Raw genomic sequence first — 55,030 nt, 5'->3', positions numbered from 1 at the left:
TCCTCGAGAATTGTCGCGGCCGTCTCGTCCTCCGGTGCCGCCGTCTCATAGGCGACGGCGAAGGTCTGCGGCTTCGCAGGCGCCGGTGGTAGACCTTTGGCGGCCGCTTTCCAGGCCGCCTGCTCGCGCTTCCATGTCGCCCCGCAAAGCCGCCGCGCTGCGGGGTCGAGCCCGGCCGCTTCGGCGATGTCGGCGAAGCCCTCGGGATCCGCCCCGACCATGTCGCAGACGAGCGCGTTGGTTCGCGTCTCGTCCAGCGCGTGCGGGTTACGCCGGCCCGCATCGTCGGCGACGATCGAAAGCGTACCCGGCCCGCCGAGCTTCCAGCTGTCGATCGCATCCACGAGCGTCTGGTCGCCCGTTCCCGAGCGCGGCTCCAGCAGTGTTAGTGTCGCGAAGAAATCAGCCGCGCGCTCTTCCGACATGCCCTTGGGCTGTGCGCCGTAGCGGTTGATCAGAAGATGGCCGGTCTGGTGATAGAGCGCGAAGACGGCATTTCCAACAATGAAATCAACCACCTCGGCGGTGTCTTCTTCGGTCAGCGCCCTCGGGGTACGCGGCTCTATGACCGGCGCTGCGGCCGCGGCTGCGATCGTGGTGAAGATAAGGGCGCCGAGAGTGGCCGGGGGGAGCAGCCGGAACATCAGTGACTCGTCTGTTTTGTCGATGACGAGTGTTGGCTGCTGGGGCGCTCGTTAGCAAGCGAAGCTCGGGAGGAGAGTGAAGATCGCCCTATGCGCGATCGTCGCAGGCAGCGGATGAGCGCTTACGGATAGACGTAGTTGCCTTCGCGTTCGGCCCTCTCGTAGCGGGCGATGCCGGCATAGGTCGCGCCGAGGAGGCCGATGACGATCGCGATCAGCGCGAGCGGTTCATTCCAGACCATGTCGTAGACGCTGCCGTCCATCCATTCCGCGGGCGGAGCCGGAATGCCCGAAGCTTCGAGCACGCCGCCGAGCGTCACGATGACGGTCGTGCCGGCGGTGAAATAGAACCAGGCCTGCGCGGCGAGCGAAAGCGCGGCGACCTCGAAGGCCATCAGCGTGACCATCGGGAGAACGGCATTGGCCAAAGAGCGTTTCATACTGCGCATCTCCTTAAGAAACTGTGCAGGATGAATGCGCCTTTCCTTTCGCGGTTTCATCAATCGCGATCACACAGCCGCGAGTCGTGCGCGATCAGGCGGCTCCCGCGACCATGCCAAGGCCGCTGATGCGCTGGAAGGCGACGAGATCGAGCGGATCGCAGACATTGCGGCCGGCCATGCGCGTCAGGAGCACCGTCGCCTGGCCGCGGTGATGCGTCTCGTGATTGAAGAGGTGGATCAGGAGCGCGGCGAGCGGCTGGGTGAACGAGCCGGGCGACGTCAGCGGGCCGTAGGTGACGGGAGCATCGACCCGGTCCGCCTCCAGTCCTTCGACAAAGTCGATGATCCGCGCGTCCTCGACTTCGCGCAGCTCTGTCAGCGTAGCGCGGTCCTCCGTCACGATGTCGTCGAGCCGTCTGTGCACCGGGCCATCGCCCGTGAAACGGCGCATCCAGATGCGGTCGGTGACGAGAAGATGGTTGAGCGTGCCCGCGAGCGACCCGAAGAAGGCGCCCTGATCGGCGCGCCAGTCCGCATCCGACAGCGTGGCCGCGGCCCGATAGACGCGTTCATTGGCCCAGCGATTGTAGTGGGCCATCATCACGAGATGCTGCTTCATGGTGGGTCCTCCGCTCGATCCCCGATGATGGACGCGGCTGGCGCATCGAGGCGCTTCTTGGACGAAGCTTAGGGCAGGGCGCGGCGCGCCGGCAATCGCGCCCCGGCCTCGAGGGTCCCGTCGCCCTTGCCGCCATGCGGTGGCACGGCTATACAGCGCGCGAATTTTCCCCCAAGCGAGGAACGAGACGGACATGGCGATCGAACGCACCTTTTCGATGATCAAGCCCGATGCCACCAAGCGCAACCTGACCGGCAAGATCACCGCGAAGCTCGAGGAAGCCGGCCTGCGCGTCGTCGCTTCGAAGCGCGTGTGGATGTCGAAGGCGCAGGCCGAGGGCTTCTACGCGGTTCACAAGGAGCGGCCGTTCTTCGGCGAGCTCGTTGCAACGATGACCGCCGGCCCGACCGTCGTTCAGGTTCTGGAAGGCGAGAACGCCATCCTCAAGAACCGCGAGATCATGGGCGCGACGAACCCGGCCAATGCCGCCGAGGGCACGATCCGCAAGGAATTCGCCGTCTCGATCGGCGAAAACTCGGTTCATGGCTCGGACGCGCCGGAGACGGCGGCGCAGGAGATCGCCTACTGGTTCTCGGGCGTCGAGATCGTCGGCTGACATCCGGCCGATCGAAAGCGATAGAGGCCGGGCATGTCCCGGCCTTTTTTCTTGCTCGCTTACTTGCTCGCGTCAGGTGAGGGGGATCAGCACCGCCTTGCGATAGGCCGGCCGCTCGGAGAGCCGCGCGAACCATCCGGCGAGACGCGACAGCTCCGGCCGCTCGATCGGCAGCGCGAACCAGGCCTGCACGAGCGTCCCGGCCGGGATGTCGCCGATGCCGAGCGCCTCGCCCGAGAGATAGGGCTGATCGGCAAGGGCGGCGTCGACATGGCCGAGCATCTGGCCGAGCCGCGCGACGGCGGCCTCGACGACGCGCATGTCGCGCTTCTCCGGCGGCGAGCGCACCAGGTTGACCATCAGGTCGCGATAGGGAGCCGCGAGGGAGGAGTTCGAGAAATCCATCCAGCGGTCCGCACCGGCGCGGCGGACCGGATCGGACTGCCACAGCACGCCGTCGCCATAGCGGGCGGCGAGATAACGCACGATGGCGTTGGATTCCCAGAGAACCAGCCCGTCATCCTCGATCGTCGGAACAAGGCCGTTCGGGTTCAGCGCGCGATAGGCGGGGTCGTCGACGACGCCATGCCTGCCGCCGGCCGGAATGCGCTCATACGCCAGTTCGAGTTCTTCGGCGCACCAGAGCACCTTTTTCACATTGCTGGAATTCTCGCGACCCCAGATCCTCAGCATCGACCGATCCTCGTGTTGGTATCGAAGCCTGCCCTCCGGTCGAGGGCGGTCAGATCTCGTCGGCAAGGCCGGCGAGGAATGCCTCCAGCCGCTGGTGGCGCTCGGCCGCCATGCGACGGCCCGCGCAGGTGTTGAACTCTGAAGCGAGCTTCAGCAGCTTGGCCGGGAAATGGTCGAGCGCATAGGCGGCATCGTCGAGCGGTCTTGCCCGAGCCTCCGGATCGACGGGCTCGTAGAGCGCGCTGCCGAGCCGGCCGGCGATGTAGAAGCAGCGGGCGATGCCGATCATGCCGATGGCGTCGAGCCGGTCGGCGTCCTGCAGGATCTTCGCCTCCAGCGTCTCGGGAGGAATGCCGGCCGAGAAGCTGTGTGCCGCGACCGCATGTGCCACGGCGGCGATTGCGGCGTCGTCCCAGCCGAGGCGGCGGAGGATTTCCGACGCCCGTTTCGCGGCAAGACGCGATGCCATGGGCCGCTCGGGCGCGTTCTTCTCCACCGCGACGCAGTCATGCAACAGCACGGCGGCGGCGAGGATGCGGCCGTCCCCGCCTTCCTCCGCGCGGATCGCCTCGGCCGCCTTGAAGACGCGGAGAAGATGGGCGAGGTCATGGGCACCGTCGCCGGCCGGAACCGCTTCGGGCAGGAGTTCAGCGGCCAGAGCCGCATGCTCGCCGAATCTCTCGGCCAGCTCGTCCGGGCCGAGCGCGCTCAACGGGATTCGCCCCAGCGCGCCTCGGCCTCGTCGTCGGTGTCGCGCGCCGCGACCCAGCCCGTCGCCGTGCCGTCGCGTGCATGCTCCTTCTTCCAGAAGGGCGCGTGCGTCTTCAGGAAATCCATGACAAACGCCGCGGCCTCGAAGGCGGCGTGTCGATGCGTCGAAGCGGCGATGACGAGTACGATCGGCTCGCCCGGCGTGACGCGTCCGTGACGGTGGAGCACCGTGAGATCGGTCACCGGCCAGCGATCGGCGGCGAGACATGCGATGCGCGCGAGCTCGGCCTCGGCCATTCCCGGATAATGCTCGAGTTCCAACGCGTCGAGGCGGCCATCCTCGTCGCGGCAGATGCCGGTGAAGGTGACGACGGCGCCGATATCGGTGCGACCCTGGTGAAACGCCGCCAGCAGGTCGGCCGTGTCGAGCGGCTCGCCGGAGACTCCGGTGCGGATTTCGGCCACTTCAGCCGCCCGTCATGGGGGGAAACAGCGCGACCTCGCGCACACCGTCGAGTGACGCGTCATGGTCGGAATGCTCGCGGTCGAGGGCGACCCGGATCGCCCCGGGCTCGGCGAGCGCCAGCTCATAGCCTTCGCCGCGCGCGCGCAGCCATCCGATGAGGTCGGACACGGTATGGACGCCGGCGGGGCGTTCGATCGTCTCGTCCGCAAGCCCGATGCGCTCCCGCACCCAGGCGAAATAGAGCAGCTTCATCGCTCGTCGTCTTCCAGCAGATGGCCAAGCCCCGCGCGGAAATAGTCGTAGCCCGTATAGAGCGTCACGAGCGCCGCGAGCCAGAGCAGCACGAGGCCGACCGTCGTCGTATAGGGGAAATAGAGATCGCCGGCCGGCCCGGCGAGAAGGAAGGCGATGGCGACCATCTGGGTTGCCGTCTTCCATTTGGCGAGGCGCGTCACCGGGACGCTGACGCGGAGTTCGGCGAGATATTCCCTGAGGCCCGAGACGAGGATCTCGCGCGACAGGATGATCACCGCCGCCCAGATCGAGACGCCGCCGATCGTGCGCTCGAAGACGAGCGCCAGAAGGCAGGCCGCGACGAGAACCTTGTCGGCGATCGGGTCGAGCATGCGGCCGATGGACGACTGCTGCTGCCACATGCGGGCGAGGTAGCCGTCGAGATAGTCGGTGATGCTCGCGGCGATGAAGAGCGCCAGCGCGATCCAGCGCCAGGCGTCACGCCCGCCAACCACGCAGAAGACGACCAGCGGCACGGCGACGATCCGGCCATAAGTGAGGATATTTGGCAGGGACAGGAGAAGCGCCCGCTGCGGTGGTCTCGCGCCCATGCTGCGACTCTTGCTCATGTCTTCGTCCCTCACCCCGCTTCATATCGCATTGCGGGGAGAAGGTCACAAGCGCGGCCGCGCAAGGGAACGCTCCTTGGATCGAAACGATTCTTCCCGGAGGTCTGGAAGACGGACGGCGACGACCGACATCCAAATCACATGAAAGCCCGCTAAGCGGACAGTCCGCTTTTTTCAGCCGTCTTCGGAGTCTGGGACAAGATGCGCACCTGGATCGATCATTTCGGGGCCGCCTGGCAGTGGTCGGCCTCGGGCGTCGTGCATCTCTTCCGCAGCGAAGTGGCCGCGCGGATGGAACTCGCCGCCGCGATCGTCGGCCTCGCCTGGCTGATCGTGCTGCGCCGCTCGCCCGCGGAAATCGGTATCTTCGTCCTGCTGGCGGCGGCGGTTCTCGCTGTCGAGGCGCTCAACACGGCGATCGAGACGATCGTCGACGAGATTTCCCCGCACCGATCGGAATTCGCCCGCCGCGCCAAGGATCTCGGCTCGGCCGCCGTCTTCTTCATGCTTGCGGCGGCCGGGCTCTATCTCGCGGGACTGACGGCGGTGAGCTTCGTCAGCCGCTGACGGGGGCGCGCAGCGGCTTCAGCGCGCCGGCCCAGCGATGAAGCTCGTCGAGCATCGATCTGGCGCTGGCCTCGATGAGATCGTTGGGGCGGAAGACACCCTCCTTGTCGATCAGCGTGCCGACCATGGGGATCGCGACGCCTTCCGGCAACGGCATCATCTTCAGCGTGGTCATGACCAGCTTCTCGGACTGCGCGGCGCGAAGACCGGCGGAGAGGCCGCCATAGCTGACGAGGCCGACCGGCTTGTAGGCCCATTCGGCGGCGAGAAAGGTCAGCGCGTTCACCAGCGAGGGCGGGGCGAAATAGTTGTATTCCGGCGTCACGAAGGCGAAGGCGTCCGCGGCGTCCACCGAGGCGCTCCACGCCTTGGTATGGTCATGCTCGTATTTCCGCAGCCGCGGATGGTGCGGCTCGTCGAAGACCGGCAGGTTGAAGTCCGCGAGGTCGACCGGAACCGGCTCGAATGCGCCATGCGCGGCGGCAAAGCCGGTGAACCAGTCCGCCACCTTGGGCCCCACGCGGCCGGGCCGCGTGCTGACGGTGACGACGTGAAGCTTCAAAGTTCCGCTCATATCCGCAATTCCCTGTTCTCTCGATGACGCTGCGCGATACGGCCGGCTTAGGATAGATCGCTGGCGGTAGACACAATGTTCGTCGCGGCAGAGCGACGCGCCGGGCATTGGCAGCGCGGGCGCGGCGCTCTATTGAAGCGCCCATCGCCGTGGCTCGCGCCCGGCCAAGGAGACGCCCATGACCGACACTCTTCCCGACCGCCTGTCGAGCGACCCCCGCAGCCCCTATCACAATGCCGAGCTGCTGGAGCGCGGCATCGGCATCCGCTTCAAGGGCGTCGAGAAAACCAATGTCGAGGAATATTGCGTCAGCGAGGGCTGGATCCGCGTCGCGGCCGGCAAGGCGCGCGACCGCTTCGGCAACCCCCTGACGATCAAGCTGACGGGCACTGTCGAGCCCTATCTCAGGGACGCCGACTCCTCGGAGTGAGCCGCCTCGCCGAGCTCGGAGAGGCCATGGCCGAGCGCGACGCGCTCGTCGAACACGAAGCAGCCGCCGCGGAAGAGGCTTTCTTCCGCCGGCATCTCCTCGAGATAGCGCAGGATGCCGCCCTTGAGGTGGTAGACCTCATCGAAGCCCTCGGCGAGCAGGAACGCGCTGGCCTTTTCGCACCGGATGCCGCCTGTGCAGAACATCGCAACGCGCTTGTGTCGCGCGGGATCGAGCGATCGGCGAACATAGTCGGGAAACTGCGAGAACTTGCGCGTTTCGGGATCCACGGCGCCCGCGAAGCTGCCCATGGCGACCTCGAAGCGGTTGCGGGTGTCGATGACGAGGACGTCGTCACTGGTGATGAGGGCGTTCCAGTCGGACGGTTCGACATAGGTGCCCGTCCGCGCTGCCGGGTCGAGCCCGGCGACGCCCAGCGTCACGATCTCCCGCTTCAGCTTCACCTTCATCCGCCGGAATGGCATCTCGGCTGCCGACGACAGCTTGACGTCGATCCCCGCGAGCCGGCCTGAAAAGGCCTCGCCATCGCGGAAATGCGCCATGAGCGACGCGATCGCATCGGCGCTGCCGGCAACCGTGCCGTTGATGCCTTCTGGTGCCAGCAGGATCGTGCCGCGGATTTCCTGCGCCGCACAGAAGGCGGCGAGTTCGGGACGCAGCTCGGCGCAGTCCGGAAGGCTGGCGAATCGATAGAAGGCGGCGACGGTGAAGGACATCGGCGGGACCGTGATGCGGGAACGGCGGCGCTGATAGCATGCCGGAATGCCGTCGCCCAAGCCTCGGGACGATCACCGTCGCTTCATTTGCGGCGCGCCCCTCAAAATCGCCGACAAGTACTCCCATATCATGGCGGTATTTTCATCGACGACGGACGATCCCATGCGATTCTGGAACCGACTGACGACCTCCCTGGCCGTTCTGGCGATTCTTCTTTCGACGAGCCTCGCTTTCGTCGACCATGCCGAGGCGCGCCGTGGCGGCAGCTTCGGCAGCCGTGGCACGCGCACATTCCAGGCGCCTCCGGCGACGCAGACTGCGCCGACGGCCGCGCAGCCGGTGCAGCGCTCCATGACACAGCCTTCGGCCACTAACCCTGCCGCTGCGCAGGCGGCTCCGGCAGCGGCAGCGCAGCGCGGCGGCTTTCTCGGCGGTTTCGGCGGCTCCATGCTGCGCGGTCTCGCCATCGGTGGCCTGATCGGACTGCTGCTCGGCCACGGCTTCGGCGGCCTCGCCGGTGCCTTCGGCATGATTCTCCAGATCGCCCTGCTGGCGCTCGGCGCCATGCTGCTTTTCCGTCTCTTCGCCGGTCGCCGGCAGCAGGCGCCCGCCATGGCGTCGGCATCGGGTCCGTCGCTGCGTGAGGCGTCCGGCCCCGACGCGCCGCGTCCGGCCTTCGGCGGTCTCGGCGGCTTCGGTCTCGGCGGCGGCGATGCGCGCCCGGCCCGCCCGGCCAATGCTCGCAACGCACATGACGAGGTCGGCATTCTCGACAGCGATCTCGACATGTTCCAGCAGCGGCTGGACGAGGTGCAGGCGGCGTTCTCGCGCGAGGACTATGCCGAGCTTCGCCGTCTGACCACGCCGGAGATCATGTCCTATCTGTCGGAAGAGTTGAGCCAGAACGCGACATCTGGCGTCCGAAACGAGGTGATCGACGTCAAGCTTCTGCAGGGCGACCTCGCCGAGGCCTGGCGAGAGGGCGATGCGGACTACGCGACGGTGGCGATGCGCTACGAGAGTCGCGACGTCATGCGTGACCGGGCAACCGGCGCCGTGGTGTCGGGCGACGCCTCCGCACCGACCGAAACGACGGAGCTGTGGACGTTTGTTCGCCGCCCGGGCGGCACCTGGCTGCTTTCGGCAATTCAGGAAAACTGATAAAATTCAGGCGGTTAGTGGCTCGGGCTGCCGATGCCTCGCGGGCGATTTCGACCGGTCGCCGAACGCCGCGGCCGCTCGTTTCGTTCAACTCTCCGCGCGAGGCGAACACTCCGGCTCGCAGGAGCGTTCGACGCGTGCTATTGGTGACGATCCACGGGTCTCGGCGGACGGTCCGCCGGGATGGCGCGTGGGCAAACGAAGGATGGGATACGGCTTGCAGGTTCTGGTCAGGGATAACAATGTCGATCAAGCGCTTCGGGTTCTCAAGAAGAAGCTGCAGCGCGAAGGCGTCTTCCGTGAGATGAAGATGCGCACGGCTTACGAGAAGCCGTCCGAGAAACGCGTTCGCGAAAAGGCTGAGGCGGTGCGCCGTGCGCGCAAGCTCGCCCGCAAGCAGGCCATCCGCGAAGGCCTGATTGCTGCGCCCAAGGTCAAGCCGAAGGTTGCAGCCGGCAAGGCTGGCCCGCGCCGCTGACGCGGCCGGTTGCCAGGGGCCGGTCCGGTCGGCGTGAGGGGGCGCCGACTGACTCCGGAGGTTTCATACCACCAGGGAGGACGATCATGGCGCAATCCGCCGGCACCCGGCAAAAGAACGATTCGAAGTCCGACAAGAAGTCGGGCACGACCGATCCCGCTCGCGCCTTGCGCGAGCGCACGGCCCGGCTGAAGGCGCTCCGCCTCGCCAAGGAGGAAGAGGACCGTATCGCGCGGGCAGCCGAGCCGCCGAAGCCCAAGGCTACGGCTCGCAAGCCGAAGGCTTGAGCGGCGCATGACGGAGCGTGCGCTGACGGCGATCGGTTTCGACGCCGACGACACGCTCTGGCAGAACGAGCAATTCTATCGCCTCACGGAAGAGCGCTTCGCGGCGCTGCTCGCACGGCACGGCGCGACCGGCGATATTGGACGCCGTCTCTTCGAGGCCGAGACCCGCAATCTCCAGCTGTATGGTTTCGGCATCAAGGGCTTCACGCTCTCGATGATCGAAACGGCGATCGAGGTGACGGAGGGGCGCGTCGATGCCGCCGTGATCCGAGAAATCCTCGATGCCGGCCGCGAGCTTCTCGCCCATCCCGTCGAGACGCTCCCCTTCGCCCGCGAGGCGATCGAGCGGCTGTCCGGCAGCTACCGGATCATCCTCATCACCAAGGGCGATCTCTTCGACCAGGAGCGCAAGCTGGCCGCATCCGGCCTCGGCGACCTCTTCGACGCGGTCGAGATCGTCAGCGATAAGTCGCCGGACACCTATCGACGCATCTTCGCTCGTCATGCCGACGGGCCGGAGCGCGCGGCCATGGTCGGCAACTCGCTGAAGTCCGACATCGTGCCTGTGCTTGAGGCGGGAGGCTACGGCATCCATGTGCCGCATCCGCTCACCTGGAGCTACGAGCATGTCGAGCCGCCGCATGGCGCCTCGCGCTTCCACGAAATCGCCGATCTCGCCGCGCTGCCCGATCTCGTCCGCGGCCTCTCGGGCTGAGGCTCACTCGGCGGCGATGGCGTTGTCGCCATAGGGCGCGCGCGGATCGCCGAACGCGGTCTCGATGCCGATATCCGGCAGGACGGCGGCGCGCTGGCCACGGATATCGACGCGCAGAACGATATGGCCGCTTTTTTCCAGATGCTTCAGCCGGCTCCGCGCTCGGCCGGTCGAATGCGTGCCCGAACGGAGCGCCAGCTGGGTGTCGGACGGGCAGGGGCCGCCATTGATCGCCGCCGCGGCGATGAGAAGGAAGGTCAGCTGCGCCTCGTCGGGGAGCGCGCGCGCGAGCTCGACCGCCCGCTGCCAGAACCCGGAATCCATGATCGTGCCGTCGCCGGCCGCCCGCGCGATGTTGAGCAGGAATCGGAACGCGGGAAGCGGCGGGACGGACGAAAGCCGCGCGATGCGGCAGCGGACGAGGAAGTCCTGGTAGAGCGCGGCCTCGGCCCGGAACGGCGCGCCGGGATCGACGACCACGGCTCGCGCCAGCGAGAGGAACTGTGTCTCGCGCTCCTCGGCGGTCAGTCCGTCGTCGGGCACTGCCGGCGCCGACGAACCTGACGTCTCCCGGCTGAGGTTGAGGCTGGCGAGGAGATCATGCGTCGAGGGAGCTGCGACCGGTGCCGGACGCGGTTCCACCGGCCGGACGAGTTCGACCGGAACCGGCGCGAGCACCAGCTCCCGCTGCGCTTCCGCCGCCTCGGCCGGCAGAGGTGTCAGCTTGGGCGTACCGGCCCGGGGCTTCGTCTCGACCTGGCCGACTGCGACAGTAATCGGGCGGCGCGTCAGCGCCGGGCCGAGCGCCACGAACTGGCCGCGCGCGAGATCGCGGAACGTCTCGGCCTGACGCCGCTCGAGGCCCAGCAGGTCGGCGGCGCGGACCATGTCGATGTCGAGGAAAGTGCGGCCCATCAGGAAGTTGGACGCCTCGGCGGCGACATTCTTGGCAAGCTTGGCGAGGCGCTGCGTGGCGATGATGCCCGCGAGGCCACGCTTGCGCCCGCGGCACATCAGATTGGTCATCGCGCCGAGCGAGAGCTTGCGCGCTTCCTCCGAAACCTCGCCGCCGACCGCAGGCGCGAAGAGCTGCGCCTCGTCGACGACGACCAGCATCGGAAACCAGTGTTCCCGATCGGCATCGAACAGCGCGTTCAGGAACGTTCCCGCCGCGCGCATCTGCATATCGACATCGAGGCTTTCGAGATTGAGCACCGCCGAGACGCGGTGCTGCCGCACGCGGCCGGCGATGACCTCGAGTTCGCCGAGCCCGCGCTCCGCGTCGAGAACGACATGGCCGAAGCGCTCGGCGAGGCTGACGAAATCGCCTTCCGGATCGATGATCAGCTGCTGGACATGGGCGGCGCTCTGCTCCAGCAGGCGCCGCAGCAGATGCGACTTTCCCGAGCCCGAATTGCCCTGGACGAGCAATCGGGTCGCGAGCAGTTCCTCGACGTCCATCATCGCCGGCGCGTCGGGGACGCCGGCGCCGGCGATCCTGCCGAGCTCGATATTCATGCCTGATCCATCCTTGCGGTGAACCTATCATGGCGGAGCGTGGCGGATGCCTGCAATGCCGTCGCAGGCGCGGCCGATCCACAGAAAGGAGCCATTGCCGCAGCCGGGCGTTGCGGAGCATCGTATGCATCCGCCACACCTGCCGGGAGACTGCCATGGTCAAGGTCGTCGGGATCGACCATCTCGTGATTCGCGTGGGAGACTACGAGCGCTCGAAGCGCTTCTACGACCGCCTGTTCACTTTTCTCGGCTTCGAGGTGCTCGGCGATTACGGCGACCAGATCGGCTGGACGAACGGCAGGACGCGGTTCTGGATCGGGGAGGCCGACGAGGAGGGCAAGCGCCATCCCCATCGCGTCGGCAATATCGGTTTCCACCACTATGCCTTCGAACTCGAAAGCAGGGAGGACGTCGATGCGCTGCAAGCCTTCCTGGAGCAGGAGGGGACGACCATCGTCGACCCTGCCGGCGAATATTACGACGACTACTATGCCGTGTTCTTCCTCGATCCTGATGGCCTGAAGCTCGAAGGGATGAAGTGGGGCGCGCGCACGCAGGCCGCCAAAGGCGCTGCGAAGGGCTGATCCGGCCCGGTCCTATGGCGACTCCGGTGCGCGTCTTGCATACCTTGATCTGCAATCTGCATGCAGACCGAGGAAAGCGATGTCCGAACACGTCCTGAAAGCCGGCCCCGAAACCATCGTCTGGGGCCGCTTTTCCGCCGAAACCCCGCCGGTTCTGACTGTCGCCTCCGGCGATCGTGTCGTGGTCGAGACACTGTCGGGGCCGCCCGGGCTGCTTCCGCCGGACGATAGCAGCATGACCGTCGCGCCCGCGCTCCACGCGATCCATGCCGCCAATCTGCCCATTCGCTTCGGGCACCTGCTCACCGGTCCGATCGCCATCGCCGACGCCGAGCCAGGCGACATGCTGGAAGTGCGCATCGAGGCGATCGAACCCGGCGCCGACTGGGGTTTCAACGCGATCGTGCCTTTCGAAGGCACGCTGCCTGACGACTTCATCCTGCCCGATCTCGATCTGATGCATATCCCGATCGATCTCGAAAAGAAGACCTGCGCGCTGCCTTTCGGCCCCGAACTGCCGCTGGCGCCCTTTTTCGGCGTGATGGGCGTGGCGCCGCCGCCGGTCTATGGCGAACTCTCCTCGCGCGAGCCGCGGCTTCATGGCGGCAATCTGGACAACAAGGACCTCGGCGCCGGCTCGACGCTGTTCCTGCCCGTTTTTGTGCCGGGTGCGAATTTCCTGGTCGGCGACGGCCATGGACTGCAGGGCCATGGCGAGGTCTGCGTGACGGCGCTCGAGACAGCGCTGACCGGGACCTTCACCTTCGTCCTGCACAAGAAGACCGGGACGGAACCGCGCATCGGTCTGCCGCGTGCCGAAACGCCGACGGCCTACATGACCATGGGCTTCTCGGCCGATCTCGACGAGGCGATGCGCATCGCGGTGCGCGAGATGCTCGACCTGATCACGGAGCGTCTCGGCATCACGCGAAGCGAAGCCTATCGCCTCGCTTCGCTCGCTGCCGACTTCCACGTCACGCAGACGGTCAATGGCCAGAACGGCATCCACGGCCTGCTGCCGAAGAGCGTCATCGGCTGACCGGCAACGCTCAGGCCAGCACTTCCTCCAGCGCGGTCCGCACCTCCTGCCAGTCATAGGGCTTGCGGACGGTGGGGATCGCCTCGAAGCCGGGCAGGAGGGCGGAGCGGTCGTTGTAGCCGGTGGCGAAGATGAACGGGATGCCGCGCCGCGTCAGTTCCTTCGCGACCTCCGCCGACGTGTCGTCGCCGAGATTGATGTCGAGCATCGCGACATCCGGCAGGGTGGTTTCGATGCGCCGGAGCGCATCGGCCACCGAAGCCGCGGTGATGATGTCCGTGATGCCGTTGTCGATGAGCATCGCCTCGGCATCCATGGCGATGAGCATCTGGTCTTCGACCAGCAGGATCGTCAGGCCGGCGGCCAGGACCGGCCGATGGGTGCCCGCCGCGAGAGAAGAGGCGGCAACGACACCCGGCGCCTCCGCATTGGCAATGTGCCGCGCCGGAATCTCGAACCGCGCGAGAACGCCGGCGACGGGATAGGCGATGTCGCTGCGCCCCCCGAGATCGAAGGGGATGCTACGATTGATGAGCGCGGAGCCGAAGCCGCGCCGCGCGGGTTCGCGCACCGCCGGGCCGCCGCTCTCCTCCCAGAGGATCGCGCAGTTGCCTTCCTCGGTCAGCGACCATGTGACCGCAAGCGCGCCCTCGGCCACCGAGAGCGCGCCATATTTGGTCGCGTTGGTCGCCATCTCGTGCAGCACCAGCGCCATCACCGAGAGCGCCCGCGAATCGAGCCAGGCGGGCGGTCCCTCGAGGCTGATCCGCGCCTTGCCGCCCTGATAGGGCAGAAGCTCGGCCTCGATCAGGCCACGCAGGAGGCCGCCGCCATCGCCGCGGACGATCTGGTCATGCGCGATCGACAGCGCCTGGATTCGACCCTTCAGAGTGCCGACATAGTCCTCCAGCGTCTGCCGGCCGGTGGCCGGATGGCCGACGACCGACTTGATGACCGCGAGGATGTTCTTGACGCGGTGGTTCAACTCCTCGTTGAGCATGCGCTGCCGGGTATCGGCCTTGGCGCGCTCGCCGGCGAGGATCTCCGTATGACGGAGTGCTACCTCGACCATCGCTGACCGGAGCGCCTCTGCGCTCTCGCGCTCGAGTTCCGTCCACGGTGCGGACTGCAGCCGCACGGTCTGCTTCCAGATTTCGAAGCTCTTGCGCGGCGTCAGACGGTCACCGAGCGGACCGGACTCGTAGGTCTTTTCGGGGTTGCCGCCCCAGTTGATCGTCTGAACGATCTCGCGGCGGAAGAAGACCAGATAGTCGCGCGGAAGCTGGGAGATGGGCACTGCCATGAGCCCGGAAACCTGCTCGGCATAGGCTTCCGCGACTGGCAGCCGCTCGGCGAGGCAATGCGTCGCGAAGACGCGACCATCGGCGACGCCCGTTAGGAAGCGGTGGAGAGACGGCAGCGCGTCCGTGGGCGGGGTAATGCCCGCGGCGTGCCACTCGCCGTCGACGACGAGGCCGATCCCGTCGCAGGGAACGAGCGCGGCGAGCGCGGAGAGATTGTCGCGCAGCAGTTCCGGAACGCTTGTCTGCTGCGATCTGGCGCTCAGCAGGTTGGCCAGTGTCCGTCGTGCCTCGAGCGCCACGCCGAGCGACTGCCGCTGCTGGAGCGACTTGAGATGAAGCGAGACGAAGTCGCTGAGGATTTCTCCTGCCACGCGCTGTGCCATGGAGAGCCGGCGCGGGGAGTAGTGATGACAGGCGATGAGGCCCCAGAGCTCGCCGTCGACAATGATCGAAATCGACATCGAGGCGCTCACGCCCATGTTGCGCAGATATTCGCAATGGATCGGCGAGACGGCCCTGAGATGGGCGAAGGAAAGATCGAGCGGCTCGCCCGATGCGTCGAGCTGCGGGATGATCGGGACGCGCTCGAAATCGATGTCCACGATGACGCGGACCGTATTGCGCAGATAGAGCAGCCGCGCCTGGCGCGGGATGTCGCTCGCCGGAAACCACTGGCCCCGGAAGCTCTCGAGATCGGTGCGCTTCGCCTCGCTGACCACCTGGCCGGCGCCGTCATGGCCGAGGCGGTAGACCATCACCCGGTCATAACCGAAGGCGCCTCGCACGAGCCGCGGCACGAGCGCCAGAAGCTGGTCCAGGTCGTTGACTGCCCTCAGCCGCGCGATGAGCGAACGCGCAATCTCCAGAGGCGGCCGCGATTGCACCGGCGCCGGCTCGATCTCGATGATCCCGACCGACTTGAAGCTGTGCAGAGCGATATCGACCGGTCCGGCCGGACCCGCCGCGAGGCTCGTCAGCAGGGCCGGCCGCGCTGGATCGGTGGCACCAGCGATGGCGCTGCGCAGGAAGTCGGATGTTTCGCGGCCGAAGACGTCGTCGAGCGGCCGGCGCGCCAGATCGCCGCCATACCGCAGCATGGCGGGTGCATTGGCGGAATGCCGGACGATCGTGTTCAGCGATGCGTCGCAGGCGAGCAGGCAGCCATGCGGCTGGATGCTCCCCGGGATGTGGATCGGCTCGCGATCGCAATTGGTGAGATCGACGGTTTCGAACTCAGACATCGCCGGCCGATCCGAAGGCTCGGGCCGCAAATGCGAACATCGCGTTCGCCGAGGCGACAGCCTCGCCGAAGTCGAAGGGCTCGGTCGCTTCCAGAACGTCGAGGAACGCTCTCCAGCGCGTGCTCGACGCCTGGATCGCGAGATGGCGAGCCGCGAAGCCGTCACCGAGGCCGAGTCCCGCCGCGCGCGCATGGAGCAGCCGCGCGCCGAGCGCGGAGCCTTCGACGACATAACAGACGCCGAGCGCCTCGGACGGGCTTTGCGGACGGCGCGGGGCGCGGGAGGCCGGTTGCGCGGCCAGACCCAAATCTGCGCAGTCGTGGGACAAGGCCGGCGAGAGCGGTGTCAGCGACCAGGCGAGCCCCGATGCCGCCGGATCGATGTCGTCGATGGCTTCACGGAAGCGACGCTGCCCGGCGAGATAGCGCCGGTAGTCCGCAAGGCCGGACCAGGAACCGATAAGATCGTCGAGAGTTTGGTGCGCGGCCCGCGTCGCCTCTCGAAGCTGCATGCGCCGGGTCGTACCGGCTGCGACGGCTATGTTCACGTGAGCTTCTCTCAGGCCGCTCCGGGGACGGCAATGGTGTGAGCGGCCATCCGGCTGTGATCGCCGGAAAAGGACGTGGCCATGACGAAGGCCAGTCCTGCCAACGCGCGGCTTTCTCGATGGTTCCGGCCGACCGCGCGATGCGTCCCGTCGTCGCCCTCCGCATCTTTCGCACGGTCATCTCAGGAGCCGGTCTTGCAAAACCGGCGCAATCGGTCCAGTAAGTGTTATGTTATAACATAACGTATCGAGCATCCCGATGATCGACCCTGCTTCCGACCGGCGCCTGCCGGTGACCGTGCTCTCCGGCTTTCTCGGTGCCGGCAAGACGACGCTGTTGAATCATGTCCTCAACAATCGGGACGGCCGCCGCGTCGCGGTGATCGTCAACGACATGTCCGAGGTGAATATCGACGCCGATCTGGTCCGCGATGGCGGCGGTGATCTCTCGCGGACGGACGAGCAACTGGTCGAGATGACCAATGGCTGCATCTGCTGCACGCTGCGCGACGATCTGCTCAGAGAGGTCCGCCGCCTCGCACGGGAGGACCGCTTCGATGCCTTGCTGATCGAGGGCACCGGCATTGCCGAGCCGCTGCCGGTGGCAGCGACCTTCGACTTCCGTGACGAGGAGGGGTTCTCGCTCTCCGATATCGCGCGGCTCGATGCGATGGTGACGGTCGTCGATGCCGTGAACCTGCTGGCCGACTATTCGTCGCAAGACCTGCTCGCCGAGCGCGGCACGACCGCCGGCCCCGACGACGACCGGACGCTGGCCGACCTCTTGGTCGAGCAGATCGAGTTCGCCGACATCGTCGTCATCAACAAGGTGCGCGATGTCACGCCGGAACGGCTCGCCGACGTGCGACGCGTCGTGCGCGGCCTCAACGCCGACGCGCGGATCATCGAGACCGAGTTCAGCGCCGCACCGCTGGACCTCATCCTCGACACCGGCCTCTATGACGAGGAGCGCTCGCGCACGCATCCGCTCTGGATGAAGGAACTCTACGGCTTCGCCGACCACGTCCCGGAGACGGAGGAATATGGCATCCGCTCCTTCGTCTACCGTGCGCGCCGCCCCTTTCATCCGGCGAAGCTGCATGCGGCGCTGGCCAGGGGCTTTTCCGGCGTCTTGCGGGCCAAGGGCCATTTCTGGCTCGCGACCCGGCCGTCCTGGGCGGCCGAACTCTCGATTGCCGGCTCGATCCTGCGCACCGAGGGGCGCGGCTACTGGTGGGCTGCCATGCCGCGCGAGCGCTGGCCCAACGATCCCGAAGCCGTCTCGACCATGCGCCGGCACTGGAACGCGGTCTGGGGCGACCGGCGGCAGGAACTCGTCTTCATCGGAGGCCCGGCCATGGACGAGGCGGCGATCCGCTCCATCCTCGACGACTGCCTCCATGGCAGCGTCACGACAGGGATCACCGCCGCCGCGTCCGCGCTCGACGACCCTTTCCCGGCCTGGGGCAGGGCGGCCTGAGCGGCCCGTTCACTCGCCCCGGTCGTGGAAGAAATCATAGATGGTCTGCGCCATCTGTGCCGAGACGCCGGGGACGGCGAGCAGATCGGGGACGCTGGCGCGGCTGACCGCCTTGGCGGTGCCGAAATGGGCGAGGAGGGCGCGCTTGCGGGTCGGGCCGATGCCGCCGATCTCGTCCAGCGGATTGGCGGTGAAGGCCGCCTTTCGCTTGGCGCGGTGCGAGCCGATGACGAAGCGATGCGCCTCGTCGCGCATCCGTTGCACGAAATAGAGCACCGGATCGCGGGGTTGCATCATGAACGGTTCGCGGTCGGGGACGAAGAAGGTCTCGCGCCCGGCGTCGCGGTCCGGACCCTTGGCGATGCCGACCAGCGGCACCTGCTCGGTGAGGCCGAGTTCGTCGAGGATGCCCTTCGCAGCCGAAAGCTGGCCCTGGCCGCCGTCGATGAAGACGAGGTCCGGCCATGGCCCGAACCCGTCCTCGTCGCGCGGCGCGGCTTCGCGGCTGCCATGCTCCTTCACGAGCCGCGAGAAGCGACGCGTCAGCACCTCCCGCATCATCCCGAAATCGTCGCCCGGAGTGATCTCCTCCGAGCGGATATTGAACTTGCGGTACTGGTTCTTCACGAAGCCGCGCGGGCCCGCGACGATCATGGCGCCGACGGCGTTCGTGCCCATGATGTGGCTGTTGTCGTAGACCTCGATCCGGCGCGGCGGCGACTCGAGCCCGAAGGTCGTGCCGACGCCTTCCAGCAGCCGCGCCTGGCTTGACGTCTCGGCGAGGTTGCGGCCGAGCGCCTCGCGCGCATTGGCGAGCGCATGATCGACGAGGTCCTTCTTCTCGCCGCGCTTGGGCACCGCGATCTCGACCTTGTGGCCGGCATGCTCGGCGAGCGCCTCGGCCAGAAGCTCCGTCTCCTCGATCTCGTGGCTGATCAGGATCAGGCGCGGACAGGGCTTGTCCTCGTAGAACTGGGCCAGGAAGGCCGACAGCACCTCGCCCGGGCCGAGCGATTTGTCGGCGCGCGGATAGAAGGCGTGGTTGCCCCAGTTCTGGCCGGTGCGGAAGAAGAAGACCTGGACGCAGCTCTGCCCGCCCTCCTGATGGACGGCGACGACGTCGGCCTCCTCGACGCCCTGCGGATTGATGCCCTGATAGGACTGGACATGGCTGAGCGCGGCCAGGCGGTCGCGATAGATCGCCGCTCGCTCGAAATCGAGGTCGGCGCTGGCCGCGGTCATCGCCTCGGCGAGTTCGGTCCGGATCGCCGAGGATTTTCCGGACAGGAACCCCTTCGCCTCGCGCACCAGCTCGGCGTAGTCCTCCAGTGCGATCTCGCGCGTGCAGGGGCCGCTGCAGCGCTTGATCTGGAAGAGAAGGCAAGGCCGCGTGCGTGCCTCGTAGACGCTGTCGGTGCAGGTGCGGATCAGGAAGGCGCGCTGCATCGCCGTAACCGTGTTGCCGACGGCGCCCGCCGAAGCGAAGGGTCCGAAATACTCGCCCTTGCGCGTGCGCGCGCCGCGATGCTTCACGAGCTGGGGCGCCTCGTGATCGGTGATCAGGATATAGGGAAACGACTTGTCGTCGCGCAGCAGCACGTTGAAGCGCGGGCGCAGGCGCTTGATGAGATTCGCCTCGAGCAGCAGCGCCTCGGTCTCGGTACGCGTCGTGACGAATTCCATCGTGGCGGTCTGCTGGATCATGCGGATGATCCGGTTCGACTGCAGGCCGATGCGGGTGTAGCTGGTGACGCGCTTCTTGAGATTGCGGGCCTTGCCGACATAGAGCACCGCGCCGTTCGCATCGAACATGCGATAGACGCCCGGCGCATTGGGCAGGCGCTTGACGAAGTCGGCGATCACCGCCGCTCCCTGGCCACGCGGCGTTAGTTCGCCGCCCGCCTCGAAGGGCACCATGGCTTCGACGGCGCCCGCCTCGTCGGAGGCGGCGTCCGCCTCCACGGGGGCGACCGGCTCCTCCTCCTCCATCGTGACGCCTTCGAGCAGCGCGCCCTCGGGCAGCGCGTTCTCGTCGTCGGCGTCGGCAGGCGGCTTCCGCGGGTCGTTCGGGGCAGGCAACTTGTTCACTCTTTGATCCCTACGACGTCCGGTGTCTCCCAGGCAAGATGCTGGCCGCCATCGAGCGCGATCATCTGGCCGGTGATCGAGCGCGTCTCGTAGAGATAGGTGATGGTCCGGCCGAATTCCGACAGCTCGGGACCATGGCGAAGCGGCACCGCCTCGGCCTGGCGGCGGAAATCCTCGGCGTCCTGTCGCACCGAGGCTATGGTCGGTCCTGGTCCGATGGCATTGACTCGAATGCGCGGCGCCAGCGCCTGCGCCAACGTGCGCGTCGCGGTCAGCAGGCCGGACTTCGAAAGCTGGTAGGACATGTAGAAAGGCGTGGGCTTCCACGCGCGCTGGTCGACGATGTTGACGACGAGGCCCTGCTCGTTTTCCGGCAGCGCCGCTGCGAACGCATCGGCGAGTAGCACCGGCGCGGTGAGATTGACGGCGAGCTGGCGCTGGAACAGAGCGGCGTCGAAGGCGCCGATGCCGTCGGCCTCGAACATCGAAGCGTTGTTGACGAGAAGCGTCGGCGCACCGAGCGCCTTCGCTGCCTCGGTCACGATGGCCGGCACGCCGGAAAGATTGGAGAGATCGGCCACGATCACCGCGGCGCGCCCGCCCTTGCCGCGGATCGCCTTCGCCAGCGCATCCGCATCGTCTCGCGAGCGATTGCAGTGGATGGCGACACCGAACCCGGCCGCCGCCAGATCCTCGGCGATGGCACGCCCGATCCGCCGGGCCGCGCCGGTCACCAGCGCGACGCGCCTCTCATTCGACATGCCCGATACCTCTCTGTCGCCGGAAGCGGAACATAGGGCGGCGGGATGCGTTCGGTAACCCTTGTCGCGCGACGCAGGGACCGGCGGTCAGCGCGCGTAGGCTGTTCCCCTGAACAGCGCCGCGTGCAGCGCGTTCCAGCTTTCCTCGTCGGGCGTGCAGAGCAGGCCGCCGGAGCGGTGCAGCGGCGAATACGCGCTGCCGTCATATCGGCGCGAATAGCCGCCGGCCTCGCGATGCAGCAGCCACCCGGCGGCGTGGTCCCAGACCATCAGCTTGCTGAAGCAGGAGAAATGCGCGTGGCCGCCGGCGATGAGCCGATATTCGTGCGCCGCGCAGCGATAATTGGCGACCGCAGCGACGCTGGCGCAATTGGCCGCCAGCTGCGAACGCAGCGGTTCGTCCAGCAGCCACCACGCGCAGAAGCCGACCATCTCGTCGACCGGCTTCGGCTTCGCGACCTTGAGATCGACGCGGCTGCCGTCGCGCGTCTCGGTCCATGCGCCTTCGCCACTGAGCGCCACCGACCAGTCGCCGCCGATCGGGTCGAGAATGACGCCCCCCACCACCTCGCCCTTCGCGACGACGCCGGCCATGACGCCGAACAGCGTCAGCCCCGAAGCGAAGTTGCGCGTGCCGTCGACCGGATCGATGACGAAAGCGAGGTCGGCATCGTCGAGCGCGTCGAGAAGCTGCTCGCCATGCTCGGAGACCGCCTCTTCGCCGAGCACCAGCGCGCCGGGGAAGGCCTTCGCGAGCGCAGCCGTGATCGCCTTCTCCGCCGCGACATCGGCATCGGTGACGAGATCTTCGGCCGAGGTTTTCTCGCGCACGGCGCCGTCGGCGAGTCGGCGGAAGCGCGGCAGGATCTCGGCGGCCGCCGCTTCGTCCAGGATAGTCGCCAGTGTCGCCGCATCGCGCGCGGAAAAGCTCATCGGGAAATCCTTCCAGTCTTCTGTTCTGCGGGGGGCTCTCGCCGCCGTGTCGGCGTCAGGCCTTGGGCTTCGTTTCGAGGAAGCCGGGCTCATGCGAGAATTCCGCGAACCAGGTCGCGAGCGCCGGATTCGTGTCGCGCCACTCCGTGCCGAAGCGCAGATCGAGATAGCCGAGCGCACAGCCGAGCGCGATATGGCCGATATGGAGAGGCCCGGAAAGATCGCTCGCCTCGAAGGCGGCGAGGCCACGCGCGACCTTGTCGGCCTGATGTGAGGCCCAGCGTTCGCTGCGAAGACCTTCGTCCCGCCAGCGCTTCTCGTAGACCTGTAGAAGCGCGGCATCCATGACGCCGTCGGCCAGCGCCTGCATCGTCAGTGCCGGGAAGCGCAGGGCCGGATCGGCCGGAATGACGCCGCCGCCCGCGATATGGTCGAGATATTCGACGATCACGCGCGAATCGTAGAGCACCTGACCGTCTTCCAGGATCAGTGCGGGAATCTTGCCGAGCGGATTTTGCGCGCGCAGCGTGTCGGAAGGATCGGTCGTGTCGGCATTGACGATCTCGATCTGGTCCATAAGCCCGAGACGGTAGGCGACGAGCTTCACCTTGCGGCCGAATGGCGACGCGGGAGAGGAGCGGAGAGTCAGCATCGGGCGATCCGTATCGATAATCAGCGCACCGGCGGCATCACGACGCTCGGCCGGCGGCAGGCATTGCGATCGACCTCGGGGCAGGGGCGGAAGGCGAGACCGCGCGTCATGCAGAGGCGGACCTCGCTGAGGCGGCGGGAGTTGCAGACGACGGCGAAGCCGTCGCGCGGCAGGCCGGGATTCGCCTTGAGAAAGGCCGTTTCGATGGCCTGCGGCGAGACGGTCAGCGGGTCGTCGAGATCGACGAAGGCCGTGGGGATGTTGACTGCGGCGCGCGCGGCGCGGACGAGCGAGAAGTAATCGGTCTGGTCGAGGCCGGAACAGGTCCCGTGCTTGCGCCACTCGTGACGGATAAGCGAAGGGCTCGGCATGAGGTCGAGCATCGCGTCGACGGTGCGGCGCGGCACGCGGGTCTCGTCGACCGAGCAATCGCTCGGATAGCCCCGCTCATATTGTGGCCAGAGACCGTGCACGACGAAGGCATAGGGCCGCCCGCCGCACTGGATGCGGTCGGTCCGGCCCTCGCCGAGGCAATAGGTCGGCGACCAGGACAGTGACAGGACGTAGAAATCGAAATCGCCCGGACGATCCTCGGCCGCGGCTGTCACCAGCCCGGCGAGAAGCCCGAACAGGATGGTCAGGGCCCCGAGCCCGCAGCGCATGCGCGCGCCTCCGCGCTTCTCGACGAGGGCCGCTTACTCCGCCGCGGCGCGGACCGTGCGGCAGTACCCGTCATAGACGCGCCACGGATCCTGGTTGGGGAAGCAGAACTCGACGCCCCAGCCGATCGAAGCGACGCCCTGCCGTTCCTCGATGAGGTAGTAGAGGTCGTCCGGGTGCCCGTTTGAAAGCTCGACCCGCGCGTGGCAGAACCGGCGATCGATCAGGCCCGGATTGGCCGGCTCCCACCGCGTCTGGTCGATGCGATGAACCGCACCGATCGCGAGATCGTTACCCCAGGTCTTCACATTGGCCGTGTGGTAGCGGCTGGAGATCTGGCGGATCACCGACGGCTCGTCGCAGAGCGGAACCTTGCCGCGGCTCCATGAGCCGACGGTGACGCTCGGATCGTCGAGCGAACGGGATCCCGCGATGGCGGCCGGGGCGCCGACGGCGGCGAGAAGGGCGAGGGCGATGACGGCGCGCAGCATGGCGGCGACTCCCGAGCGAGGCTTGAGACCGGTCCGACGATGCGTCGGGGCGCGGCATGGGTCAAGGCGCTCGCGACCGATCGGTGAACGTGCTGTCGCCTCGATCGGGACTGGCGACATTTCCGCCACGGCGGCACATGATCGGGACAGGAACCAAGGAGCAGGCGGATGGGACTTCTGATCGACGGCGTGTGGCGCGACCAATGGTATGACACGTCCAAGAGCGGCGGCCGCTTCGTCCGCTCCACCGCGGGGTTCCGCAACTGGGTGACGGCGGATGGCAGCGCCGGCCCGACCGGCGAGGGCGGCTTCAAGGCCGAGCCGGGGCGATACCACCTCTATATCGCGCGCGCCTGTCCCTGGGCGCATCGCACGATGATCTTCCGGGCCCTGAAGGGTCTCGAGGGCATCATCGACTATTCGGTCGTTCACTGGCGCATGCTGGAGAACGGCTGGACCTTCGAGCCAGGCCCCGGCGTCACCGGGGATCTCGTCAACGGCAAGGAATTCCTGCATCAGGTCTATACGCTCGCGGACCCGACCTATTCCGGCCGTGTCACCGTGCCGGTGCTTTGGGATCGGGAGCGGAGGACCATCGTCTCGAACGAATCCGCCGAGATCATCCGCATGCTGAACACCGCCTTCGACGGTGTCGGGGCGAGAGAAGGCGACTACTATCCGGCAGATCTCCACGTCGAGATCGACGCGCTCAACAAGCGCATCTACGACACCGTCAACAACGGGGTCTACAGGGCAGGCTTCGCGACCACCCAGGCCGCCTATGAAGAGGCGGTGGTGCCGCTCTTCGAGAGCCTCGACTGGCTGGAGGGCATCCTGTCACGCCAGCGCTGGCTCGCGGGCGACCGTCAGACCGAAGCCGACTGGCGGCTGTGGACGACGTTGCTGCGCTTCGATCCGGTCTATGTCGGGCACTTCAAGTGCAACATCCGCCGCCTCTCGGACTATCCCGCGCTCTGGTCCTATACGCGCGAGCTTTACCAGGTGCCGGGCATCCGCGAGACGGTCGATTTCGCCCATATCAAGGGCCACTATTACGAGAGCCACCTGATGATCAATCCGACCGGCATCGTGCCGCTCGGCCCGCTGCTCGATTTCGACGCCCCAGGAACACGGGGATTCTAGCGCCGGCTCCGGGAGGCCTTATTCCTCGCCGCGGATCCACCACGAGCGCCGGCCGGCCGCCTCGTCCTCGCCGAGCAGCGGGACGAGGCCGGTGAGCAGCGTTTCCAGCGCCGCGTCGAGCTTCCAGGGCGGGTTGCAGATGACGAGGCCGGTGCCGTTGAAGCTGTCGGGAGTCGCGCGCTCGCGCACCCAGAGTTCGGCGGCGAGCAGCCGCGGGATGCCGCTCTCGGCGAGGCGCTTGTGGAAGTTCTTCACCGCTCCGATGTCCTTGACCGGGTACCAGAGCGCGTAGACGCCAGTCGGCCAGCGCTGCCAGGCCTTGATGAAGCCCTCGGCTAGGGTGCGGAACTCGTTCTGTTCCTCATAGGGCGGGTCGACGAGGACCAGTCCGCGCCGCTCCTTGGGCGGCACGAAGGAGCCGAGCGCCAGCCATCCGTCGAGTTCGATCGCCTTGACCTGGATGTCGCCGGCGAAGCGTGCCATCAGCTGCCGCGCATCGTCGGGGTGGAGCTCGACCGCGGTCAGCCGGTCGACCGGCCGCAGCAGCAGCCGCGCCAGCACCGGCGAGCCGGGATAATAGCGAAGCCGCCCCTCGGGATTGGCAGCGCGCAGCGCCGCGAGATAGGGCGCCAGCACCTCGGATAGCTTGGCCGGCATCTTCACCGGCGAGAGATCGGCATTTACCAGCCGGCCGATGCCGCGCTTCCACTCCTCGGTCTTGCCGGCCAGCGGCCCCTGAAGGTCATAGAGCCCGATCCCCGCATGGGTATCGATGACGCGGAATCCCTTGTCCTTCCCCTTCAGCCGCTCGATGAGCAGCGCAAGCACCGCATGCTTGACGACATCGGCGAAGTTTCCGGCGTGATAGGCGTGGCGATAGTTCATGAGTGCCTGCTTACCGCCCCCGCCCGGCGGGCGCCAGAGCGCCGATCCCGTTCGGGCTTCCCTCGACAGGGCTTCGGCGGCGCGGCATAAACGCGGGAAGCCGGAAAAGGACCTCCATGAACCAGCACGTGCCGCTCCGCATCGGCCATTCGGCCTGTCCGCATGATTGTCCGTCGACCTGTGCGCTCGATGTCGAGATCATCGACGGGCGGCGGATCGGGCGCGTGCGCGGGGCGAAGGACAACGACTACACGGCCGGGGTCATCTGCGCCAAGGTCGCGCGTTATGCCGAGCGGATTCACAATCCGAACCGATTGACGCAACCCCTTCGCCGGAAAGGCGAAAAAGGCAGTGGCGACTGGCAGGCCGTCGGCTGGGAGGATGCGCTCGACGAGATCGCCGAGGCCTTCGTGAAGGCGGAGGCGCGGCTCGGCAGCGAGACGGTCTGGCCCTATTACTATGCCGGCACCATGGGCCTCGTGCAGCGCGACGGCATCAACCGCCTCCGCCACCAGAAGCGCTATTCCGGCTTCTACGGCACGATCTGCACCAACATGGCCTGGACCGGCTATATCGCCGGCGCGGGCGCGATCGCCGGTTCCGATCCGCGCGAGATGGCGAAGTCCGACTGCGTCGTGCTCTGGGGCACCAACGCGGTGGCGACGCAGGTCAATGTCATGACCCACGCCATCCGCGCCCGCAAGGAACGCGGCGCGAAGATCGTCGCCATCGACATCTATCAGAACGAGACGATGAAGCAGGCCGATCTCGCGCTCTGCCTCAAGCCGGGCACAGACGGCGCGCTCGCCTGCGCGGTGATGCATGTGCTCTTCCGCGACGGTTTCGCCGACCGCGCCTATCTTGCCCGCTACACCGACGCGCCGGAGGCGCTGGAGGCGCATCTGGCATCGCGCACGCCGGACTGGGCCGCCGCGATCACCGGCCTTTCGGTCGAGGAGATCGAGACCTTCGCCCAGCTCGTGGGCACGACGAAGAGGACCTTCTTCCGCATCGGCTATGGCTTCTCGCGCCAGCGCAACGGCGCCGTCGCCATGCATGCCGTGCTGTCGATCCCGGCGGTCACCGGCGCCTGGCAGTATGAGGGCGGCGGCGCGTTCCATTCCAACAGCGGCATCTTCCATCTCGACAAGACGGCCATCGAGGGGCTCGACCTCGTCGATCCGGCGATCCGCCAGCTTGACCAGTCACGCACCGGCCCGATCCTCGCCGGGGATCCCGACGCGCTGAAGGGCGGGCCGCCGGTCACGGCCATGATCGTGCAGAACACCAACCCGGTGTCGGTCTGCCCGGATCAGACGCTGGTGAAGCGCGGCTTTGCGCGCGACGACCTCTTCGTGGCGGTCCACGAGCAGATCATGACCGACACGGCGCGCATGGCGGACATTGTCCTGCCAGCGACGATGTTCCTCGAGCATGACGACATCTACAAGGGCGGCGGCCACCAGTATCTCCTGTTCGGCGGCAAGCAGGTCGAACCGCCTTCCGAATGCCGCACCAATCATCAGGTCATCGCGGGTCTCGCCCGCCGGCTCGGCCTCGAGCATCCCGCCTATGCGATGACTGAACGCGAGCTGATCGACCAGATGCTCGTCGCCTCAGGCTGGGGAACGCTGGAGCGTCTCGAGGCACTGCGCTGGATCGACTGCCAGACGCCGTTCGAGGAGGCGCATTTCCTGAACGGCTTCGGCCATTCGGACGGGCGCTATCACTTCCGTGTCGACTGGACGTCGGTGGACAACGAGAACTACGGCGCCGTCGGGCCGCATGCGACGATGCCGGAGTTTCCGGACCATTGGCAGGCCATTGAGGCCGCCGATGTCGAGCATCCCTTCCGGCTCGCGACGTCGCCGGCTCGCTCCTTCCTCAATTCGAGCTTCAACGAGACGCCGGGCTCGGTCTCGAAGGAGGGTCGGCCGGAGCTGATGATCCATCCCGAAGACGCCGCCGCGCTCGGCTTCGCCGAGGGCGAGAGGGTCGTCGTCGGCAATGGCCGCGGCGCGGTGACGCTCAATCTGAAGCTCTTCGACGGGCTGAAGCGCGGCGTCGTGATCTCGGAAGGCCTCTGGCCCAACACGGCCTTCCCCGACGGAAACGGCATCAATACGCTGACCGGCGCCGATCCGGTCGCGCCCTTCGGCGGCGCAGCGGTGCACGATACCAAGGTCTGGGTGAGGAGAGCGGCATGACGAGACGGCTCGACGGCAAGACGGCGCTGGTCACCGGGGCCGGGCGCGGCATCGGCCGGGCGATCGCGTTGCGCCTGGCGCGCGACGGTGCGCGGGTCGGGATCCACTACGGCCACAGCGCCGACGCGGCGCGCGATCTCGCCGATGCCATCGACGCGATCGGCGGCTCGAGCTTCCTCGTCGAGGCCGTTCTCGGCGACGAGGCCGGCATTGCCGCGCTCGTCTCCGGCATTCCGCACGGCGAGCGGCTCGATATCCTCGTCAACAATGCCGGCCGCAGCGTGAAGGAAGGCGTCGAGGCGAGCGAGGCGGCGTTCGACAGCCTCGTGGCGCTCAACATGAAGACGCCCTTCTTCGTCACGCAGGCGCTGGCGCCGCAGCTTTCGGATGGCGGCCGGATCGTCAACATCTCCTCGGGCCTCGCCAAGCTGCCTTTCCCCGACGCGATCGTCTACGGCATGACCAAGGCGGCGCTCGACGCCATGACGCGCAGCCACGCCAAGGCCTTCGGCCCGCGCGGAATCACGGTCAACGCCGTTCTGCCGGGGATCATCCGCACCGACATGAGCGGCTGGGTCAACAATCCCGGCGGCGCGGAGGTCGCATCGGCCCGATCGGTGTTCAGCCGGGTGGGCGAGGTCGAGGACGTGGCCGACATCGTCGCCTTCCTCGTCTCCGACGACGCGCGCTGGGTGACCGGCGAGCTCATCGACGCGAGCGGCGGACAGTTTCTGGTCTGACGCGGCGGGCATGGCCTCGCGAAAGGCCTGAACGCCGGGCGACCGCGCCGCCTTTTTTACCCGAACGCCGGCGCCACCAGCATCCCGGTCCGGTTGATCGGCAGTTGCGCATCGAGCACCAGCCGCTCGCCCTCGACGCGGGCGAGGCCGTCGGCGACGAGCGCGAGCGCCAGCGGATAGAGCCGGTGCTCGGCGGAGAGAACGCGGGCGGCGAGGCTGTCCTCGCTGTCGCCGGGCGCGATCGGCACCACAGCCTGGCCGATGATCGGGCCCGAATCCATCTCGGCGCGCACGAAATGCACCGTGCAGCCGGCCAGCGTCATCCCCGCCTCGATGGCGCGGCGATGGGTGTGAAGCCCCGGAAAGAGCGGCAGCAGCGAGGGATGGATGTTGATCATCCGGTCGCGCCAGCCCTCGACGAAGCCGGGCGTGAGCAACCGCATGAAACCCGCGAGGCAAACGAGATCGATCCGCTCGGCCCTGAGCCTGGCATCGAGCGCCGCGTCGAAGCTCGGCCGGTCGGGAAACGCCTTGTGGTCGATCACGTCGGTCGCGATGCCGGCGGCATGCGCGCGCTGGAGCCCTGCCGCGTCATGGCGGTTGGCGAGCACGAGCGCGATCTCGGCCGGATAGGCCGGGTCGGCCGCCGCCTCGATCAGCGAGGCCATGTTGGAGCCTCGGCCGGAGATGAGAACCGCGACGCGCTTGCGCATGGCGCTCACAGCGCGAGGCTTCCCGAGAACACCACGCCTTCGCCGGTCGAGGGAACGATGGTGCCGAGGCGCATGACGCGCTCGCCCGCACCGACCAGGAGCTCCGTGACGCTGTCGGCATCCTCCGCCGCCACGACGGCGATCATGCCGACGCCGCAGTTGAAGGTGCGCAGCATCTCGTGCGTGGAGACGCCGCCGTTGCGGGCCAGCCATCCGAACACGGGCGGCGGCACCACGGCCGAAAGGTCGATCGCGGCTGCGAGGCCCTCGGGCAGCACGCGGGGGATGTTGTCGACGAAGCCGCCGCCGGTGATATGGGCAAGCGCCTTGACGGCGCGGGTGGCGCGGAACGTGGCGAGCAGCGACTTCACATAGATGCGCGTCGGCACCAGAAGTGCGCGGCCGAGGCTCTGCGAGGGATCGAACGGTGCCGGGTCCTCGAAATAGGCGCCAGACAGCGACACGATCTTGCGCACCAGCGAGAAGCCGTTGGAATGCACCCCCGACGAGGCGAGGCCGAGAACGACGTCGCCCTCGGCGACGTCCCCGAGCGGCAGGAGCCGGTCGCGCTCGACCGCGCCGACCGCGAAGCCGGCGAGATCATAGTCGCCCGCGCCATACATGCCCGGCATCTCGGCCGTCTCGCCGCCGATCAGCGCGCAGCCGGCGATGCGGCATCCTTCCGCGATGCCGCCGACAACGGCCGCCGCCTCGTGCGGGTCGAGCTTGCCGGTGGCGAAATAGTCGAGAAAGAAGAGCGGCTCCGCGCCCTGCACGACGAGATCGTTGACGCACATGGCGACGAGATCGATGCCGACGGTGTCGTGATGACCGGTGTCGATGGCGACGCGCAGCTTCGTGCCGACGCCGTCATTCGCCGCGACCAGCAGCGGGTCGGTATAGCCCGCCGACTTCGGATCGAACACGCCGCCGAATCCGCCGATCTCGGCATCTGCGCCCGGCCGTCGCGTCGCCTTGACGAGCGGCTTGATCAATTGGACGAGAAGGTTTCCGGCATCGATGTCCACGCCGGCGTCGGCATAGCTGAGAGCGTTGGCGCGAGGGCTCTGGTCGATCATCGGCGGCTTCCGGTTGCGATGCGGCAGGGAGGACCATAGCGCCGACCGTCCGTCAACGGGGAATCGGCGCGGAGCCGTCTTTGCCGCGTGCCGGCATGCGCTTGACCGCCGTTCCGCGCTCGTCCTATCTGGTCGCGACGCCCATCGGGCAGACGGGGGACCGGCGCCTTGAGCCTGCAGCGGCAAGTGTTTTTCTGGGTCGGCGCGCTCGCCGCCTTCATTCTGTTCCTCGTCGTCTTCCGCACGGTCCTGCTGCCGTTCATTGCCGGCATGGCCGTGGCCTATGCGCTCGATCCGGTTGCGGACTGGTTCGAGCGGCGCGGTTTCAGCCGCATGGCGGCCTCGCTGATCATCCTCGTGATCTTCGTGCTCGTGCTGGTTCTCTCCTTCGTCGTGCTCATCCCGGTGCTTCTGAACCAGCTCGCCGGCCTCATCGAGCGCATCCCGACCTATGCCCAGCAGCTGCAGGGTCTCGCCAATGCGCTGCTCAGCTCGCGCATCGGCGATCTCTTCCGTGTCGATGCCGCGCAATTGCAGAACTCGATGGGCCAATTGATGAGCCAGGCGGCGTCCTGGCTCTCGACGCTGCTGAAATCGCTCTGGAGCGGCGGTTCCGCGCTGGTCGACATCGTGTCGCTGCTGGTCGTCACGCCGGTGGTCGCGTTCTACATGCTGGTCGACTGGGACAAGATGGTCGCCCGCATCGACAGCTGGGTGCCGCGCGACCATGTCGAGACGGTGCGCATGCTGGCGCGCGACTCGGATGCCGCCATCGCGGGATTCGTGCGCGGGCAGGGGCTCGTCTGCATCATCCTCGGCACGTTCTACGGCCTCGGCCTCGCGCTGCTCGGGCTCAATTTCGGCCTGCTGATCGGGCTCGGCGCAGGCATCCTGTCCTTCATCCCCTATGTCGGCACCACGATAGGCTTCGTCGTCTCGGTCGGCGTCGCCATCGTCCAGTTCTGGCCCGACTGGTACTGGATCGGCGCCGTGGTCGCCGTGTTCCTGACGGGGCAGTTCTTCGAGGGCAACATCCTGCAGCCGCGGCTGGTGGGCGCCAGCGTCGGCCTCCACCCCGTCTGGCTGATGTTCGCCCTCTTCGCCTTCGGCGTCCTGTTCGGCTTCGTCGGGCTCCTCATCGCCGTTCCGGCGTCGGCCGCGATCGGTGTGCTCGTTCGCTTCGTCATCGCGCGCTATCTGACGAGCCCGATCTATCGCGGCGATGCCGGGGTCGCGGACGATGACTGAGGCGCGGCAGCTCGCCCTGGCGCTGCCCCATCCTCCCCAGCTCGGACGTGCCGATTTCCTTCCCGGCGCCGCCAATGCCGCGGGCCTCGCCCTCGTCGACAGCTACCCCGACTGGCCGAACCGCGTGGCGATCCTCATCGGCCCCGCGGGAGCGGGGAAGAGCCATCTCGGCGCCATCTGGCGCGAGGAGAGCGGCGCATCCGCCGTTGCGGCAACCGCGCTCGCCACTGTCGATCTCGGGGCGCTGCTCGCCGGCGGCGCGGTGCTGGTCGAGGCGATCGATGCGCCAGAGGTCGACCAGCGCGCGCTGTTCCACCTTCTCAACCTCGTGCGCGAGCGGTCCGCCTTCGCCGTCCTCACCAGCCGCACCGCGCCGGCCGACATCGGCTTCGATCTGCCGGATCTTGCCTCGCGGCTCAGGGCCGCCGTTCCGGTGACGCTTCACGCACCGGACGACGAACTGCTCGAGCGGGTGATGCTGAAGCTCTTCGCCGACCGCCAGATCGCGGTGGATCCGAGCCTCGTGAGCTATCTGTCCCGCCGGATGGAGCGGTCCTTCGAGGCGGGGAGCCGGATCGTCGCCGCGCTCGATGCCGAGGCTCTCGCAGAGGGGCGGCCTGTGACGCGCCAGCTCGCGGCCCGCGTGCTCCAGCGGCTTGGCGCCGATCCGGCCTGACCAGCGCGCGCCCGCGGACGCCTTGGCTCCGCCGCCATGACGAAACCGTCACATTCTGACAGTATGTGTTGACGGGACAAACCCGATCGGAACCGCCATGGACCAGACCAACCCCGACGCCGGCAAGGCCCTCGAAGCAGTCGCAGAGCTGGAGCTGGAGGGTCAGAAGCTCCGCCACAGCCCCGAGCGCTTCGTGAATCGCGAGCTGTCCTGGCTCGAATTCAACAGGCGCGTCCTCGAGGAATCCGGCAATCCGAACCATCCGGTTCTGGAACGGCTCCGCTTCCTGTCGATTTCGGCCAACAATCTCGACGAGTTCTTCATGGTGCGTGTCGCAGGTCTCCGCGGCCAGCAGCGCGAGGGTCTCGGCCTCACCAGCGACGACGGGCTCACGCCGAGCGAGCAGCTGATCAAGATCTCCGACGCCGTCGCGCGCCTCGCCACCGACCAGCAGATGCGCTGGGGCCAGTTGAAGCGCGAGCTGGACGCCGTCGGCGTCGTGACGGTCGATCCATCGGAACTGACCGAATCCGACCGCGCCTGGCTCGAGGCCTATTTCCTCGACGCGGTGTTCCCGATTCTGACGCCGCTGGCCATCGACCCGGCACATCCCTTCCCGTTCATTCCCAATCTCGGCTTCTCGCTGATCCTGCAACTCGCCCGCCCGGCGACCGGCACGCGGATGACGGCGCTTCTCCGCATCCCGATGACGATCGACCGCTTCATTCGACTGCCGGAATCGGCGCCGGGCGTCGATCGCTTCATCAGCCTCGAGCAGACGGTCTCGCTGTTCACCGCCCGGCTCTTCCCCGGCTATGTCGTCGAAGGGCAGGGCGCCTTCCGCATCATCCGCGACAGCGAGCTCGAGGTCGAGGAAGAGGCCGAGGACCTGGTCCGCTTCTTCGAGACGGCGCTGAAGCGGCGTCGCCGCGGCTCGGTGATCCGCCTCGAAATCGAGCAGGCGACGCCGGAGCCGTTGCGCAATTTCGTGGCCGGCGCGCTCGCTGTCCTGCCCGACGAGGTCTTCCTCGTCGAGGGCATGCTTGCGCTGAACGATCTCGCGCAGCTCGTCGGCGTCGATCGTCCCGCGCTCAAGTTTCCGCCCTACCAGGCACGATTTCCCGAGCGTATCCGGGAGCATGGCGGGGACTGCTTCGCCGCGATCCGCCAGAAGGACCTGATCGTCCATCATCCCTACGAGAGCTTCGACGTCGTGGTGCAGTATCTGCGCCAGGCGGCGCTTGATCCCGACGTCGTCGCGATCAAGCAGACGCTCTACCGCACCTCGAAGAACTCGCCGATCGTTCAGGCGCTCGCCGAGGCCGCGGAGGCCGGCAAGTCGGTGACGGCCCTGGTCGAGCTCAAGGCGCGATTCGACGAGGAAGCGAACATCAAATGGGCGCGCGATCTGGAGCGAGCCGGCGTTCAGGTCGTCTACGGCTTCATCGAGCTGAAGACCCACGCGAAGCTGTCGCTGGTCGTACGGCGCGAGGGCGGCCAGCTGCGCAGCTACGTCCATATCGGGACGGGCAATTATCACCCGATCACGGCGCGCATCTACACGGATCTTTCCTATTTCTCCGACGATCCGGCCGTCGCCCGGGATGTCGCCCGCGTGTTCAACTACATCACCGGCTATTCCGAGCCGGTCGAGATCGAGAGCCTGTCGACCTCGCCTCATTTCCTCAGGAAGCGCATCCTCGACCTCATCTACGCGGAGATCGAGCATGCGAAGGCCGGACGGCCGGGCGCCATCTGGATGAAGATGAACTCGCTCGTCGATCCCCAGATCATCGATGCGCTTTACGACGCGAGCCGTGCCGGCGTCGAGGTCGACATCGTCGTGCGCGGCATTTGCTGCCTCCGGCCGGGCGTGCCGGGCCTTTCGGACCACATTCGTGCGAAATCTATTGTGGGCAGGTTCCTGGAGCATGCCCGCATTCTGGCATTCGGCAACGGCCACGGCTTGCCGTCGCCCGAGGCGATTGTTTATATCGGCTCGGCGGACATGATGCCGCGCAACCTCGATCGTCGCGTCGAAGCGATGATCCCGATGCAGAACGCGACCGTCCATGAGCAGGTTCTCGACCAGATCATGGTGGCCAATCTCAAGGATAACCAGCAGAGCTGGGAGATTCTGCCGGACGGTTCCTCTCGCCGCATCGTCCCGCGCAAGGGCGAAGAGCCCTTCAATGCGCATCAGTACTTCATGACGAACCCGAGTCTGTCTGGACGTGGAAAATCACTCAAGACCAGTTCGCCGCGCTCGATCGGCGGCAAGCATTCCAAGCACTGACGGACTCGAGGGTCAAAGCGACGGCGAGCACGCGCCCGGACGGCTGAACGGCAGCGGTCCGGTCGCCATCATCGACATCGGCTCAAACTCCGTCCGCCTCGTCGTCTACGAGCGGCTGAGCCGCTCGCCGATGCCGCTGTTCAACGAGAAGGAACTCGCGGGCCTCGGCCGGGGCATCGCGACCACCGGCCGCCTCAACGACGAGGCGGTCGAGACGTCGCTGGCCGCCATCAGGCGCTTCATGATTCTTTGCCGGCAGATGCGGGTGAAGACACTGCATGTGCTGGCCACGGCCGCGGCGCGCGATGCCAGCAACGGCAAGGGGTTCCTCGACGCCGTCGAGGAGATTACCGGCATCCATCCCTCGCTGCTGTCGGGCCCTGAAGAGGCGCGTCTGTCGGCGATGGGCGTCCTCTCCGGCATCCACCGTCCGGACGGCATCGCCGGCGATCTCGGCGGCGGCAGCCTCGAGGTCGTCGATGTCCGCGGCTCGACGATCGGCACGGGTGAGACGTTCCCGCTCGGCGGTTTGCGGCTCGAGGAATCCTCCGAGCGCACCGTCCGCAAGGCGGAGAAGATCGTCGTGGAGGCGCTCGCCGGCTCCCGTGTCCTGCCGGGCGGGGCAGGGCGCACCTTCTATGCCATCGGCGGCACGTGGCGGTCGCTGGCTCGGCTGCATATGCGGCAGAAGGGCTATCCGCTGCATATCATGCACGAATACGCCATCCCGGCCGACGAGGCGCTCGACTTCTGCCGCATGGTGGCGCGTCGCGATGCCGAGTCGCTCGATTCAATCGAGGCCGTCTCAAAGAGCCGTCGCGCGCTTCTCCCCTATGGCGCGATCGTCCTCGCCGAGGTGATCCGTGTGATGAAGCCGTCGCAGATCGTTCTGTCGGCGCTCGGCGTCCGCGAGGGGCTGCTCTACGACCTTCTGCCCGAGACTGAGAAGGGCGAGGATCCGCTGATCGCCGCCTCCGAGGAGCTGGCGCTGCTGCGCTCCCGCTCACCGCTCCACGCCCGCGAGCTGGGCCCATGGTCCGCCCATGCACTCGCGGCGATGGGTCTCGACGAGACGGAAGACGAGGTCCGCCTGCGCGTTGCCGCCTGCCTCCTCGCAGATATCGGCTGGCGCGGCCATCCCGACTACCGCGGCGAGCAGAGCCTCAACCTCATTTCGCACGGCGCCTTTGTCGGCATCGACCATCCCGGCCGCGCCTATCTGGCGCTGGCGAACTACTATCGCCACGAGGGAATCGTCGATGAGAACATCTCCTCGCGCATCCGCGAGCTGGCGACGACGCGGCTGATCGAGCGGGCGCGCGCGCTCGGCATGGCATTGCGCGTCGCCTACATGATCTCGGGCTCGATGGGCGGCGTCATTCCCCGCACCCGCTTCGAGGCGCGCGGCGACCAGCTCACGCTGGTGATGCCGCATGATCTCGCCCCGCTGGTCGGCTCTCGCCTCAGCCGCCGCGTGACCCAGCTCGCGAAGCTCTGCGCCATGAGCCCGGCGATCCAGCTGGAGTGAGGCGAACTAGAGGTCGCCCGTCTTCTTGGCGGGCAGGCTCGTCAGGAAGAGGTGCAGGGCCGCGACGTCGGTCTCGTCCAGCTTCTTCAGCATGCCGAAGGGCATGACCTTGATCGGCGTGCCGTCAGGCCGGAGCCCCGTCTTCAACATCTCGGCGAAGGCGTCGCGGTCGGCATAACGCGCCATGACGCCGCCCTCGCCGGGCGTCAGGTTGGCCGCATCCGGCCAGTCGCCGGGCGCGACCGGGATCGGTCCGCCGGAAAGGGCCGCGTTGTGGCAGTTGCGGCAGATATCGGCGACATGGTCGCCATAGGCCTGCGTCACGGCCGGCTCGATGGGTGGCGGCGCCGGGGCGTCGTGATCGATCCGCGCGGCGGCGTCGGTCATGAAGCCGGTGGCATAGAGAAGCTGTGCCGTCAGCGGAAGCTGGATCTCCGCCGTCTGGCCTTCGACCGCGGGGAGCGAGCGAACATAGCCGATGAGCTGGCCGATCTCGCGGTCGGTCATCCGGGCATATTCTTCGCTGGGCATTATCAGCGCCGGCCGGCCGTCGGGCTTCACGCCATGGCGCAGCAGGCGCACCCAGTCGAGCGGACCGAAGAAGGATGTGGCCGTTCCGACCGCCGGCGTGATGTTCGGGGCGCGAACGAGCAGCCCGTCGTCGTCGATAACGACACGCCCGGCGCCGTTCGGTCCGTGGCACTGCTGGCAGCCGCGCGTTTCGTAGAGATAGCGGCCGCGCTCGATGTCGGCGGGGGACGTGGCCAGGGCGATCGGCGCCACATTGACCGGGATGATGCGGTTACGCCGCGCCTCGCTGCCGAACCATGCGAAAGCGAGCACGCCAGCTGCGATGGCAGCCAAGCCTGCCGCCGCATAGCCGACGACGACGACGATACTCCGCATCCTGCCTCCCGAGGACGACACGGAGGCTACGGCAATCCGCGGCCGCGTGCTGTGGCGTGCTTCACATGCCGCCTTCCGGTGTCCCGCCCGCGACGATGCTGACGCGGCGGCCTTCCAGCCGGAGCGCGATCTCGCCGCGCTTCAACTTGAGCGCATTGTCGCCAAAAAGGTCGCGCCGCCATCCGGCGAGGGGGGCGACATCCGCCTCGTCGTCGCCGGCGATCGCCTCGAGCTCGTCGATGGTCGCGATGACGCGGGCTGCGACGCCATGCTCTTCGCTCGTCATCTTGAGCAGCACCTTGAGCAGGTCGACCGCCGCGCCGTTGCCGTCGGAGAGCGGCTTCACCTTCGGGACGCGCGGGAGCTGTTCCTTGGGGATCGCCATCGCGCGTCGGACCGCCGCGAGGATGTCCTCGCCGGTTCGGGAGCGTTCGAAGCCCTTGGGGATCGTGCGCAGCCGGCCGAGCGCCTCGGGCGTCGTCGGATGCTGCTCGGCGATCTCGTGAATGGCGTCGTCCTTGAGGATGCGTCCGCGCGGAACGTCCCGGGCCTGCGCCTCGCGCTCGCGCCAGGCCGCAAGCTCCATCAGCACGGCGAGCTGCAGCGGCTTCTTGATCCGCATCTTCAGTCGCTTCCAGGCATTCTCCGGCTCCACCTGGTAGGTGTCGACCGAAGTGAGGACGCTCATCTCCTCGGCGACCCACTCGCTGCGGCCCTGGCTTTCCAGCTTGCCGCTGAGCGCAAGATAGACATCGCGCAGGTGCGTCACGTCGGCGAGGGCATAGGCGATCTGGTGCTCGGTCAGCGGGCGGTGGCTCCAGTCCGTGAAGCGCGACGACTTGTCGATCGAGTGGCCGGTAATCCGGCCGACGAGCTGGTCATAGGAGATCGATTCGCCGAAGCCGCAGACCATCGCCGCGACCTGGGTATCGAAGATCGGATGCGGGAGGATGCCGCCGAGATGCCAGACGATTTCGATGTCCTGCCGGGCGGCGTGGAAGACTTTCATCACGCGCTCGTCGGCCATCAGCGCGAAGAAGGGCGCGAGGTCCAGCCCCGGCGCTTCCGCGTCTATGATCACGGCTTCGTCGCTGCTGGCGATCTGGATGATGCAGAGCTTCGGCCAGTAGGTCGTCTCCCGCATGAACTCGGTATCGACGGTGACGAAAGGGTGGCTGGCGAAGCGTGAACAGGCCGCGGCAAGGGCCTCGGTGGTCGAGATGATGTCCGTCATATGCCTTCCATAGCGCAGCCCGGCGAACTTGTCGCGGGGCGGAGGCATGTCGCAAAAAGGAAAGCCCAAGCTCCGGCGTCGGCCGCGCTGATTGGAGAAAAGCGCATCCGACGACTACGGGCTTGGGCGATCGATGTCGCAGTCTCCGGCGCGTGTGCACCTTTGCCGGGAAACGAAGCCGGCCGGAGTACATCCGTCCTGGCCGGCTGGCGGCTGCGCTCATCGCGCGCCCACCGCGTTTCTCACTGCGATGAGCGATAGATGGTGTCGGCTTTCTGCGTTGCAAGGGGTGCCGCCTTGGCCGGCCCCTTCGCCTTGACAACGAAAGGGACGCATGCGCTTTTCGCGCGCGTGCGACGGGGTCACCCGCCGCGCCTCCACCGTTAAGACCGGATCAGACCATGCACCGCTATCGAACCCATACCTGCGGCCAGCTCCGCGAAACCGACGCAGGCGCGACCGTCCGCCTGTCGGGCTGGGTGCATCGCGTGCGTGATCATGGCGGTGTCCTGTTCATCGACCTGCGCGACCATTACGGGCTGACGCAGGTGGTCGCCGATCCGGATTCGGCTGCCTTCCACACCGCCGAGCAGCTCCGCTCGGAATGGTGCGTGCGCATCGACGGCATCGTGAAGAAGCGGACGGCCGAGACGGTGAACCCGAACCTCGACACCGGCACCGTCGAGCTGTTCGCCACCGAGATCGAGGTCTTGTCGGCGGCGAAGGAACTGCCGCTGCCCGTCTTCGGCGAGCCCGACTATCCCGAGGACACCCGCCTCAAATACCGCTTCCTCGATCTGCGCCGCGAGACGCTGCACGCCAACATCGTGAAGCGTGCGGCCGTGATCGCCTCCATGCGCCGGCGGATGACCGAGATCGGCTTCACCGAATACTCGACGCCGATCCTGACCGCCTCGTCGCCGGAAGGCGCGCGCGACTTCCTCGTTCCCTCGCGCATCCATCAGGGCAAGTTCTATGCGTTGCCGCAGGCGCCGCAGCAGTACAAGCAGCTCCTGATGGTGGCCGGCTTCGACCGCTATTTCCAGATCGCGCCCTGCTTCCGCGATGAGGATCCGCGCGCTGACCGCCTGCCGGGCGAGTTCTACCAGCTCGACCTCGAGATGAGCTTCGTCACCCAGGACGACGTTCTGGGCACGATGGAGCCGGTGATGCGCGGCATCTTCGAGGAGTTCGCGGACGGCAAGGCCGTGACCCGGTCCTTCCGCCGCATTCCCTACGACACCGCCATACGCACCTATGGCTCCGACAAGCCGGACCTGCGCAACCCGATCGAGATGCAGGCGGTGACGCAGCATTTCGCCGGCTCGGGCTTCAAGGTGTTCGCACGCATGATCGAGGCCGATCCGAAGGCCGAGGTCTGGGCGATCCCGGCCAAGGGCGGCGGCTCGCGTGCCTTCTGCGACCGCATGAATTCCTGGGCGCAGACGCAGGGCCAGCCGGGTCTCGGCTATATCTTCTGGCGTGCCGAGAACGGCGCGCTCGAAGGCGCAGGCCCCGTCGCGAAGAATATCGGCGAGGAGCGCACCGACGCGCTCCGCGCACAGCTTGGTCTCGGCGAGGGCGACGCCGTCTTCTTCGTCGCCGGTGATCCGAAGAGCTTCTACCGCTTCGCCGGCGAGGCGCGCACGCGCGTCGGCACCGAGCTCGGCCTCGTCGACACCAACCGCTTCGAGCTTGCCTGGATCGTCGACTTCCCGTTCTTCGAATGGAGCGAGGAGGAGAAGAAGCTCGACTTCGCGCATAACCCCTTCTCGATGCCGCAGGGCGGGCTCGAAGCGCTGGAGAGCCAGGATCCGCTGACGATCAAGGCCTTCCAGTACGATCTCGTCTGCAACGGCTTCGAGATCGCCTCGGGCGGCATCCGCAACCACATTCCCGAGCTGATGGTGAAGGCTTTCGGGCTCGTGGGTCTCGACGAGACGACGGTGGAAGAGCGGTTCGGCGGCCTCTATCGCGCCTTCCAGTATGGCGCGCCGCCGCATGGCGGCATGGCGCCGGGCATCGATCGCATCGTGATGCTGATCTGCGGCGTGCAGAACCTGCGCGAGATCACGCTTTTCCCGATGAACCAGCAGGCGCAGGACCTTCTGATGGGCGCGCCGAGCGAGGCGTCGAACCGCCAGCTGCGCGAACTCGGGATTCGGATCAATCCGACGACCTGATGGGGCGGCAGGCCTGTGGACGAAATGCGATTTGTCCCTCGCCGCCCTTCCAACCCGTCGTCCGACCGCCTATATGACAGTCGCGCGACGACGACAGTCGAGCGCTTGACGCGGGGTGGAGCAGCCCGGTAGCTCGTCAGGCTCATAACCTGAAGGCCGCAGGTTCAAATCCTGCCCCCGCAACCAAACCGAATGTGAAAGGCCCGCCGCAAGGCGGGCCTTTTGCTTTTGGTGTTTGAGTGGACGCGCAAGCTGCTCGCGTCAGGCCTGCTCTGCCGATGGCAGGAGGCCGCTTTCGACCGCGACCCGCCGATACGCGGCGCCGGCCGTAAATCCGCCGTCGATCGTGAAATCCTCGCCCGTGATGAAGGACGACGCATCGGAGGCGAGGAAGAGGACGAGCTGCGCCACCTCGTCCGGCGTGCCGCTGCGGGCCATGGGCGTCAGGCCGATCATCGGCTTCAGATGCGGCGCGTTGGCGTTGAGGCCGGTCACGATGAGCCCCGGACAGACGCTGTTCACGCGAATGCCCCAGGTCACATATTCCATCGCGGCCGTTCGCGTCAGCCCTCGCACACCCCATTTGCTGGCGGTGTAGGCCGGGTCGTAGTGCCCCGAGAAGGCGCTGTTCGAGGCGATGTTGACGATGCTGCCGCCGCCGCCGTCGCGCATCAGCGGCGCTGCCGCCTGCATGCCGAGGAAGGTCCCGGTGAGGTTGATGGCGATCAGCCGGTTCCATGCCTCGAGCGTGGTGTCGTGCGTCGACTTGCGGTTGATGATCCCGGCATTGTTGACGAGAATATCCAGACGGCCTCTCCAGCGCCCGGCAGCGTCGAGCGCCGCCGACCAGCTTTCGGGGCGAGCGACGTCGAGATGGAAGAAGCGCGCCTCATGGCCTTCCGACGCCAGCGCCCGCGCGAGCGCATGGCCTTCTTCGTCGAGGATGTCGGCGATCAGCACCGCCGCCCCGGCCCGGGCGAGGAGGCGGACCTCCGCCTCGCCCTGTCCCCGGCTTCCGCCGGTGACGATGGCGACGCGGCCGCTGAGATCCGCGATGAGGGCTGCATTGCCGGTGGGACTGGTCACAGGCGGGCCTCCACGGTGCGCTGGGTCTGGACGCCGAGCCCGTCGATGCCGAGACGCATCGTCTGGCCGGGCGCGAGGAAGATCGGCGGCTTGTGGCCGAGACCGACGCCCGGCGGCGTTCCGGTGGCGATGATGTCGCCCGGCTGTAGCGTCATGAACTGCGAAATGTAGCTGACGAGCTTGGCAACGCCGAAGATCATTGTCCGCGTGCTGCCGTCCTGGCGGCGGATCCCATCCACCTCCAGCCAGATCGACAGCGCCTGGGGATCGGCGATCTCGTCGCGCGTGACGAGCCACGGGCCGATTGGCCCGAACGTGTCGTGGCTCTTGCCCTTGGTCCATTGCCCGCCCCGCTCGGACTGGAAGGCCCGCTCCGAGACGTCGTTGACGAGGCAGTAGCCCGCGACATGGGCGAGCGCCTCGTCCTCGGCGACATATTTGGCGCGCGTGCCGATGACGACGCCGAGCTCGACCTCCCAGTCGGTCTTGGCCGACCCCCTCGGAATCTCGACTTCGTCGAAAGGCCCGCTGATGGCGGTCGTCGCCTTCATGAAGAGGATCGGCTCCTCCGGCGGGGCCTTGCCGGTCTCCCGGGCGTGGTCGGCATAGTTGAGGCCGACGCAGATGAACTTGCCGACCGAACCGACGCAGGGACCGATGCGCGGCGATCCGGCCACGATCGGCAGGCTGTCCGGATCGAGTGCACGGAGCGCGGCGAGGCCCGCGGCGCCGAGCGTCTCGCCCGCAATGTCCGGCACGATGCCCGCGAGATCGCGGATCGTCCCGTCGTCATGGCTGAGCCCCGGCCTTTCCTGGCCGGGGGCGCCGTAGCGCAGCAGTTTCATCGGCGTCGGCGCTCCTAGGCCAGTCAGTAGAAGTCGGGCGCCTTGCGCAGGCTCGCCCATTGCGGGCCGTCATGACCGGCGACGACGAGCGCATCCGTCTTCGCCTGCACGGCGCGCAGCTTCTTAACCGAGCGGACCGCGTCGATCGTCGAGTGGAGCGCGCCGGGCAAGGCGCGCTCCTCCCAGTGGTCCATCGTGTCCGCGGCATCGACGGCGAGGAGCACATGCTGGCCGGCGGAGGTCCGCACGAGGATCGACTGGTGGCCGCAGGTGTGGCCGGGCGAGCGGATCAGGACAATCGAGCCGTCGCCATAGAGGTCGTAGAAATCGCCCCAGGCGTCCTCGAGCAGCAGCCACTTCAGCGACGGATCGTCGAAGTCCTTGCGCACATAGGCGAGGACGGCGAACCAGTCCGGCGTGAAGGCGTATTCATACTCCGTGCGCTGGACGACATGCGTCGCGTTCGGGAAACGGCCCACGGCTCCGACATGGTCGAGGTGGAGATGTGACAGCACGACGTAGCGCACGCTCTCCGGCGCGACGCCGAGCTTCTCCAGCTGCGCGACGCAGCCCTGCTCGGGCGTCAGCACGGGCTTGAAGAACTCCGCGACCTTGCCCCAGTGCCCGATCGGGTCGGTCGCGCATTCGACCGGCGTTCCGCCGTCGACGACGACATTGCCCTTGGGATGGGTGATCAGGAAGAATGGGACGGGGATGTCGAGATCGCTGTCCCCGCCCTGGTTGAGATAAATGTCGTGATACTTGCATTGGAGGATGCCGGTATCGAACATGTAGAGGCGAACCTCGGTCATCTTTCCTCCCTCGGAATTCTTGTTTTTCAGGACCGCGAATAGCCGACGAGACTGGCGTCGTCGATGTCCGGCAGGTTGACGACGATGTTGTCCGGCGTCCGGGCGGTCAGCCAGACCAGCTCCTCCGTCGTGCTCATATTGACCTCGACATGCGGCATGAAGGGCGGGACGAACACGAAGTCGCCTTCGGTCATGTCGACGAACTCGGCATAGTTCTCGCCGTAATAGATGCGCCCGCGACCCTTGAGCACATAGCCGCCCGTCTCGGCCTCCCCGTGGTGATGCGGGTAGGAGCGATAGCCCGGCTCGTTGGAGACGCGCCCGAACCAGATTTTTGTCGCCGGCGTGTGCTGCGGGCTGACGCCGGAGACGCGCACGGCGCCGCCCGACTGCCCGGTGCCGGTGTGTTCCTGGCCCGACCGGGTGACGACTGGAACGGCTTTCTCAGACATGGTTTCGCTCCTTGGAGACGATGGGCGCCGCGCGGCGGGCCTCACTTGATGAAGAGGTACTTCTTGCGGTCGATGGTCGAGGCGACCGCGAGGATGATGACAAGGCCCTTCACGATCTCCTGCGTGAAGCTCGACACTTCGGTCACGTCCATGCCGTTGGAGAGGATGGCGATGACGAGCACGCCAAGGATCGTGCGCTGCGGGCCTCCGATGCCGCCGGAGAGGGCGGTGCCGCCCATGACGATCGCCGCGATCGAATCGAGCAGCATGTTGGCGCCCGCCGCCGGCGTTCCCGCACCGACCTGCGCGGTGAGCAGGACGCCTGCAAGCCCGCAGAGCCCGCCCGAAAGCATGAAGGCGTAGACCTTGTACCGGTTGACAGGAACGCCAGTATTGGCGGCGACCACCTCGCCGCCGCCGATGGCGTAGAGGTAGCGGCCGAGCACGGTCTTGAACGCGACGAAGCTCAGAAGCGCCGCGGTCAGGAGGGCGATGAGGATGATGTTGGGAAGGCCCGGAACGAGTTCGGAATTCACGAACGTCGTCAGTCCCTGGTCCATGAACATGATCGACGAGCCGCCGCAGATCATGTTGGCGATGCCGGAAAGCACCGAGAGCATGCCGAGCGTCACCAGGAAGGACGGCACCTTCAGCGCGATCAGCGTCAGCCCGTTGATGAGCCCGACGGCGATACCAGCGCCGACCCCGGCCGCGATCGCGATGCCGGGCCCGAACGGATCGATGGCGAGAGCCGTCACGATCCCCGACAGCGTCACGATGGAGCCGACCGAGAGATCGATCGAGCCGATCATGATCACCATGGTGCCGGCAAGCGCGACGAGCAGCAGCACGGACGACTGCCGGCCGATATTCATGGCGTTGTCGAAGGTCGCGAAATAGGGGTTCTGCACGGCGAAGAAGGCGACCAGCGCCAGGATCACCAGGAGCGGATAGAGCGAGACGGCGTGGCGGGCGAGAAAGGACTGACCGTTCATGACGCCGGCTGCCGTTGGGGGCGCGGTGGTGGACAAGCGGGGCTCCGGTTCTGCTGATCAGACCATGTTGGTGACGACGGCGGTTTCCGACGGCTTGTCGTGAGCCGGGGCGGGGATCTCGGCCGATACGGCGCCGCCTCGAAAGGTGATGATGCGATTGGAGAGGCCGATGATCTCGGGGAGATTCTCCGAGATGAGCACGATCGCGACCCCGTCGCGGGCGAGGCTGCGCAGGAGCGCGTAGATCTCTTCCTTGGCGCCCACGTCAAGGCCGCGGCCCGGATCGTCGAGCACGAACACGCGGACGCCGCGCGCCAGCCATTTCGCGAACACGACCTTCTGGGCATTGCCGCCGGAAAGGTTGCGGATCTGCTGGTTGCGCCCCGCGGTCTTGATGCGCAGGCGCTGGATCCAGCGATCGGTCGTCTGCGCCTGCCGCCGGCCGGAAAGGATCGGCAGGAAGCGTCCCGCGAAGCTGCGGATGCTCGGCAGCACGAGGTTGGACTGCACCGAATGCATGCCGATGACGCCCGCGACGTTGCGCTCGGCCGGGACGGAACCGATGTCGGCGGCGAGCGCTGCGGCGCGTGAGCCCGGGCGAAGGGGGCGGCCGTGAACGCGGATGGCGCCTCTGCTCGGCCGCAGCGCGCCGGTGATGACGTGGCCGAGTGTCGTCTTGCCCGACCCGAGCACGCCGGCAACGCCGACGATCTCGCCCGCGCGCACGGACAGGGAAACGGGGCGAAGCTGACCGGACACCTCGACGTCGACGAGTTCGAGCACCGGCTCGCCGAAAGTCTCCCGCTGCTCGTGTTCCTTGTAGTAGCCGGCCGAGCGGGGCCTGCCGACGATCGCCTCGTGCAGGAGGTCGGGCGTCGCACTATCGATCGGCCAATGACCGCTGACGCGGCCGTCCTTCAACGTCGTCACGGCATCGCAGACCGCGAAGACGTCGGAAAGACGATGCGAGACGAGAAGGATCGACGCTTTGCTGCGCCAGCGCCGGATCGAATCGAAGAGGATTTCCGTCTCGCGGTCGGAGAGCGCGCTGGTGGGTTCGTCGAGCAGAACGATCGGCTCGACGGGATAGAGATGCCCGAGTGCGAAGGCCTTCGCGATCTCGACGAGCTGCCGCTCGCCGAAAGTCAGCGCTCCTGTCACGGCATCGGGATCGATCGCGATGCCGAGCTCTCCAAGCACGTTGCCCGCGAACCTTCGCATCGCGGCGGCGCCGAGAATGCCGGCGCGGGAGAACTGGCGCTCGCGACCCAGCAGGATGTTCTCGTAGACGAGCAGATTGGCGACGAGTCCCTGTTCCTGGAAGACCGTCGCGATGCCCGCGCGGGCGGCCTCGGCGGGGCTGCCGAGAGTGACCGGACGGCCGGCGACGAGCACCTGGCCCTCGCTCGGCCGCGCGGTGCCGTTGATCACGGAGATGATGCTCGACTTGCCGGCGCCGTTCTCCCCGACCAGCCCCAGAACGCTGTGACGGTCGAGACGGAGATCGACGCCGCCGAGGGCCGTCACAGGGCCGTAGCGCTTGGTGACGGCCTTCAGTTCCAGGGCTGGAGGGGGGAGGCTGGTCATGCGGGCAGCGCGTCAGGCTTTGACCGGGCCGGTCTTGTAGTGCGCCGCATACAGGGCATCGATCTTGGAGAACTCGCCGCGCTCGGCCGCGCCCTTGTAGACCGGGTTGAGGCGGTCTTTTCCGTCGGGGAAGGGCGCCCAGTAGGTGTCGGGGTCGATGGCCGTGATCTTGTTCTGCGGATCCCAGGTCTCGGGATTGAGCGCGCGGCTCATGAGCGCCCAGTCGAACGGCTTCGAATCCTTGCCGTAGATCGCGGCCTCGATCTTCGCTGCGTTCTCGGCCGTCGCGAGGGCCGAACCGGTGAAGAGGAGCCGCTCGCCGAGCGTCGGCTTCCAGCCGTTCAGCGCGTCGAAGGCGAGCACCGTCGTGAAGCCGGCGCCATAGGGCGGCAGCGAGGTGTGGGTCGCGACCATCTGCTCGCCCTTGGCGACCTCCTTGAGGCCCTCAGGCAGGCCGTCGACGCCCGACACCTTCACATTGGTCAGCTTGCGCTCGCGCAGGACGCTGAGCACGCCGAGCGCCATGTTGTCGTTCTGCGCGAACACCGCCTTCATGTCCGGGTGAGCGGTGACCATCGACAGCATCACCTTGCGCGCCTGCTCGCGGTCCCAGTTGGCACGCAGGCCGCCGACGATCTGGATTCCGGGGAATTCCTTGGCCGCCTGCATCAGGCCGAGCGTGCGGTAGGTGTCGGTCGGCGTGGCCATGCCGGCGATGTGGACGACCTTGCCCTCGCCGCCGATGCTCTCGAACAGCGCCTTGGCCACCTCATAGGCGCCTTCGATCGAGTTAGGGGTCACGAAGGACACATAGTAGTCGCCGATGTCCGGCGGCGTGAACCAGGCCGGCGACTCCCAGCTCGGCACGTAGAAGATGCTGCTGTCCTGGCAGAAGCGCGCGACCGTCGGCAGTGAACCGGCCGGCTCGACGCAGCCGATCAGCATCTTGGCCTGGCTCGCCGGCAGGCTGCGCACCTGCGCCAGCTGCCTGGCGGTGTCGTTCTGGTGGAACAGCTCCTGGGTGGGCAGGTCGAGCGCCTTGGCAGCGTCGCCGAAGGCACGTGTCCAGACCGACCAGTAGTCGTTGGCCGGCGTCGAGACCTGATTGGCGATCTTGCCGCGGACGATCTCCGCCGCCTCGGCCATGCGGCTGACGGCCGGTGTCATTGCCAGCGAGACGCCGGCGGCTCCGGCAAGTTGCAGGAACACGCGCCGGCTCAGGCCGGACGGCAGCGCAAGGCCGGTCGCAACGATGTTGCGCTCTTGATCGCTCATTGGGTCTCCTCCCGTCAGAAAGCTATGAATTATTGCTATCCAATAAAATCTCAATTATCGAACTGTCAAGTCGGGTCGTGAGGAGGCGATTTCCGGGTTTCGAGGAGAGGGAGGGGCGGTAAGCGGAGGATCGGGTTCTCGTCGCGAGGAATGCTGCATCTGCGAAGGGTTCGTGCTGCGGCTGCTCCGAGCTGATCCGAGGTGACAGGCTTCGCCGCCCGCCGCCAGAACATCCTTCGGCTCCCAATGATCGATAAATAGTCAGATGGCGATAAATCAGAGAGAAATCAGAATGCTGAACGGACAGGTTGCGCTCATCACCGGCGCCGCACATCCGGCGGGGATCGGATTCGCGATTGCCCGCACATTGCTGGCGGCCGGTGCCGCGGTGACGATTGTCGATCTCGGGCAGGAGGCATGCGACGCGGCGGCGCGGAGCCTGACCGCCGCGCTGTCGGAGAAGGGGACGCGGCACGAACCGCCGCTCGCCATGGCGGCCGATGTCCGTGACCGCGCCGCGCTAGAGTCAGTGGTCGCGAAGACGGTCGAACGCTTCGGCGGCCTCGACGTCCTCGTCAGCAATGCCGGCATCGCGCAGCCGCGCAAGATCATGGACATCAGCGACGAAGACTGGTCGGCCACACTCGACATCAACCTGCGCGGGATGCTGAACCTGACCCAGGCGGCCCTGCCGCATCTCGCCGATAGCGGGCGGATCGTGGCGATCGCCTCGATCGCGGCGCAGCGTGGCGGCGGGCTGCTCGGGGGGCCGCACTACGCGGCCTCGAAAGGGGGCGTCCTGTCGCTTGCGAAGAGCATGGCGCGGGAGTTCGGACCGCGCGGCATCCGGGTCAACTGCGTCAATCCGGGCGTGATCATCACGGGAATGAACGCGACGGCCTTCGACGACGCGACCCGTCAGCGCCTGCTCGATCAGATTCCGCTCGGCCGCTTCGGCACGCCCCAGGACGTCGCCGATGTCTGCCTCTTCCTCGCTTCGGCACAGTCGGGCTACCTGACTGGTACGGCGATCGACATCAATGGCGGTATGCACATCCATTGATCGGCTTCGCTTGACCGTCGCGGGGCAGGGCTCCAAGGTTCTGAATGCTGCAGCGCGGCGTATGACGTTGATCTTGCGAGAGGATATCGGCGGATGGACAGCCTGAGCCGCATGATCGGCATCTTCGATCTCTTCGAAGGCGAGCGCACCGTCGTGACCGTCGAAGAGGTCGCGGCCGCGCTCGACTGCTCGGTTCCGACGGCCTACCGCTATCTGAAGACCCTGAGCACGGCGGGCCTCATCGCGCCGGGAATCGAGGGCGGCTTCGGCCTCGGCGCGCGCATCATCCAGCTCGATCGCCAGATTCGCCTCAACGATCCGCTGCTGCACCGCGCCGGCGATGTCATGGAGCGGCTGATCGGAGAAGTGCGCGGCAACCTGATGGTCTGCGCCTCCTACGGCAAGAACGTCGTCTGCATCGCCCAGGCCTGGCCCGACCGGACGGTGCTGACGAGCTATGATCGCGGCCGGCCGATGCCGCTGCTTCGCGGCGCCGCCGGCAAGGCCATCCTCGCGAATCTCCCGGATCACCGCTTGCGAAGCCTGATGCTCGCCAATGCCGCGGAGATCGCCGCCGCCGGCCTCGGCAGGGATTGGGCCGAGTTCCGCAAGACGCTGAAGGCAATCCGCAAGCAGGGCTATGCCGTGAGCGTCGGCGAGGTCGACGAGCGCAATGCCGGCATCGCCGCGCCGATCCTCAGCCCCGAGAAGCGTTCGCTCGGATGCCTCGTCCTCGTCGTCCCGCGCAAGGAATTCGACGAGGCCACCATTCCCGATATCGGCGCGAAGCTCATCGCCGGCGCCCGAGCCATCTCGGGCTGATTATTGTCCCGGTGGGGCCGTCATTCTCGATGGCGGCGCGTCGCTCAGCGCCGAGGCCGAGGCCGAGCGACCGGGGACGGTGATTCGCCCGCCTTCCGCAAGGCCATGTGCATCCCGCCATGGATGATCGCCCCGGCGCCGAGCAGGGATTTGTCGAGTGCGCACAAAACCGAGAATGACGGATTGACGAGATTGCCGATCCGCAATCGGCAGCTCTGGCTTGTGAGTTGGTGGGCGTCCGCCAAGGAAAGGCCGGTGATGCCGGCAACCCAGCGAACCAGCCCTGCGACTGCGATCCGGCAAGCGTCTTCCAATGGCCGTGCGCTGCCGATCACGCCGATTTCTCCGTCTGTCTCGAGCCGCGGCCAATCGAAGTTCGGTTCCATCGGCAGGCGATCGCAGACGAGGGTCGTATGGAACGCGCCCTCGATCGCCGTGCCGGCGATCTCGCCGTCACCCTGCGCATAGTGCCCGTCGCCGATATAAAGATGGGCGCCGTCGACATTCGCCTTGAGATAGAGCGTGGCGCCCGGGCCGAGATCCGGAATATCGAGATTGCCGCCGAAATCGCCGGGGACGAGCCCAAGCCGTACTTCGCCATGCGCCGGAGCGACACCGACCGTGCCGTGGAACGGCCGATAGGGCACACGTAACGAAGTGCCGTTCTCGGCGACTGTCGCAAGGCTGCGCCGCTCGCCATCATCGAAACGCCAGATCCAGACCCGCTCCTCCTGCGGCGCCTGCAGGTTCGGCGTAACACGCGTGCCCGAGAGCAGCCCGAAATCGGGGGAGATGGTGGCAACACCCCAGTCCCGCGCCGGCTCCAGCGCGGCGAGATGCACTGCGACGATATCGCCCGCCGCGACGCCTTCGATCGCAATCGGACCCGTGAGCGGGTTGACGCGCGGGAAGGGCGCGACCTCGCGCGGCCTGCCGTCGACGCCGGTGAGCTTTCCAGAGAAGCAGTCCTCGGTGAAGACCGTCAACCGCTCGCGGCAGGCAATGGTGACGCGCGGCGTGTGGCCACCGATCTGGAAGACGAAATCGTCGGTGTCGCTATCGGCCATACCTCAGCCTCGCCTTGTGTTGAGTTTCGCCGGGCGGCTGCGCAGATGCGTGCGCCAGCGCGCCACCGCGAGGCCGATGATCGCGGCGAGATAGGGCAACATCAGCACGAACTGCGAGGGAATCGAGAAGGCCTGCAGCCGGTCGCCAAGGGCACCGAAAAAACCGAACAGAAGCGAGGCTGCCGCCGTGATCCATGGCTGGCCGCCGCCGAACAGGGTCGCGGCGAGGCCGATGAAGCCGCGCCCGCTCGTCATGTCGGGCAGGAAGAAATGCAGCTTGTCCATCGAGAGCTGCGCGCCGGCGAGACCGGCGAGGAGCCCGCTGATGGCCAGCGACAGCGCCTTCATCCGCGCGACGTCGATGCCGGCCGACCGTGCTGCATGCTCGTCCTCGCCGGCGGCCCTGAGATAGGCGCCGAGCGGCGTCCGGTAGAGGAAGACGGCAAGCAGCGGAACGGCGAGGAAGGCGGCGAGCACGATGATGCTCTGTCCTTCGAGCGCCGGGCCGATGACGGGCAGGAAGGAGAGGCTGCCGGCCGGGACATGCCAGATATCGGGGAAGGCGAGGGGGCGGAGGCCGCCGGGACTCTGGTAGAACCATTCGAGCGCGAACAGGCTACCGCCGGCCGCGAGCAGGTTGATGCCGAGGCCGGCGACGATGAAATCGGCCGAGAAGCCGAGGGTCATGAGCGCCAGCAGCTGCGACATCAGCACGGACGCGACGAGCGCCGCCAGAAGCGCAAGCGGCGCGCTGTCGGTCGCTGCACCGACCGCGATGGCAACGAAGGCGCCGACGAGCATCATCCCCTCGACCGCGACGTTCAGGATATTGGCGCGCAGCGTGATCATCGCGGCGAGCGCCGCCAGCAGGATCGGCGCGGTCTGCTCGAGGATGGCGGCGAGAAGGGCGGTGGTGGCCATGGTCAGCTCCGCCCCCACTTCAGCTTTGGCCGCGCGGTCATCAGGAGGACGAGCAGGCCGGTCAGGAGGTCGACAAGCGATCGCGGCACGTCTGTCGAGATCTGCATATAGGCGGCGCCGTTGATCATCATCGCGTAGAAGATCGAGGTCGCCACCGCGCCGATCGGATGCACCCGTGCCAGCAGCGCGCAGGTGAGGCCGACGAGGCCGTAGTCGGGCGAGAAGTTCTGCTCGAAGCGGTGGCCGATGCCGAGCACATAGAGCGCGCCGGCGAGCCCGCCGAACCCGCCCGCTACCAGCATGGCGGTGATGATGCGCCGATCGGCCGGGATGCCCACGGATTTCGCGAAGCGGAGATTGGTGCCCGAGGCGCGAAGCTGCGCGCCCCACTCGGTGCGGAAGAGCACCAGCCAGGTGACGCCCGCGAGCACCAGCGCGACGATGATGCCGCTCGTCGCGCCGCGCACGCCCGGCAGATCGGGCAGCCAGATGGACGCCGGCAGCATCTGGCTGACCGCGCCATAGCTCGCCGTGTCGCGGATCACCTGGTTGGAGAGATAGGAGGTGAAGAGCAGCACGATGATGTTGAGCATCAGCGTCGTCACCACCTCGTCGACGCCGAGGCGGATCTTGAGCGTCGCCGGGATCCAGCCGAGGAACGCGCCGGCTAGGATGCCGCCCGCGACGGCGAGCGGGAATAGGATGACCGGCGAAAGGCCGCCCAGCATGACACCGATCACCGTCGTCGCGATTGCCCCCGCATAGAGCTGGCCCTCGCCGCCGACATTGAAGATGCCGGCCCGGAACGAGAAGATGACCCCGAGCGCGATCAGGAGCAGCGGTGTGGCGCGGTTGAGAAACAGCGCGAAATTGCCGACCGAATCGAAATTGGCGAACAAGAGATCGCGATAGGCCTGGACCGGGTCGTCGGTGATGCAGGCAACGAGCACGAAGCCGAGCGCCAGTGTCAGCAAGATCGCCGCAAGCGGTGCCCGCACGGCCTTCAGCGTGTCGATGAAGACGCCGGCCATCACGCAGCCTCCGCCGTGACGCCGCCATTCATGAGCTGGCCGACGCCGATCTCGTCAGCATCCTTGCGGTCGAGCACCTTGAGCAACTGTCCGGAATACATGACGCCGATCCGGTCGGAGAGCGCGAAGATCTCGGAGAGCTCCGAGGAGATCAGGAGGACGGCGCGGCCGCGATCGGCGGCGGCCATCATCCGCGCATAGATGAACTCGGCCGCGCCGATATCGAGCCCGCGCGTCGGCTGGCAGATGACGAGAAGGTCGGGATCGCGGTTGAGCTCGCGGGCGATGACGAGCTTCTGCATGTTGCCGCCCGAAAGCTGGCCGGCCGGCGTCGCGGGCGCTGCGCCGCGCACGTCGAACTCGGCGATCTTCTCTGACGCAAAGGCATCGCGCCGCGCGACATCGACGAGGCCCGAACGCGTGAGCCCGGAGCGTGTGTAGTTGGTCGCGGCGAGGTTCTCCGCCACCGACATGGTGATGCTGAGGCCGCGATCGAGCCGGTCCTCGGGAACGAAGCCCATGCCGGCCTGCAGACGCTCGGGAACGGAGGCAGTCGTGATATCGCGCCCGTTGAGGGTGATCGTGCCGGCCTGCGTCTCGATCAGCCCGACGATCGCCTCGGCGAGTTCGGTCTGGCCGTTGCCGTCGACCCCGGCGATGCCGACGATCTCGCCGGCGCGGATATCGAGCGAGACGGCATCAAGCAGCAGGCGCCCGGTTGAATTGGTGACGCTGACGCCTTCGAGCGACAGCACGGGCGCGCCAAAGCGGCGCGGCTCGGCGCTATCGCCGCGGCCGACCAGGAAGACGTTGCGCCCGACCATGTCGCGGGCGATGTCGGTCTCGGAAACAGTGGCCGTCGGATAGGTCGAGATGCTCTCGCCGCGCCGGATGACGGTGACGACGTCGGAGACGGCTTTCACCTCGCGCAGCTTGTGGGTGATGAAGAGGATCGTCCGGCCGCGGGCCCGCAGTCCGTCGATGATGCCGATGAGTTCGTCGACTTCGGGCGGCGTCAGCACGGCCGTCGGCTCGTCGAGGATCAGCAACTCCGCGTCGAAGGCCAGCGCCTTCAGGATCTCGACGCGCTGCCGCTGGCCGACTGATAGGCTGCGCACCGGCGCCTCCGCGTCGAGGCGGAAATTGAAGCGCTCGATCAGTTCCCCGGCCCGCTCGGTCATCGCCTTGCGGTCGGAGAAGAAGCCGTATTTCCGGATGTGGCGCCCGAGATAGATGTTCTCGGCGACCGTCATCGACGGCACGAGCGTGAAATGCTGGTGGACCATGCCGATGCCGAGCCGGCTGGCGGTGATCGGATCGGGGATGGTCACCGCGCGGCCGTTCAGCTGGATCGTGCCGGCGCTCGGCTGATGGATGCCGGCGAGGATGTTCATGAGCGTCGACTTGCCGGCGCCGTTCTCCCCGCAGATGACATGCACCGCGCCGCGCCGGACCGAAAGGTCGACATGCTTCAGCGCGACCTTGTCGCCGAAGTTCTTGGCGATCGCCGACAGGGTAAGGATTTCGTCGTGCTCGTTCATGCGCTGGTCCGCCGGCGGGGCGAAAAGGATGCGGGAACGGCCGGGCGGCCGCCCCCGCAAAGGGATCGTCTCATTTGAAGGCGGTGTCGACCTTCAGCTGGCCATCGACGACCTTGGCCTTGGCCTCGTCGACCTTCGCCTTGACGGCGGCCGGAACGAGGGCGTCGTTGTAGATGAGGCCGACGCCTTCATTGGCGAGGCCGTAGATCTTAAGTTTGCCGAACTCCGCCTTGCCGGCGCGGATCTGCTCGATCGAATCGTAGATCGAGTTGCCGATCTGCTTGGTCATCGAGGCGATGACGTTCTTCGGATGCAGGCCGTTCTGATCGGAATCGACGCCGATCGCATACTTGTTCGAGTCGGCCGCGCCCTTGAGGATGCCGAGGCCGGCCGGACCCGCGACGTTGTAGACGACGTTGGCGCCGTTCTCGATCGCGGTCTTGGTCAGGTCATAGGCCTTCTGGGCGTCGTTGAAGTTGCCGATGAAGATCACCTGTACCTGGACATCCGGGGCAATCGTCGCCGCGCCCTGCTTGAAGCCGAGGATGAAGTCCTGGATGACGGGCAGGTCCATGCCGGCCACGACGGCGATCTTCGGTTCGCCCGAGGAGAGCGGGAAGTCCGTCTTGTCGGTCGCGGCGATCGCCGCTAGGACGCCGGCGAGATAGGAGCCCTCGTTCTGCGCATATTTGACGGAGAGCACGTTCGGCAGCGCGAGCTCGTCGTCGAAGAAGACGTATTTCTGCTCGGGATGCTGCGGCGCGACGGCGGCCAGATTGTCGTGCATGTTCGGGCCGGTGAAGATCACGCTCCAGTCGCCGGAATTGGAAACGGCTTCGAGATTCTGGCGCCAGAGCTGCGGATCGGTCGGCGAGGCCTGCAAGAGCTTGACCTTGACGCCGTCCTTCGCCGCGCGGTCGAAACCGGTCTTGGCATTGTCGTTGAAGCCCATGTCGCCGAGATTGTCGCTCATGACATAGACGGCGCTGAACTTATCCTCTGCCAGGGCGGCACCGCCCAGCAGCATCACCGAGACGATGCCTGCAGCCAGGCCCGCCATTCCCCTCGATAGCAAAGTCATGATGAGTTCCCTTCTTTTGTCTTCAGCCGCCGGCCTTGAGGCCGGCGGTCTTCGTGGTGAACGCCCGGATGCCGCGCGCTTGCGCGCGGCCGCCCGGCCTCAGGCTCCCTGCTGAAGTCGCGACAGCGCCGCGATCGCGCCGACCAGCGCGTCCTGGGTTGCCGCGACATCGAAGGCGATGACGACGTCGCAATTGTTCGGTCTGTCGGTGCGGCCGGCAAAGTCGACCACGGTCCGCCCGTAGTTGAGCCCGCTGGTCGTCTCGATATCGACGCGCGCCGGAACCGTCGTGACGAGCGCGGGATCGGCGG

The 55,030-nt window shown here is 67.1% G+C and carries 57 protein-coding genes and 1 tRNA gene (2 of these 58 cut by a window edge); 21 read left to right on the top strand and 37 right to left on the bottom strand.

The features are described from left to right. The 3 genes from QO015_RS04215 to QO015_RS04205 all read right to left on the bottom strand — a co-directional run. Positions 1-644, bottom strand: the 5' portion of a protein-coding gene (locus QO015_RS04215; RefSeq protein ID WP_266281247.1) for a DUF4344 domain-containing metallopeptidase. Its footprint begins 196 nt before the window's first position; only the first 644 of its 840 coding nucleotides appear in the window; its start codon is at positions 642-644; the stop codon falls past the left edge of the window. A 122-nt stretch (positions 645-766) separates the two neighbouring features. Next, complete coding sequence (locus QO015_RS04210; RefSeq protein ID WP_266281248.1) at positions 767-1,084, bottom strand: hypothetical protein; 318 nt, start codon at positions 1,082-1,084, stop codon at positions 767-769. 94 nt (positions 1,085-1,178) lie between these two features. Next, the gene (locus QO015_RS04205) at positions 1,179-1,706 is read right to left on the bottom strand and encodes a DinB family protein (protein ID WP_266281249.1); all 528 of its coding nucleotides are present in this window, start codon (positions 1,704-1,706) and stop codon (positions 1,179-1,181) included. Between the two features lie 193 nt (positions 1,707-1,899). Here QO015_RS04205 and ndk point away from each other — a divergent pair, with 193 nt between their 5' ends. Further along, positions 1,900-2,322 carry a nucleoside-diphosphate kinase gene (gene ndk, locus QO015_RS04200; RefSeq protein WP_266281250.1) on the top strand — a complete coding sequence of 141 codons (423 nt, stop codon included), beginning with the start codon at positions 1,900-1,902 and terminating at the stop codon, positions 2,320-2,322. 72 nt (positions 2,323-2,394) lie between these two features. Here ndk and QO015_RS04195 read toward each other — a convergent pair whose 3' ends face one another. The 5 genes from QO015_RS04195 to pgsA are packed head-to-tail and all read right to left on the bottom strand — an operon-like array spanning position 2,395 to position 5,037. Continuing rightward, a complete protein-coding gene (locus tag QO015_RS04195; protein WP_266281252.1) occupies positions 2,395-3,015 on the bottom strand; it encodes a glutathione S-transferase family protein in 621 nt (206 codons plus the stop codon). Positions 3,016-3,064: 49 nt separating this feature from the next. Continuing rightward, a complete protein-coding gene (locus QO015_RS04190; protein WP_370877394.1) occupies positions 3,065-3,727 on the bottom strand; it encodes an HD domain-containing protein in 663 nt (220 codons plus the stop codon). Continuing rightward, positions 3,724-4,191: a molybdenum cofactor biosynthesis protein MoaE gene (locus tag QO015_RS04185; protein WP_370877393.1), complete on the bottom strand. Its 468-nt coding sequence runs from the start codon at positions 4,189-4,191 to the stop codon at positions 3,724-3,726. Before QO015_RS04185 ends, QO015_RS04190 begins: the two co-directional genes overlap by 4 nt. 1 nt (position 4,192) lies before the next feature. Next, positions 4,193-4,444, bottom strand: a complete 252-nt coding sequence (gene moaD / locus QO015_RS04180) for a molybdopterin converting factor subunit 1 (RefSeq protein WP_266281254.1) — start codon at positions 4,442-4,444, stop codon at positions 4,193-4,195. Next, complete coding sequence (gene pgsA, locus QO015_RS04175; RefSeq protein ID WP_370877448.1) at positions 4,441-5,037, bottom strand: CDP-diacylglycerol--glycerol-3-phosphate 3-phosphatidyltransferase; 597 nt, start codon at positions 5,035-5,037, stop codon at positions 4,441-4,443. Before pgsA ends, moaD begins: the two co-directional genes overlap by 4 nt. Before the next feature lie 219 nt (positions 5,038-5,256). On the opposite strand from pgsA, the gene QO015_RS04170 reads away from it, so the two are divergent. Further along, positions 5,257-5,622, top strand: a complete 366-nt coding sequence (locus tag QO015_RS04170; RefSeq protein ID WP_266281256.1) for a diacylglycerol kinase — start codon at positions 5,257-5,259, stop codon at positions 5,620-5,622. Here the strand turns inward: QO015_RS04170 and QO015_RS04165 are convergent. Then, positions 5,612-6,196: an NADPH-dependent FMN reductase gene (locus tag QO015_RS04165; RefSeq protein ID WP_266281258.1), complete on the bottom strand. Its 585-nt coding sequence runs from the start codon at positions 6,194-6,196 to the stop codon at positions 5,612-5,614. The two genes, QO015_RS04170 and QO015_RS04165, sit on opposite strands and share 11 nt — an antisense overlap. Positions 6,197-6,374: 178 nt before the next feature. On the opposite strand from QO015_RS04165, the gene QO015_RS04160 reads away from it, so the two are divergent. Beyond that, positions 6,375-6,626: a DUF3297 family protein gene (locus QO015_RS04160; protein WP_266281259.1), complete on the top strand. Its 252-nt coding sequence runs from the start codon at positions 6,375-6,377 to the stop codon at positions 6,624-6,626. Here QO015_RS04160 and trhO read toward each other — a convergent pair. Beyond that, positions 6,596-7,363, bottom strand: coding sequence for an oxygen-dependent tRNA uridine(34) hydroxylase TrhO (gene trhO / locus QO015_RS04155; RefSeq protein WP_266281260.1), 768 nt, complete (start codon positions 7,361-7,363; stop codon positions 6,596-6,598). The two genes, QO015_RS04160 and trhO, sit on opposite strands and share 31 nt — an antisense overlap. 163 nt (positions 7,364-7,526) lie before the next feature. On the opposite strand from trhO, the gene QO015_RS04150 reads away from it, so the two are divergent. The 4 genes from QO015_RS04150 to QO015_RS04135 all read left to right on the top strand — a co-directional run bounded on the left by QO015_RS04150 (position 7,527) and on the right by QO015_RS04135 (position 10,005). Continuing rightward, complete coding sequence (locus QO015_RS04150; protein WP_266281261.1) at positions 7,527-8,525, top strand: Tim44 domain-containing protein; 999 nt, start codon at positions 7,527-7,529, stop codon at positions 8,523-8,525. A 217-nt stretch (positions 8,526-8,742) separates the two neighbouring features. Then, the gene (gene rpsU / locus QO015_RS04145; protein WP_266281262.1) at positions 8,743-9,003 is read left to right on the top strand and encodes a 30S ribosomal protein S21; all 261 of its coding nucleotides are present in this window, start codon (positions 8,743-8,745) and stop codon (positions 9,001-9,003) included. 86 nt (positions 9,004-9,089) lie between these two features. Continuing rightward, positions 9,090-9,290, top strand: coding sequence for a hypothetical protein (locus QO015_RS04140; protein ID WP_266281264.1), 201 nt, complete (start codon positions 9,090-9,092; stop codon positions 9,288-9,290). Between the two features lie 7 nt (positions 9,291-9,297). Then, a complete protein-coding gene (locus tag QO015_RS04135) occupies positions 9,298-10,005 on the top strand; it encodes an HAD family hydrolase (RefSeq protein ID WP_266281266.1) in 708 nt (235 codons plus the stop codon). A gap of 3 nt (positions 10,006-10,008) precedes the next feature. Here QO015_RS04135 and QO015_RS04130 read toward each other — a convergent pair whose 3' ends face one another. Continuing rightward, positions 10,009-11,523, bottom strand: a complete 1,515-nt coding sequence (locus QO015_RS04130) for an ATP-binding protein (RefSeq protein WP_266281268.1) — start codon at positions 11,521-11,523, stop codon at positions 10,009-10,011. 155 nt (positions 11,524-11,678) lie between these two features. Here QO015_RS04130 and QO015_RS04125 point away from each other — a divergent pair, with 155 nt between their 5' ends. Then, positions 11,679-12,107 carry a VOC family protein gene (locus QO015_RS04125; protein ID WP_266281270.1) on the top strand — a complete coding sequence of 143 codons (429 nt, stop codon included), beginning with the start codon at positions 11,679-11,681 and terminating at the stop codon, positions 12,105-12,107. 79 nt (positions 12,108-12,186) lie between these two features. Then, a complete protein-coding gene (locus QO015_RS04120) occupies positions 12,187-13,146 on the top strand; it encodes an acetamidase/formamidase family protein (protein ID WP_266281272.1) in 960 nt (319 codons plus the stop codon). 10 nt (positions 13,147-13,156) lie between these two features. Here the strand turns inward: QO015_RS04120 and QO015_RS04115 are convergent, their stop codons facing one another. Both QO015_RS04115 and QO015_RS04110 read right to left on the bottom strand, forming a co-directional pair. Beyond that, positions 13,157-15,691, bottom strand: coding sequence for an HWE histidine kinase domain-containing protein (locus tag QO015_RS04115; protein WP_266281273.1), 2,535 nt, complete (start codon positions 15,689-15,691; stop codon positions 13,157-13,159). Beyond that, positions 15,684-16,238: a biliverdin-producing heme oxygenase gene (locus QO015_RS04110; RefSeq protein ID WP_266281274.1), complete on the bottom strand. Its 555-nt coding sequence runs from the start codon at positions 16,236-16,238 to the stop codon at positions 15,684-15,686. Before QO015_RS04110 ends, QO015_RS04115 begins: the two co-directional genes overlap by 8 nt. Positions 16,239-16,497: 259 nt before the next feature. Here QO015_RS04110 and QO015_RS04105 point away from each other — a divergent pair, with 259 nt between their 5' ends. After that, positions 16,498-17,718: a GTP-binding protein gene (locus QO015_RS04105; RefSeq protein ID WP_266281275.1), complete on the top strand. Its 1,221-nt coding sequence runs from the start codon at positions 16,498-16,500 to the stop codon at positions 17,716-17,718. Positions 17,719-17,727: 9 nt separating this feature from the next. Here QO015_RS04105 and uvrC read toward each other — a convergent pair whose 3' ends face one another. From uvrC to QO015_RS04075, 6 genes are all read right to left on the bottom strand, one after another. Then, positions 17,728-19,707 (bottom strand): excinuclease ABC subunit UvrC, encoded by a 1,980-nt coding sequence (gene uvrC, locus QO015_RS04100; RefSeq protein WP_370877447.1) that lies wholly within the window; start codon positions 19,705-19,707, stop codon positions 17,728-17,730. 95 nt (positions 19,708-19,802) lie between these two features. Then, positions 19,803-20,567 (bottom strand): SDR family oxidoreductase, encoded by a 765-nt coding sequence (locus QO015_RS04095; protein ID WP_266281276.1) that lies wholly within the window; start codon positions 20,565-20,567, stop codon positions 19,803-19,805. An 87-nt stretch (positions 20,568-20,654) separates the two neighbouring features. Then, positions 20,655-21,500, bottom strand: a complete 846-nt coding sequence (locus tag QO015_RS04090) for an inositol monophosphatase family protein (RefSeq protein WP_266281277.1) — start codon at positions 21,498-21,500, stop codon at positions 20,655-20,657. A gap of 55 nt (positions 21,501-21,555) precedes the next feature. Further along, positions 21,556-22,152, bottom strand: a complete 597-nt coding sequence (locus tag QO015_RS04085; RefSeq protein WP_266281278.1) for a glutathione S-transferase — start codon at positions 22,150-22,152, stop codon at positions 21,556-21,558. 20 nt (positions 22,153-22,172) lie between these two features. Continuing rightward, on the bottom strand, positions 22,173-22,814 hold the full coding sequence (locus QO015_RS04080) for a ribonuclease T2 family protein (protein ID WP_266281279.1): 642 nt from the start codon (positions 22,812-22,814) through the stop codon (positions 22,173-22,175). A gap of 33 nt (positions 22,815-22,847) precedes the next feature. Further along, complete coding sequence (locus tag QO015_RS04075) at positions 22,848-23,303, bottom strand: hypothetical protein (RefSeq protein ID WP_266281280.1); 456 nt, start codon at positions 23,301-23,303, stop codon at positions 22,848-22,850. A 168-nt stretch (positions 23,304-23,471) separates the two neighbouring features. Between QO015_RS04075 and QO015_RS04070 the strand changes: the two genes are divergently transcribed. Then, on the top strand, positions 23,472-24,446 hold the full coding sequence (locus tag QO015_RS04070) for a glutathione S-transferase family protein (protein WP_266281281.1): 975 nt from the start codon (positions 23,472-23,474) through the stop codon (positions 24,444-24,446). Positions 24,447-24,464: 18 nt separating this feature from the next. Here QO015_RS04070 and QO015_RS04065 read toward each other — a convergent pair whose 3' ends face one another. Next, positions 24,465-25,331, bottom strand: coding sequence for a 23S rRNA (adenine(2030)-N(6))-methyltransferase RlmJ (locus tag QO015_RS04065; RefSeq protein WP_266281283.1), 867 nt, complete (start codon positions 25,329-25,331; stop codon positions 24,465-24,467). 116 nt (positions 25,332-25,447) lie between these two features. Between QO015_RS04065 and QO015_RS04060 the strand changes: the two genes are divergently transcribed. Both QO015_RS04060 and QO015_RS04055 read left to right on the top strand, forming a co-directional pair. Further along, on the top strand, positions 25,448-27,538 hold the full coding sequence (locus tag QO015_RS04060; protein ID WP_266281285.1) for a molybdopterin-containing oxidoreductase family protein: 2,091 nt from the start codon (positions 25,448-25,450) through the stop codon (positions 27,536-27,538). Further along, positions 27,535-28,278: an SDR family oxidoreductase gene (locus QO015_RS04055; RefSeq protein ID WP_266281287.1), complete on the top strand. Its 744-nt coding sequence runs from the start codon at positions 27,535-27,537 to the stop codon at positions 28,276-28,278. The genes QO015_RS04060 and QO015_RS04055 overlap by 4 nt, the downstream gene beginning before the upstream one ends. 56 nt (positions 28,279-28,334) lie before the next feature. Here QO015_RS04055 and purN read toward each other — a convergent pair whose 3' ends face one another. Both purN and purM read right to left on the bottom strand, forming a co-directional pair. Continuing rightward, a complete protein-coding gene (purN, locus tag QO015_RS04050; RefSeq protein WP_266282470.1) occupies positions 28,335-28,991 on the bottom strand; it encodes a phosphoribosylglycinamide formyltransferase in 657 nt (218 codons plus the stop codon). 5 nt (positions 28,992-28,996) lie between these two features. Beyond that, positions 28,997-30,067, bottom strand: a complete 1,071-nt coding sequence (purM, locus tag QO015_RS04045; protein WP_266282471.1) for a phosphoribosylformylglycinamidine cyclo-ligase — start codon at positions 30,065-30,067, stop codon at positions 28,997-28,999. 189 nt (positions 30,068-30,256) lie between these two features. On the opposite strand from purM, the gene QO015_RS04040 reads away from it, so the two are divergent. From QO015_RS04040 to ppx, 4 genes are all read left to right on the top strand, one after another. Then, positions 30,257-31,318: an AI-2E family transporter gene (locus QO015_RS04040; RefSeq protein ID WP_266281288.1), complete on the top strand. Its 1,062-nt coding sequence runs from the start codon at positions 30,257-30,259 to the stop codon at positions 31,316-31,318. Beyond that, on the top strand, positions 31,311-31,994 hold the full coding sequence (locus tag QO015_RS04035; protein ID WP_266281289.1) for a P-loop NTPase family protein: 684 nt from the start codon (positions 31,311-31,313) through the stop codon (positions 31,992-31,994). The genes QO015_RS04040 and QO015_RS04035 overlap by 8 nt, the downstream gene beginning before the upstream one ends. A 97-nt stretch (positions 31,995-32,091) precedes the next feature. Further along, entirely contained in the window at positions 32,092-34,290 is a 2,199-nt protein-coding gene (locus QO015_RS04030) for an RNA degradosome polyphosphate kinase (RefSeq protein ID WP_266281290.1), read from the top strand. Continuing rightward, on the top strand, positions 34,277-35,818 hold the full coding sequence (gene ppx / locus QO015_RS04025; RefSeq protein WP_442358269.1) for an exopolyphosphatase: 1,542 nt from the start codon (positions 34,277-34,279) through the stop codon (positions 35,816-35,818). Before QO015_RS04030 ends, ppx begins: the two co-directional genes overlap by 14 nt. A 6-nt stretch (positions 35,819-35,824) precedes the next feature. On the opposite strand, the gene QO015_RS04020 is transcribed toward ppx, so the two are convergent. Next, complete coding sequence (locus QO015_RS04020) at positions 35,825-36,724, bottom strand: c-type cytochrome (protein WP_266281291.1); 900 nt, start codon at positions 36,722-36,724, stop codon at positions 35,825-35,827. A gap of 61 nt (positions 36,725-36,785) precedes the next feature. Continuing rightward, a complete protein-coding gene (gene rnd / locus QO015_RS04015) occupies positions 36,786-37,958 on the bottom strand; it encodes a ribonuclease D (RefSeq protein ID WP_266281292.1) in 1,173 nt (390 codons plus the stop codon). 401 nt (positions 37,959-38,359) lie between these two features. Here rnd and aspS point away from each other — a divergent pair, with 401 nt between their 5' ends. Beyond that, positions 38,360-40,141 (top strand): aspartate--tRNA ligase, encoded by a 1,782-nt coding sequence (gene aspS / locus QO015_RS04010; protein WP_266281293.1) that lies wholly within the window; start codon positions 38,360-38,362, stop codon positions 40,139-40,141. A 109-nt stretch (positions 40,142-40,250) separates the two neighbouring features. Beyond that, positions 40,251-40,327 (top strand) — tRNA-Met (locus QO015_RS04005). A gap of 75 nt (positions 40,328-40,402) precedes the next feature. Here QO015_RS04005 and QO015_RS04000 read toward each other — a convergent pair. The 7 genes from QO015_RS04000 to QO015_RS03970 are packed head-to-tail and all read right to left on the bottom strand — an operon-like array spanning position 40,403 to position 47,193. Beyond that, positions 40,403-41,227, bottom strand: coding sequence for an SDR family NAD(P)-dependent oxidoreductase (locus QO015_RS04000; RefSeq protein WP_266281295.1), 825 nt, complete (start codon positions 41,225-41,227; stop codon positions 40,403-40,405). Then, complete coding sequence (locus QO015_RS03995) at positions 41,224-42,072, bottom strand: fumarylacetoacetate hydrolase family protein (RefSeq protein ID WP_266281297.1); 849 nt, start codon at positions 42,070-42,072, stop codon at positions 41,224-41,226. Before QO015_RS03995 ends, QO015_RS04000 begins: the two co-directional genes overlap by 4 nt. A 23-nt stretch (positions 42,073-42,095) precedes the next feature. Then, a complete protein-coding gene (gene attM, locus QO015_RS03990) occupies positions 42,096-42,884 on the bottom strand; it encodes an AttM family quorum-quenching N-acyl homoserine lactonase (protein ID WP_266281298.1) in 789 nt (262 codons plus the stop codon). A gap of 26 nt (positions 42,885-42,910) precedes the next feature. Beyond that, positions 42,911-43,336 carry a cupin domain-containing protein gene (locus tag QO015_RS03985; protein ID WP_266281299.1) on the bottom strand — a complete coding sequence of 142 codons (426 nt, stop codon included), beginning with the start codon at positions 43,334-43,336 and terminating at the stop codon, positions 42,911-42,913. A gap of 41 nt (positions 43,337-43,377) precedes the next feature. After that, positions 43,378-44,367, bottom strand: coding sequence for an ABC transporter permease (locus QO015_RS03980; protein ID WP_266281301.1), 990 nt, complete (start codon positions 44,365-44,367; stop codon positions 43,378-43,380). 21 nt (positions 44,368-44,388) lie between these two features. Beyond that, positions 44,389-45,918 (bottom strand): sugar ABC transporter ATP-binding protein, encoded by a 1,530-nt coding sequence (locus tag QO015_RS03975; RefSeq protein ID WP_266281303.1) that lies wholly within the window; start codon positions 45,916-45,918, stop codon positions 44,389-44,391. A gap of 12 nt (positions 45,919-45,930) precedes the next feature. Continuing rightward, positions 45,931-47,193: a sugar ABC transporter substrate-binding protein gene (locus tag QO015_RS03970; RefSeq protein ID WP_266281305.1), complete on the bottom strand. Its 1,263-nt coding sequence runs from the start codon at positions 47,191-47,193 to the stop codon at positions 45,931-45,933. A gap of 292 nt (positions 47,194-47,485) precedes the next feature. On the opposite strand from QO015_RS03970, the gene QO015_RS03965 reads away from it, so the two are divergent. Then, positions 47,486-48,256, top strand: coding sequence for an SDR family NAD(P)-dependent oxidoreductase (locus QO015_RS03965; protein WP_266281307.1), 771 nt, complete (start codon positions 47,486-47,488; stop codon positions 48,254-48,256). Positions 48,257-48,349: 93 nt separating this feature from the next. Further along, positions 48,350-49,078, top strand: coding sequence for an IclR family transcriptional regulator (locus QO015_RS03960; RefSeq protein ID WP_266281308.1), 729 nt, complete (start codon positions 48,350-48,352; stop codon positions 49,076-49,078). Between the two features lie 44 nt (positions 49,079-49,122). Here the strand turns inward: QO015_RS03960 and QO015_RS03955 are convergent, their stop codons facing one another. From QO015_RS03955 to QO015_RS03930, 6 genes are all read right to left on the bottom strand, one after another. Then, the gene (locus QO015_RS03955; protein ID WP_266281310.1) at positions 49,123-50,145 is read right to left on the bottom strand and encodes an acetamidase/formamidase family protein; all 1,023 of its coding nucleotides are present in this window, start codon (positions 50,143-50,145) and stop codon (positions 49,123-49,125) included. A gap of 3 nt (positions 50,146-50,148) precedes the next feature. Next, on the bottom strand, positions 50,149-51,066 hold the full coding sequence (locus QO015_RS03950; protein ID WP_266281312.1) for an ABC transporter permease: 918 nt from the start codon (positions 51,064-51,066) through the stop codon (positions 50,149-50,151). 2 nt (positions 51,067-51,068) lie between these two features. After that, positions 51,069-52,097, bottom strand: a complete 1,029-nt coding sequence (locus QO015_RS03945) for an ABC transporter permease (protein WP_266281314.1) — start codon at positions 52,095-52,097, stop codon at positions 51,069-51,071. Then, entirely contained in the window at positions 52,097-53,638 is a 1,542-nt protein-coding gene (locus QO015_RS03940) for an ABC transporter ATP-binding protein (protein WP_266281315.1), read from the bottom strand. The genes QO015_RS03945 and QO015_RS03940 overlap by 1 nt, the downstream gene beginning before the upstream one ends. A 70-nt stretch (positions 53,639-53,708) precedes the next feature. Continuing rightward, positions 53,709-54,719, bottom strand: a complete 1,011-nt coding sequence (locus tag QO015_RS03935; RefSeq protein WP_307288586.1) for a BMP family lipoprotein — start codon at positions 54,717-54,719, stop codon at positions 53,709-53,711. A 99-nt stretch (positions 54,720-54,818) separates the two neighbouring features. Continuing rightward, on the bottom strand, positions 54,819-55,030 hold the 3' end of the coding sequence (locus QO015_RS03930) for a nucleoside hydrolase (RefSeq protein ID WP_266281317.1). It continues 736 nt past the right edge of the window; 212 of the gene's 948 nt are visible here — the last part of the coding sequence; its start codon lies off the right edge, out of view; it ends in the stop codon at positions 54,819-54,821.

It is taken from the genome of Kaistia geumhonensis (genome assembly GCF_030815145.1).
GTDB lineage: Bacteria > Pseudomonadota > Alphaproteobacteria > Rhizobiales > Kaistiaceae > Kaistia > Kaistia geumhonensis.
Note: the sequence above shows the minus strand (reverse complement) of the source record. Positions and strands in the feature narration are given on the sequence as shown.

Coding starts and splice junctions, on each gene's coding strand:
- QO015_RS04210 (WP_266281248.1), bottom strand. CDS start 1,084: ATGAAACGCTCTTTGGCCAATGCCGTTCTCCCGATGGTCACGCTGATG.
- QO015_RS04205 (WP_266281249.1), bottom strand. CDS start 1,706: ATGAAGCAGCATCTCGTGATGATGGCCCACTACAATCGCTGGGCCAAT.
- ndk (WP_266281250.1), top strand. CDS start 1,900: ATGGCGATCGAACGCACCTTTTCGATGATCAAGCCCGATGCCACCAAG.
- QO015_RS04195 (WP_266281252.1), bottom strand. CDS start 3,015: ATGCTGAGGATCTGGGGTCGCGAGAATTCCAGCAATGTGAAAAAGGTG.
- moaD (WP_266281254.1), bottom strand. CDS start 4,444: ATGAAGCTGCTCTATTTCGCCTGGGTGCGGGAGCGCATCGGGCTTGCG.
- pgsA (WP_370877448.1), bottom strand. CDS start 5,037: ATGGGCGCGAGACCACCGCAGCGGGCGCTTCTCCTGTCCCTGCCAAAT.
- QO015_RS04170 (WP_266281256.1), top strand. CDS start 5,257: ATGCGCACCTGGATCGATCATTTCGGGGCCGCCTGGCAGTGGTCGGCC.
- QO015_RS04165 (WP_266281258.1), bottom strand. CDS start 6,196: ATGAGCGGAACTTTGAAGCTTCACGTCGTCACCGTCAGCACGCGGCCC.
- QO015_RS04160 (WP_266281259.1), top strand. CDS start 6,375: ATGACCGACACTCTTCCCGACCGCCTGTCGAGCGACCCCCGCAGCCCC.
- trhO (WP_266281260.1), bottom strand. CDS start 7,363: ATGTCCTTCACCGTCGCCGCCTTCTATCGATTCGCCAGCCTTCCGGAC.
- QO015_RS04150 (WP_266281261.1), top strand. CDS start 7,527: ATGCGATTCTGGAACCGACTGACGACCTCCCTGGCCGTTCTGGCGATT.
- QO015_RS04140 (WP_266281264.1), top strand. CDS start 9,090: ATGGCGCAATCCGCCGGCACCCGGCAAAAGAACGATTCGAAGTCCGAC.
- QO015_RS04135 (WP_266281266.1), top strand. CDS start 9,298: ATGACGGAGCGTGCGCTGACGGCGATCGGTTTCGACGCCGACGACACG.
- QO015_RS04130 (WP_266281268.1), bottom strand. CDS start 11,523: ATGAATATCGAGCTCGGCAGGATCGCCGGCGCCGGCGTCCCCGACGCG.
- QO015_RS04125 (WP_266281270.1), top strand. CDS start 11,679: ATGGTCAAGGTCGTCGGGATCGACCATCTCGTGATTCGCGTGGGAGAC.
- QO015_RS04120 (WP_266281272.1), top strand. CDS start 12,187: ATGTCCGAACACGTCCTGAAAGCCGGCCCCGAAACCATCGTCTGGGGC.
- QO015_RS04115 (WP_266281273.1), bottom strand. CDS start 15,691: ATGTCTGAGTTCGAAACCGTCGATCTCACCAATTGCGATCGCGAGCCG.
- QO015_RS04105 (WP_266281275.1), top strand. CDS start 16,498: ATGATCGACCCTGCTTCCGACCGGCGCCTGCCGGTGACCGTGCTCTCC.
- uvrC (WP_370877447.1), bottom strand. CDS start 19,707: ATGGAGGAGGAGGAGCCGGTCGCCCCCGTGGAGGCGGACGCCGCCTCC.
- QO015_RS04095 (WP_266281276.1), bottom strand. CDS start 20,567: ATGTCGAATGAGAGGCGCGTCGCGCTGGTGACCGGCGCGGCCCGGCGG.
- QO015_RS04090 (WP_266281277.1), bottom strand. CDS start 21,500: ATGAGCTTTTCCGCGCGCGATGCGGCGACACTGGCGACTATCCTGGAC.
- QO015_RS04085 (WP_266281278.1), bottom strand. CDS start 22,152: ATGCTGACTCTCCGCTCCTCTCCCGCGTCGCCATTCGGCCGCAAGGTG.
- QO015_RS04080 (WP_266281279.1), bottom strand. CDS start 22,814: ATGCGCTGCGGGCTCGGGGCCCTGACCATCCTGTTCGGGCTTCTCGCC.
- QO015_RS04075 (WP_266281280.1), bottom strand. CDS start 23,303: ATGCTGCGCGCCGTCATCGCCCTCGCCCTTCTCGCCGCCGTCGGCGCC.
- QO015_RS04070 (WP_266281281.1), top strand. CDS start 23,472: ATGGGACTTCTGATCGACGGCGTGTGGCGCGACCAATGGTATGACACG.
- QO015_RS04065 (WP_266281283.1), bottom strand. CDS start 25,331: ATGAACTATCGCCACGCCTATCACGCCGGAAACTTCGCCGATGTCGTC.
- QO015_RS04060 (WP_266281285.1), top strand. CDS start 25,448: ATGAACCAGCACGTGCCGCTCCGCATCGGCCATTCGGCCTGTCCGCAT.
- QO015_RS04055 (WP_266281287.1), top strand. CDS start 27,535: ATGACGAGACGGCTCGACGGCAAGACGGCGCTGGTCACCGGGGCCGGG.
- purN (WP_266282470.1), bottom strand. CDS start 28,991: ATGCGCAAGCGCGTCGCGGTTCTCATCTCCGGCCGAGGCTCCAACATG.
- QO015_RS04035 (WP_266281289.1), top strand. CDS start 31,311: ATGACTGAGGCGCGGCAGCTCGCCCTGGCGCTGCCCCATCCTCCCCAG.
- QO015_RS04030 (WP_266281290.1), top strand. CDS start 32,092: ATGGACCAGACCAACCCCGACGCCGGCAAGGCCCTCGAAGCAGTCGCA.
- QO015_RS04020 (WP_266281291.1), bottom strand. CDS start 36,724: ATGCGGAGTATCGTCGTCGTCGTCGGCTATGCGGCGGCAGGCTTGGCT.
- rnd (WP_266281292.1), bottom strand. CDS start 37,958: ATGACGGACATCATCTCGACCACCGAGGCCCTTGCCGCGGCCTGTTCA.
- aspS (WP_266281293.1), top strand. CDS start 38,360: ATGCACCGCTATCGAACCCATACCTGCGGCCAGCTCCGCGAAACCGAC.
- QO015_RS03995 (WP_266281297.1), bottom strand. CDS start 42,072: ATGAAACTGCTGCGCTACGGCGCCCCCGGCCAGGAAAGGCCGGGGCTC.
- attM (WP_266281298.1), bottom strand. CDS start 42,884: ATGACCGAGGTTCGCCTCTACATGTTCGATACCGGCATCCTCCAATGC.
- QO015_RS03985 (WP_266281299.1), bottom strand. CDS start 43,336: ATGTCTGAGAAAGCCGTTCCAGTCGTCACCCGGTCGGGCCAGGAACAC.
- QO015_RS03975 (WP_266281303.1), bottom strand. CDS start 45,918: ATGACCAGCCTCCCCCCTCCAGCCCTGGAACTGAAGGCCGTCACCAAG.
- QO015_RS03970 (WP_266281305.1), bottom strand. CDS start 47,193: ATGAGCGATCAAGAGCGCAACATCGTTGCGACCGGCCTTGCGCTGCCG.
- QO015_RS03965 (WP_266281307.1), top strand. CDS start 47,486: ATGCTGAACGGACAGGTTGCGCTCATCACCGGCGCCGCACATCCGGCG.
- QO015_RS03960 (WP_266281308.1), top strand. CDS start 48,350: ATGGACAGCCTGAGCCGCATGATCGGCATCTTCGATCTCTTCGAAGGC.
- QO015_RS03955 (WP_266281310.1), bottom strand. CDS start 50,145: ATGGCCGATAGCGACACCGACGATTTCGTCTTCCAGATCGGTGGCCAC.
- QO015_RS03950 (WP_266281312.1), bottom strand. CDS start 51,066: ATGGCCACCACCGCCCTTCTCGCCGCCATCCTCGAGCAGACCGCGCCG.
- QO015_RS03945 (WP_266281314.1), bottom strand. CDS start 52,097: ATGGCCGGCGTCTTCATCGACACGCTGAAGGCCGTGCGGGCACCGCTT.
- QO015_RS03940 (WP_266281315.1), bottom strand. CDS start 53,638: ATGAACGAGCACGACGAAATCCTTACCCTGTCGGCGATCGCCAAGAAC.
- QO015_RS03935 (WP_307288586.1), bottom strand. CDS start 54,719: ATGACTTTGCTATCGAGGGGAATGGCGGGCCTGGCTGCAGGCATCGTC.